The sequence below is a fragment of the Streptomyces sp. NPDC079020 genome (assembly GCF_044542225.1).
Classification (GTDB): domain Bacteria; phylum Actinomycetota; class Actinomycetes; order Streptomycetales; family Streptomycetaceae; genus Streptomyces.
In genome coordinates this window covers 458519-514382 of record NZ_JBITUB010000002.1, presented here as the reverse complement: position 1 = coordinate 514382, position 55864 = coordinate 458519, and the positions used below count along the sequence as shown (strand labels likewise).

The window sequence follows — 55864 nt, the reverse complement described above, 5'->3', positions numbered from 1 at the left end:
CCGACCGCCGCCTCGCGGAGGCCGTCGAGGGCATCGACCCGGCCGAGGTCATCTCGCTCGCCGACGCCCTGGACGCCTTCCTGGTCACGGGCGACGGCCAGGACGACGGACTGCCGTTCTCCGCCGAGGCCCGCGTCCGCTTCGCCCACCTCGCCCGCGAGCTGCGCGATCTGCGGCGGTCGCTGGCCGACCCCCTCATGGACGTACTGCACCGGGTCCTCGCCGCCACGGGCCTCGAAGTCGAGCTCTCCGCCTCCCCGCAGGCCCTCGCCGCCCGCCGCCGCGAGACCCTCGCCAACTTCCTCGACACCGCGGCGGGCTTCGCGGCCCTCGACGGCGAAGCCACCCTGCTGGCCTTCCTCGGCTTCCTGCGCACCGCCGCGCAGTACGAGAAGGGCCTGGACAACGCCCTTCCCGGCGGCGAGAACACCGTCAAGGTCCTCACCGCCCACAAGTCCAAGGGCCTGGAGTGGGACGTCGTCGCCGTGCCCGGACTGGTCACCGGGCAGTTCCCCAGTACCCAGTCGAGGGACGCGTGGACCTCGCAGGCCAAGGTCCTGCCGCACGCACTGCGCGGCGACGCGGCCACCCTTCCGGAGATCGCCTCCTTCGACGCCAAGGGCCTCAAGGCGTTCAAGGAGGAGATGAAGGAGCACCAGCACACCGAGGAGCTCCGCCTCGGCTATGTCACCTTCACCCGCCCCCGCACGCTGCTCCTCGGCTCCGGCCACTGGTGGGGGCCGACCCAGAAGAAGACGCGTGGCCCGTCCGCCTTCCTCCACGCGCTGTACGAGCACTGCGCCGCGGGATACGGCGAGATCGAGGCCTGGGCGGACGAACCGGCCGACGACGAGGAGAACCCGGCGCTGGCGGAGCGGGACACCGATCAGGCCTGGCCGCTCCCGCTGGACGGCACCGCCCTGGCCCGCCGCCGCGCCGCCCGGGACACGGTGCTGGCCCACCTGGAGACCCTGGCCGCCGCCGGACCCGTACCCCGGGCCGACGTCCCCACCGAGCCGTCCTCCGACGACCCGATCCCGGACCCGTTCGACGACCCGATCCCGGACCCGTACGACGATCCGTTCCCGGGCCGGGACGTGGATGTGGATGTGGACGTGGACGTGGATGTGGACTGGGACGACCTGCCGGCCGAGCGCCCCGAAACCCCGCACGTCCCCGCCGCGCGCCGCGGTGATGACGCGGACCCGGTCCGCCCGGCCCGGCTCACCCCGGAGGAGTCGCGCACCCTCGCCTCCTGGGACCGGGACCTGGACGCCCTGGCGGGCGAACTGCGCCGCGCCCGCGCCACCGTGCGCGATGTCCGCGTACCCGCGTCGCTCTCCGCCACCCAGCTGCTGCGCCTGGCCGAGGACCCCGACGCCTTCGCCCAGGAGCTGGCCCGGCCGATGCCGCGCCCGCCGCAGCCCGCGGCCCGCCGCGGCACCCGCTTCCACGCCTGGGTCGAGTCCCGGTTCGAGGAGCTGCCGCTGCCCATGCTCGGCCCCGACGAACTGCCCGGCGGGGACGCGAGCGACACGGAGATCGCCGACGAACGGGACCTCGCCGCGCTCAAGGAGGCGTTCGGCCGCACGGAGTACGCCCGCCGCACTCCGTACCGGGTGGAGACCCCGTTCCAGATCACACTGGCGGGCCGGGTGATCCGGGGCCGTATCGACGCGGTGTACCGCACGGACGACACGTACGAGATCGTCGACTGGAAGACCGGCCGCCACCGTACGGCCGATCCGCTCCAGCTCGCGGTCTACCGCCTCGCCTGGGCGGAGCTGCACGGTCTGCCGCTCGACTCGGTCACCGCGACGTTCCTCTACGTACGCAGCGGGGAGAGCGTCCGCCCCACCGGGCTGCCGGGCCGGGCCGAGCTGGAGCGGATCCTCCTGGACGAGCCACCCCCGCCGGGCCGATAGGCTCAACAGCATGAGCGACACCCCGGACAGCGCCGTCCGTACGTACACCGAGCAGCACCGCACAGCCTTCCTCGACGCCCTCGCCGAGTGGCTGCGCATCCCGTCCGTATCCGCGCAGCCGGAGCACGACGGGGACGTACGGCGCAGCGCCGAGTGGCTGGCCGCCAAGTTCGAGGAGACCGGCTTCCCGGTCGCCGAGATCTGGGAGACCCCCGGCGCCCCGGCGGTCTTCGCCGAGTGGCCCTCCGACGACCCGGACGCACCGACCGTCCTCGTCTACGGCCATCACGATGTGCAGCCCGCGGCCCGCGAGGACGGCTGGGACACCGACCCGTTCGAGCCGGTGATCCGCGACGGCCGGATGTACGGGCGCGGCGCGGCCGACGACAAGGGCCAGGTGTTCTTCCACACCCTGGGTGTCCGGGCCCACCTCGCCGTCACCGGCCGGACCAGCCCCGCCGTCCACCTCAAGTTCCTGATCGAGGGCGAGGAGGAGTCGGGGTCGCCGCACTTCCGCGCCCTGGCCGAACAGCGGGCCACCCGCCTCGCCGCCGACGCGGTGATCGTCTCCGACACCGGCATGTGGGACGAGACGACCCCGACCGTCTGCACCGGAATGCGCGGTCTGGCCGAGTGCGAGATCGAGCTGTACGGCCCCGCGCAGGACATCCACTCCGGTTCGTTCGGCGGTGCCGTCCCCAACCCGGCGACCGCCGTCGCCCGCCTCGTCGCGGCCCTCCACGACGATCGGGGACGTGTGGCCGTCCCCGGCTTCTACGACGGTGTGGCGGAGCTCACCGACACCGAGCGGGCCCTCTTCGCCGAGCTGCCGTTCGACGAGGCCACCTGGCTGCGTACGGCCGGGTCGCGGGCCGCGCACGGCGAGGCCGGCTACTCCACGCTGGAGCGCATCTGGGCCCGCCCCACCGCCGAGGTCAACGGCATCGGCGGCGGCTATCAGGGCGCGGGCAGCAAGACGATCATTCCTTCCTCGGCCATGGTGAAGATCAGCTTCCGGCTGGTCGCGGGCCAGGAGCCGGAGCACGTCCAGCAGGCGGTGCGGGCCTGGGCGCAGGCGCGGATCCCGGACGGTGTCCGGCACCGCATCACGTTCTCGCCCGCCACCCGCCCCTGCCTGACCCCGCTGGACCACCCCGCCCTCCAGGCCGTGGCCCGCGCGATGGGCAAGGCCTTCGACAAGAAGATCCTCTTCACCCGTGAAGGAGGCTCGGGCCCGGCCGCGGACCTCCAGGACGTCCTCGGCGCGCCCGTCCTCTTCCTCGGCATCTCCGTGCCGTCCGACGGCTGGCACGCCCCCAACGAGAAGGTCGAACTGGATCTTCTGCTCAAGGGCGTGGAGACGACCGCCCATCTGTGGGACGAGCTGAGGGGCTCGCTGCCCGCGGCACTCCGCTGAATCCTCTGAACGCCCGATCCATCCCGGGGGAGTAGGAAGCACCTGTGAGCACCTTCGACAACGCCACCGCAGACCGCCCGATCGGTCTCACCGCGCCCAGCGGCATCGACCGCGCGGCACATCACCGCCTCGACGAGGCCTGGCTGTCCGTCGCCTGGAGCCACCCGACGACGAGGGTCTTCGTCGTCTCGGGCGGGCAGGTGCTGATCGACGACACCGCCGACGGCGGCACCGAGATCGTCATGACCCCGGCCTTCGAGGCCCCGGTCACCGAGACCCACCGCTACTTCCTCGGCACCGACGAGGACGGCGTCAGCTACTTCGCGCTCCAGAAGGACTCCCTGCCCGGCCGCATGGACCAGTCGGCGCGCCCGGCGGGTCTGCGCGAGGCGGGACTGCTCCTCGGCCCCCGCGACGCGGGCCTGATGGTGCACGCGGTCGCCCTGGAGAACTGGCAGCGCCTGCACCGCTTCTGCTCCCGCTGCGGAGAGCGCACCGTGATCGCGGCGGCCGGGCACATCCGCCGCTGCCAGGCCTGCGGCGCGGAGCACTACCCGCGTACCGACCCGGCCGTGATCATGCTGGTCACGGACGACCAGGACCGCGCCCTGCTCGGCCGCCAGGTGCACTGGCCGGAGGGCCGCTTCTCGACGCTCGCCGGTTTTGTGGAGCCGGGGGAGTCGATAGAGCAGTCCGTGGCGCGCGAGGTGTACGAGGAGGCGGGCGTCACGGTCGGCGAGGTCGAGTACATCGCCAGCCAGCCCTGGCCCTTCCCGTCCAGCCTGATGCTCGGTTTCATGGCGCGGGCGACCTCGTCGGAGATCAATGTGGACGGCGAGGAGATCGAGGAGGCCCGCTGGTTCTCCCGCGAGGACCTCACGGCCGCCTTCGAGTCGGGCGAGATCCTGCCCCCGTTCGGCATCTCGATCGCGGCCCGCCTGATCGAGCTCTGGTACGGCAAGCCACTACCGAAGCCGGGATCCATGACCCGGAGGAACTGACCCGGCCGATCCTTTCCCGGCAGGCGAGAGCGGAACGCGGCCCGCCGGGAACGCGGCCCGCCGGGAAAGCCGGCCGCCGGAAAAGCGGCCCGCCGGGAACGCAGGCGGGGAACCCGAGGGAACCCGACCGTCCCCGGAACCCGACCGTCCCCCCGGGCACCCGTCTGCCCCCTACGGCGGGGTGCTGTAGGGGGCAGACCGGTGGAGCTGGGGGCGCTTGAGCGTCAGGCGGCCAGGGCCTGCTTCACCTGGGCCAGCGAGGGGTTCGTCATGACCGACTCGGTGCCGGACGGCGCGACGATGAGAAGCGTCGGAACCGTCTGGTTTCCGCCATTCGCCTTCTCGACGAAGGCCGCCGACTCCGGGTCCTGCTCGATGTTGACCTCGGTGTACGCGATGCCTTCGCGGTCCATCTGGCCCTTCAGCCGGCGGCAGTAGCCGCACCACGTGGTGCTGTACATCGTCACAGTGCCCGGCATGTCGCTGGTGCTCCTCTGTCTCGTCCGGCTCGCTGCACAAGCCGGCGGCCGAAAAAATGTGTGCGTTCCCGCACGGTCTGAACGCACGGGACCCGCCCACCATTCCCGCTCCGGCCGGGTACAGGCCGGGCCGCGACCCGGGTACGACCCGTGGGGAGGCCGGGCACGGTCCAGGAGGGCCCCGGGGTGATGGCGGGCCGGCAACCCGGGAACCAGTACGACAGAAGCATCACCCCTGTGGACAACTTCCGCACCCGCCCCGTGCGACCTGGCAGCATGGCGGGGTGACAGCAGCAACGCACTCCACCCTCTTCCCCCAGGTTCCCGAGTCGCCGGACGCCGTGCTCGACGGGCTCGACCCCGAGCAGCGCGAGGTGGCCCTGGCCCTGCACGGACCCGTGTGTGTGCTGGCCGGAGCCGGTACGGGCAAGACGCGGGCGATCACGCATCGCATCGCGTACGGGGTGCGGGCCGGGATCCTCCAGCCGACGACCGTGCTTGCCGTCACGTTCACCAACCGGGCCGCGGGGGAGATGCGGGGCCGCCTCCGGCAGCTCGGCGCCACGGGGGTGCAGGCCCGGACCTTCCACTCCGCGGCGCTGCGTCAGCTCCAGTACTTCTGGCCGAAAGTAGTCGGTGGCGAGCTGCCACGGCTGCTGGAACGCAAGGTGCAGCTCGTCGCCGAGGCGGCGGCCCGCTGCCAGATCCGGCTCGACCGCAATGAGCTGCGGGACGTCACGAGCGAGATCGAGTGGGCCAAGGTCACCCAGACCGTGCCCGCCGACTATCCGGCGGCGGTCGCCAAGACCCAGCGGGACGCCCCGCGCGACCCGGCTGAGCTCTCCCAGATCTACGCGATGTACGAGCAGCTGAAGCGCGACCGCTCGGTGATCGACTTCGAGGACGTGCTCCTCCTCACCGTCGGCATCCTTCAGGACCGGCACGACATCGCCGACCATGTGCGCGGCCAGTACCAGCACTTCGTGGTCGACGAGTACCAGGACGTCAGCCCGCTCCAGCAGCGTCTGCTCGACCTCTGGGTCGGCGACCGGGACAATCTGTGTGTCGTCGGCGACGCCAGCCAGACGATCTACTCCTTCACCGGAGCCACCCCCGACCACCTGCTGAATTTCCGCACCCGCCATCCTCACGCGACGCTGGTCAAGCTGGTGCGCGACTACCGCTCCACCCCACAGGTCGTCCACCTGGCCAACGGCCTGCTCAGTCACGCCCGCGGCAAGGCGGCCGAGCACCGGCTCGAACTGGTCTCGCAGCGCGACAAGGGCCCCGAACCCTCCTACACGGAGTACGCGGACGAACCCACCGAGGCCGAGGGCACCGCCCGCCGCATCCGCGACCTGATCGCCGCGGGCGTCCCGGCCGGTGAGATCGCCGTGCTCTACCGGGTCAACTCACAGTCCGAGGTCTACGAGCAGGCGCTCGCGGACGCCGGTGTGCCCTACCAGCTGCGCGGCGCGGAGCGGTTCTTCGAGCGCGCGGAGGTGCGGGAGGCGGGCATGGCGCTGCGGGGCGCGGCGCGCGCCGGGGGCAACGACTCGCTGCTCGACCTGGCGGAGGGCCTGCCCTCCCAGGTGCGTGCGGTGCTTTCCACCAAGGGCTGGACCAGCAGGCCGCCCGCCGGCTCCGGAGCGGTGCGGGACAAGTGGGAGTCCCTGGCCGCGCTGGTACGGCTCGCCGAGGACTTCGAGGCGGCCAGGCCCGGGGCCACCCTCTCCGACCTGGTCATGGAGCTCGACGAACGGGCCGCGGCCCAGCACGCCCCCACGGTCCAGGGCGTCACCCTTGCCTCGCTGCACTCGGCGAAGGGCCTGGAATGGGATGCCGTGTTCCTGGTCGGGCTCACCGAGGGCATGATGCCGATCGCTTACGCCAAGACCGACGAGCAGGTCGAGGAGGAGCGCCGACTGCTGTATGTCGGGGTCACCCGGGCCCGCTTCCACCTCTCGCTGTCCTGGGCGGTTTCCCGCTCGCCCGGCGGCCGGGCGAGCCGTCGTCCGAGCCGTTTCCTCAACGGGCTGCGGCCCGGCTCCGCGACGCTGGGCGCCCGGGGCGGCGCTGCGGGCGGCGCGGGCGGCATCGACCGCGGCTCCGGTACGTCCGGCGGCGGTCAGGCGCCGGTGGTCCGGCGGAAGCACCGGGGGCCGGTGCGCTGCCGGGTCTGCGGCAGGACACTCACCGAGGCCGGTGAGATGAAGCTGATGCGCTGCGAGGACTGCCCGTCCGACATGGACGAGGCGCTGTACGAGCGTCTGCACGGCTGGCGCGCGGGCCAGGCGAAGGAGCTGGGGCAGCCCGCCTACTGTGTGTTCACCGACAAGACCCTGATGGCGATCGCCGAGGCGGTCCCGGGCAGTGAGGGCGAACTGGTCGTCATCGCCGGGGTCGGCAACCGGAAGCTGATCCGCTTCGGGGCCGATGTCCTGGCCATCTGCGCAGGTGAAGCGGTGGATGAGCAGGGTGGGGAGGGCGACGGGGAGCAGTGAGGAAAACTCGTCGAGAAAATAGTTTGCGCCTGCCCCAGTCATCACCATAGGTTCTTAACCACGGGAACAGCGTCTTCTCTGAAGCCCTGATTCCGTGCTGTACTTATCCGAATACGCAGGACCGGTTCCGGCCGGTCCCCCGAGACGCCGAGAGGAGGCGATTTCTGTGATCAGCATCACCAACACCATCAAAATGACCGATCGCTCGGTCGTCTCCGCCTGCTCGCTCGGCCTCGCCTGCTCTTCGGAATTCTCGCTTCGTGGCACCGGTCTGTCCGGCATCTCCATCTCCGCCGTCAGCCCGCTGTCCCCGGCAAGCCTCCCCGTGACGCGGGATCGCAATGAGCGACCGATCCAGGCACCGGCAGCAGCAGTAGCGAAGGCGACACAGGCTCAGGCCTATGCCTTTGCGGCAGTCGGTGCCGGAGCCAAGCAGCAGACGACGCAGCACCACACGATGTGGGCCTTCCGTGGGCCTGACCCCTGGAGTGATCCAGCCTGATCCAGCATCAGGCCGGCGCCTTCAGGGCCGCGGAACCCCACTCGGGATCCGCGGCCCTTTTGTTTTGTCCGAACGGATGAGACGTGACGAAGGAGCCTCGGGACAAGCAGTACCTGGTACCAGCCGCCAACCGGCCAACAGGCCGGCACGACCAGACGAGGACACCACCCACCGTGCAACTCGAAGCGCACGCCCCGTCCGTACCGCCTTCCGACACGATCTCCCCGCCCGGCCTCACGGAGGACTCCACCTTGACCACGCTCGCCCCGCTCACCTCGCTCACCGCGCTCGATGACGCCATCGAGAACCTCGGTGTACCCGTCCCCTGCCGTTCCTACGACCCGGAGGTCTTCTTCGCCGAGTCGCCGGCCGACGTCGAGTACGCCAAGACCCTCTGCCGGACCTGCCCGCTCGTCGAGGCCTGCCTCGCCGGTGCCAAGGAGCGGCGCGAGCCGTGGGGCGTCTGGGGTGGCGAGCTCTTCGTGCAGGGCGTCGTCGTCGCCCGCAAGCGGCCGCGTGGCCGTCCGCGCAAGAACCCGGTCGCAGCGTGACCGCCGGCCTGGGGGTCAAGGCCCCCACACGAGTGAAGCGCCTCGGAACCATCGACCGTCCCCAGACCCATGACCCCCGGAATCAGGCACCAATGATCACCCCCACGAAGGAGCCCGTCGGCTCCGCGACCCCCGACGTCACCATCATCGGCGCGAACGACTCGCGTCAGAACAGGACCCGCGAGATGCAACTCATCCCAGAAGCCCTGGCTCGTGCGCATATGCACGACCGCCTGAGGGAAGCCGAGGCCGGCCGTCAGGTCGTGCGCCTGGTGACCGCCAGGCGGATGCAGCGCCGTGCGGAGCGCGCCTCGATGCGCGCCCGCCGTGCGCTGGCCATGGCTGTCATGCACTGACGGTGGGTAATCCTCCGGCCTGACGGCCGGTATCGGGGCACCCACCGGAACCACCCGGCTGCCCGGCAACCGCTCTGCCCGGTGAGCAGCCACCACCCCCACCGCGGGGCCGTCCGAACAGGACGGCCCCGCGGTGCGTTGTGCGGCGGCGCATCGGGCCCGGCGCTATCGTCACGAGGTGGACGAGGAAACGCATCCCCCGGAACAGCCCGGACAGCCGGAACAGCCCGGACAGCCGGAACAGCCGGAGCAGCCCGGACAGCCGGACACCGAACCTGTGGTGTGTGCCCGCTGCGGTGCCGCCGCCGAGGGCGGGACCGCTCCGCCGACCTGGATCTGCTCCGTGGAGAACGGAGTCCGCCACTACTTCTGTGACGACTGCGCCCGCAAGCACATCAGGTCCATCGAAGGCCGCCTCGACTCCGACTGGTGGTGACCTGGACTCGCAACAGCCCGGCTCACCCCGCCCCGAGAACCCGTGAGCCGGTGGACCCGTGAGCCGGTGAACTCGCGAGCCCGCGACCTCGCGGCCCGTCCACGTTCCCGGCCGGCTACGCCTCCACGACCGCGTCCCGCTCTTCGGGCTCCTCTTCCGCCCACTTCTCCTCGTACTCCGCGAGGAAACCCGGTAGCCAGGATTCGAGCTCGTCCCGCAGCCGGACCGTCGCACCCAACTGGCACAGCACGCCGATCGTGCTCAGCGTCACCCGGTGTATCAGCAGATAGGACGGCGGAAGATTCAGCTGCTTTCCCAGCTGGTGCGCGGGGGAGCGGGGGTCGGCGATCCGGGCGGCCTGCGTGCGCAGCCAGGAGCGGGTGAAGGTGAACTCCTCCCTCTGCGCCGGTTCGATGATCGGGAGCAGATAGTCGAGCACCGCGTCCGGTGCGAGGCTGACCGAGTCCTTGACGAAGCCCGCTTCCCGCAGCCGTTCGTACACCGCCTCGGCGTCGCCCTCCAGCGTCAGCCGCAGGGAATCGCCGATGGGCTGCGGCAGCCCGCCCGGCAGCCGGTCCACCGTCCCGAAGTCCAGCACCCCGAGCCGCCACTGCCCGGAATCGCCGTCCTCGGCCGCCGGGGGCAGCAGCCGGAAGTTGCCCGGATGGGGGTCGGCGTGGAGCAGGCCGGTGCGTGCCGGACCGGAGAAGAGGAAGCGGGCCAGCAGTTGGCCCGCGCGGTCCCGCTGCTCCGCTGTCCCCTCCGCGATCACCTCGGACAGCGGGATTCCCTCGATCCACTCCGTCACCAGCACCTGGTCCGACTGGTGCACCACACCCGGGATCACCACATCGGCATCGCCCTCGAACTCCGAGGCGTGCTCCCGTTGGGCCCGCGCCTCCAGTTCGTAGTCCAGCTCCTCCGACACCCGGTCGCGCAGCTCCTTGATGAGGGGCTTGATGTCCATTCCGGGAATCAACGGGCCGAGCAGCCGGGCGAAGCGGCTGAGCTGCGCGAGGTCCGAGAGCAGCGCCTCACCCGCGCCCGGATACTGCACCTTCACGGCGACCGCCCGGCCGTCGTGCCACACCGCGCGATGCACCTGTCCGATCGAAGCCGCGGCCGACGGCTTGTCGTCGAACTCGGCGAACAGCTCCCGCCAGTCCTCACCGAGCCGTTCCGCGAGCACCCCGTGGACGGTGCGGGTCGGCATCGGCGGTGCCGCTTCCTGAAGCTTGGTGAGCGCCGCCCGGTAGGGTCCGGCGACCTCTTCGGGCAGGGCCGACTCGAAGACCGAGAGGGCCTGGCCGAGCTTCATGGCCCCGCCCTTCAGCTCGCCCAGGGTCTTGAACAGTTGATCCGCGGTGCGCTGCTGTACCTCGCGGGCGACGAGCTCGGCGGACTTTCCGCCGATCCGCTTGCCCAGGCCCCAGGTGGCACGGCCGGCGAAGCCGAGCGGGAGAGCGGCCAGTTTGGCGGTACGAGTGACCGCCTTCCGGGGAAGATCAGACATGTGCCCCTCCAGTTCCCAGACTGCCGTGCCGCTTGAGCCTTCGGTGTCACTCCGTCGGCGGCGGTCATCCGGCCATTGTGTCGCGAGCCGGCCCGGCCTCGGAGGTCAGTTCCCCCTCAGTCTGCCCGGCCGCACCACAGAGACAGTCGTGATGCGGTCCGATCCGCTCCGATCGCCAGTCCAACAGCGGCAGAGCGGCCTCCCACCGGGCGCCCGTACTCGCGGGCAGTTCGCCGTCCAGGAACGACAGCGCGTGCGCCGCGGCCAGACCGGCCACCGCCGTCGCCAGCGCCAGATCGCAGGCCGGTACCGCGCCCCGGCGGCCGGACCGCCACTGCATCAGCATCCTCGGCCACTGCGGGTCCTGGTCCGCTCGGTGCAGCGCCAGGCAGCCGGCACAGCCCGTTCCCCCCGGCAGGACGAGCGGCCCGACCACCCCGGTCGCCTCGATCACCCCCGCGTACAGATGAGGGGTGCCCGAAGAGATCCAGGGCCCGGCCCCGTCCGGGTCGGGCGCGTACACCGCGAGGCCGTCCCTGGGGGCGACGACGATCAGCGACAGTCCGGGCGGGCCGCTCCCCGGCGGCCGGTCCGCCTCCGCCGCGCGGGAGGAACCGGCGACCGCCGAGCGGCGGACCAGCTGACGGGCCGCGGTGTCCCGCCGCTCCCCGACGGCCGCCGCCGGGAGGCCGCCCGGCGCCACGTCCCACGGCTCGGTGCGCCCACCGTCCAGGACTTCCACCTGGCCCACCCCCGAGCCGGACAGCACCGCGGCGATCGCGGCACCGACCCGGCCCGCACCCCGGACCTGGACCCGTATGGCCCGCCGGGCCGCGAGCCGCCGAAGCCCGCTGCCCGGCTCCGGATGGACCACGGAGAGCGAGGCCGCATCCGGGCGCTGCCGCTCCATGGCATCGGCGCGCAGCCGCAGGGCGTCCGCCTCCGGGCCGCCTGCCCGTGGATCGTCCAGCAACCCGGCCTCCGCCAACCTCCGCACGAGAAGGTCCACGTGACGGTCCGAAAGATCCAGTGCCCGGGCCTCTTCGCGGAGCAATGGCAGGCCGCGCGTGCCGTCGAGCAGTTCCAGAAAACTGCCGGTGGCGATATCCATCGGCCCCAGCGTCACCGCGTGCGCGGGCGTCACACCGAATTGCACGGTGTTCCGTCCACGCCATGCCCGGCGCAGCGCGGGCTTCAGCATCGGATGCATGACTTCTCCCCCGGTCGATCCGCAGTTCCGTAGATCCGTTGCCAGAATGCAGGCCGGAGCCGAGGCGTGCGAAAAGTTGTCCACAGGCGTGGGGCATTAGTCGTTCAAATGGTGCACGCCGAGCAGCGGATCGGCGCCGAACCGTCCCGGAGGCGGGACTTCCCCCACTGCCAGCGGGTAACGTCATGGCGTGCCCGCCGACCCGTCACCCGGTTCCGCCGGGGAGACTCCCGCGCGCAGCGCCGGAACCCCTCAGCGCAGCGCGGCCGCCCACCGCACCCGTGCCCCGGCGACGAGCGCCGTCGAGGTCCGCAGGAGCTCCCGGCGCAGGAGAACGGTCTCCGCCTACCGGGAGGGCGACCGCACGATCGTGCTGATCCCCGCCCGGATGTCGGAGGCGGAGGAGCAGCGCTGGGTGAGCGTGATGCTGGACAAGCTCGCGGCCCAGGAGAGCAAACGTGTCTTCGGGGACAGCGAGCTGGCGGAGCGCGCCGAGCGGCTGTCGGCCCAGCATTTCGACGGCCGGGCACGGCCCGTGTCGGTGCGCTGGGTGACCAACCAGAACACCCGGTGGGGTTCCTGCACCCCGGCCGAGGGCAGCATCAGGCTGTCGCACCGGCTGCAGGGCATGCCGGAGTACGTCGTCGACTATGTGCTGGTCCATGAGCTGGCCCATCTGCTGGTTCCCGGGCACGGGCCGCGGTTCTGGCGCCTCCTGGAGACGTATCCGCGGACCGAACGGGCCCGCGGCTATCTGGAAGGCGTCGTGGCCGCAGATCAGCTCCCGCACCTGCCCGCCGCCCGCGAGGAGTGAGTCCGCGTAGGTGAAAGGTGACGTTCGGTGATTCTGTACCGGGTGTGTACCGACTTAGCTCGATGTCGGGGTTTGCGGTTAGCCTGACGCGACGCATTCACCTTCGGGATGGGGGACGGTCGTTACGCATGGCCAGGGAATTCCAGCGCGGCCACAAGGCCAAAATCAGTGATCTCACACCGGGGACGGATCTGTACGTAGGTGTGCAGATCGCTTCCCCCGGACTGACCTTCGACATCAGCTGCTTCGGCCTCGATGCCAATGAGCAGCTCTCGGACGACCGGTATTTCATCTTCTTCAACCAGCCGAAGTCGCCCGAGGAGTCTATTCAGCTGCTCGGGGCGCAGTCCGGCGACACCGAGTCGTTCCGCGTCACTCTCGACCGCATTCCGGCGAACATCCACAAGCTGTCCTTCACCGCGACTCTCGACGGCGCCGGACAGATGTCGCAGGTCGGCCCCGGCTACATCCGGATCGTCGCGGGCGGCGAGGAGGTGGTCAGGTACGCCTTCAACGGCTCGGAGTTCACCACCGAGCGTGCGGTGATGCTGGGCGACTTCTATCTCAAGGACGTCTGGCGCTTCGCCGCGGTCGGCCAGGGCTTCGACGGCGGTCTCGACGCCCTGCTGAAGAACTTCGGCGGCGAGGTCGCCGAGGAGGCACCCGCCGACCCGCAGCCGCAGGCCGCGGTCCCGTCGTTCGCCCCTCCCGCCCAGGCCGCCGAGCCCCCGGCCTTCGGTGCCCCGCCCGCCCCTCAGGCCCCGCAGCCCGCACCGTCCTTCGGCGCTCCGGCCGCGCCCGCACCGTCCTTCGGCACCCCGGCCGCGCCCGCACCGCAGCAGCCGATGCACGCCGCGCCGACGATGGCCGCGCCGATGGCCCCCCAGGCCCCGTCCCCGTACGGGCAGCCGGGGCAGCCGCCCCAGCAGCCGCAGTTCGGGCAGGTCCCGGACCAGGCCGCGCCGCCCGCGCCGCCGTACGGCCAGCAGGTACCCTCCGCTCCGTACGGCCAGCCGGCTCCCGCTCCCTTCGGGCAGCAGCCCCCGGCTCCCTTCGGGCAGCCGGCCCCGGCCGCGTTCGGGCAGCAGCCGCCCGGTGGAATGCCGCCCGGCGTGCCCCAGGGGGTGCCCCCGGGCGGTGCCGGTCTGCAGGCCACCCTCCAGCCCTACAAGGAGACGGCCACCGGTCAGCGCTGGACCTCGCAGAACCAGCAGCTGATGCGGGTCGACCTGACCATGGGCGGCTCCGGCGTACTGGCCCGTCAGGGCAGCATGGTGATGTATCAGGGCAAGGTCGACTTCGGCTACAAGGGCGCGGGTTTCGCGGGCCGCATAGTCGGCAACGCCACCGGCCAGGAAATGCAGCTGATGCGCTGTACGGGCAAGGGTCAGGTCTTCCTCGCCGAGGAGGGCTCGCACCTGCACCCCATCGAGCTGCAGGGCGACGCCATCTGCATCTCCGCGGAGAGCGTCCTCGCGTTCGACGAGTCGCTCCAGTACGAGGTCCGCCGGATCGAGGGCCATGGCATTCCCGGTGGCGCCCTGTTCACCATGCAGTTCCAGGGCACCGGCACCGTCATCGTCAAGACGCACGGAACACCGGTCGTTCTGCCGGTGACTCCGACCACCTTCGCGGACTGCAACGCCGTCGTGGCCTGGTCGGCCGCGTCCCAGGTGATCATCTCCAGCCAGGTCCGGCTGCGCCGCAACGCGTATCCGGGACACAGCGGAGAGACCGTGAACCTCCAGTTCCGGGGAGCCCCCGGCAACTTCATCGTCGTCCAGCCCTACGAGGTCTGAGGGAGCCCGTCATGAACCAGCAACTCGCGGGCTATGCCCCGACCCCCGTCACGGCCCGCATGGAGAACCACGGCAAGACCATGCTCAAGGTCGCCATGGCCACCGGGCAGGACCTCTACGCGCGGACCGGCTCGATGGTGGCCTACGAGGGCTTCATCCAGTACGAGCCCAATCCGCCCGCCGTCCGCCAGGCGGCGTCCCAGTGGATCACCGGCGAGGGCGCGCCCGTCATGAAGTGCTCCGGCGACGGACTGCTCTACCTCGCCGACTACGGCGCCGACGTGGTCGTCATCAACCTCAACAACGACGCCCTCTCGGTCAACGGCACCAATGTCCTCGCCTTCGACGCCCAGCTCACCTGGGGCGTCGAGCGGGTCAAGGGCCTCTCCAAGTTCACCGGCCAGGGCCTGTGGAACGTCGTCATCCAGGGCACCGGCTGGGTCGCCATCACCTCCCGCGGCACCCCGATCGTCGTCGACTGCGGACGCGGCGAGGACGAGACGTACGTCGACCCGGACGCGCTCGTCGCGTGGTCCCCGAACCTCAAGGTGAAGGGCAAGCGCAGCTTCAAGGCCGCCTCGCTGATCGGGCGTGGCAGCGGTGAGGCGTACCAGATGGCCTTCTCCGGACAGGGCATCGTCGTCGTCCAGCCGAGCGAGGACAGCACCGACCGCCTGCGGGTCCGGAACTGAGCGGGAGGGAGAAACAATCATGCAGAGTCCGCTTTTCAGCTACACCGAGCAGCAGACCCAGGACCGGTACGCGGTCCAGAACCCGCAGCTCCTGCGGGTCGCGCTGACCGGCCACGACGACGTCCTCGCCCGCAAGGGCGCCATGGTGGCCTACCAGGGACTGATGGACTTCGACGGTGAGTACCAGTCGCAGGGGCAGCGCCGCGCCCGCGCGCACACCGGCGAGGGTCTCGACCTGATGCGCTGCTCCGGCCAGGGCACCGTCTACCTCGCCAATCTCGCCCAGTACATCCACGTGGTGGATGTCGACCGCGAGGGCATCACCGTGGACAGCGCCTATGTCCTCGCCCTCGACTCCTCGCTGCACACCGAGGTCATCGCGGTGGACAGCCAGTACGGGGTCTCCGGCTCCGGCAAGTACCAGCTGAACATCTCCGGCAACGGCAAGGTCGCTCTCATGACCTCCGGCCAGCCGCTGATGATGCAGGTCACCCCGGACAAGTACGTCAACGCCGACGCCGACGCGATCGTCGCCTGGTCCAGCTCCCTGCGGGTGCAGATGCAGGCCCAGACGCACTCCACCGGTGTCTTCCGGCGCCGCGGCAACACCGGTGAGGGCTGGGAGCTGAGCTTCCTCGGCCAGGGGTTCGCCCTGGTCCAGCCCAGCGAGGTCATGCCGCCTCAGCACGCCGAGATCGGTCAGGGCGCGCGCGCCCAGTTCGGCATGGGCCAGCAGGGATCGCACGGCCAGAACCAGAACAACGCCTGGAACTGATCCGCGCGGCCGGCGACGGCCCTGGGCAGCGGTAAGGGGCGGCCTCCCAGGAGACCGCCCCTTACGCATGTGTCCACTCGCCCCGTTCGCCCACTCGCCACCCGACCGGCTGCGAGGGCCGCTCGGGGCCCGGCGGCTATCCGCTCCGGCCCAGCGTGGAGCGTGTCCGCTCCAGCAGCCGTACGACGGAGCCGTCCGCCACCGCCGCCACCTCGTCGTACGCGAACCAGCGCAGGTCCAGCGACTCCTCGCTGATCCGCTCCGTCGAACCGGCCGGAGCCAGCGCGGCGTACTGCACATCGAGATGCCAGTGGCACGGCGACGGGATCGGGTGCCGGTCCAGCCGCACCGGCCCGCCGGGCAGCAGGGTGAGTCCGGGGATACCGGACTCCTCCGTCGCCTCACGGAGCGCCGCGGCCGCCAGCGTGGTGTCCTGCGGTTCGCAGTGGCCGCCCATCTGCAGCCACATCCGGAGCTTCTTGTGCAGGGTCAGCAGGACCCGGCCGCGCTCCGGATCGACCACCAGGGCGCTGGCCGTCACATGACCGGCGCCGCACGCCTTCCACATGCCGTCCGGGTGCGCCGCGAGATGGTCCAGATAGACCTGACGGAGCCCGGCCTGATCCGCGTCCTCGCTGCCGGAGCCGTCCGAGCCGTCGTAGCCCTTCAGTACGAGAACGGCGTCGTCGTGCAGGCTCACCGGTCGCTGTCGTCCTTGCCGGCGCCGCCGCCGTCCTTGCCGCCGTCGGTCTTCGGCCCGTCCTCACCGGGGCCGCCGCCGTCGTCCTTGCCGGCGTCCTCCGCCTCGGCGGCCGGCTTCTGCGAGCTCTTCGCGGCCTCGCCGAGCATCTTGTCCAGCTCGGAGAAGTCCAGCTGCTCGTGGTGGACGAAACCGTCCGGGTCGTCCAGGTCCTGGGCGGTCGGCAGCATGTCGGGGTGCTCCCACAGCCCGTCCCGGCCGTCGACGCCCCGGGCGTCCGTGAGCGAGGCCCACAGCCGCGAGGCGTCCCGCAGCCTGCGCGGACGCAGCTGGAGCCCGATGAGGGTGGCGAAGGTCTGCTCGGCCGGGCCACCGGAGGCGCGGCGCCTGCGCAGCGTCTCGCGCAGCGCGTCGGCCGAGGTCAGCCGGGACTTGGCGGCCTCGTGCACCACGGCGTCCACCCAGCCCTCGACCAGCGCGAGCGCCGTCTCCAGACGGGCCAGAGACGCCTTCTGCTCGGGCGTGTCCTCCGGCTGGAACATGCCCTGCTGAAGGGCGTCCTGAAGCTGCTCCGGCTGCGAGGGATCGAACTGGCCGACGACATCCTCCAGCTTGCTGGTGTCGACCTTGATGCCCCGGGCGTACGCCTCGACCGCACCGAACAGATGCGAGCGCAGCCACGGCACATGGGCGAAGAGCCGCTGGTGGGCGGATTCGCGCAGGGCCAGATACAGCCGCACCTCGTCCTGCGGGACGCTCAGGTCCTTGCCGAACTGTTCCACGTTCAGCGGAAGGAGCGCGGCCTTGCCGGCCGGGCCGAGCGGCAGCCCGATGTCCGTGGAGCCGACCACCTCACCGGCGAGTACGCCCACGGCCTGGCCGATCTGCTGGCCGAACATGGCGCCGCCCATCGACCGCATCATGCCGATCAGCGGGCCCGCCATGGCCTGCATCTCCTCGGGCAGCACATCGCCCATCGCCAGGCCGACACGCTCGGCCACCGGGTCGACCAGCTGCTTCCAGGCCGGAAGGGACGCCTCGACCCACTCCGCGCGGCTCCATGCCACGGTCGAGACCGATCCGGAGGGCAGCGAGGTCACGCCGTCCAGCCAGAGATCGGCCAGCCGCAGCGCCTCGTCGACCGCGGTGCGCTCCGACGGCCCCACGCTCGCGTCCTTGGTGCCGTCCGGGGTGCCCTGGGAGACCGTCTGGCGGGCGATCTGCTTGGCCATGTCCCAGTTCACGGGACCGCCCTCGTAGCTCAGCATCTGGCCGAGCTGCTGGAAGGCGGCGCCGAGGTCGTTCGGGTTCATCGCGCCGAACATCGCGGCGAACGGGTTGTCCCCGCCCGCGCCCGGTCCGAAGCCGAACGGGTTCGCAGGCCCGCCCGCGCTCTGCCCACCTTCGGTGGGGTCCTTCTTCTTGCCCTCGTCGCCGTTCTCAGGCTCCTCCGGCGGAAGGCCGAATCCGAATGGGGTGTCACTCACGGGTTTCCTCGGCTCGTAGGGCCGCCGGCTCGAACCGACGGCGACTGCCCGACATCACCATCCAGCGTAGACACCAAGCACGCTCGGGGCCTCAGTGCTCCGCCGGCTCCCGGCCTGCGGCAGGATGGACGCCACCTGGTACGTACGCGTCATTCGGGTACGTACTGAAGACAACCGCTGGAGACGCCCGGTGAGTTCCCCAGATCCACAGGTTCGCGCAGCGCGAAACCTGACCGACCCCTCGCCCGAGAACAAGCCCGAAAAAAACCGCTCCAAGAACCGGGGCCCCGTCGTCGCGGTCACCGGTGCCGCGACCGGCATCGGTGAACTGCTCACCGCGCACCTCGTCGCATCCGACGAGATCAAGCAGGTCATCGCCATCGACGAGCGCCGCGGGGAGGCATCCGAGGCGACCTGGCACATCCTGGACGTCCGGGACCCCGCCATCGCCGAGAAGCTGCGCGGCGCGGACGTCGTGGTGCATCTGGCGCTCGACCTCGACCTGGAGACCGACCCCGCGGCCCGGACCGCGTACAACGTGCGCGGAACGCAGACGGTGCTGACCGCCGCCGCGGCCGTCGGGGTCCACCGGGTGGTCCTGTGCACCTCGGCGATGGTCTACGGGGCCCTGCCCGACAACGACATCCCGCTCGCCGAGGACGCCGAGCTGCGTGCCACGGCGGAGGCCACGGGTGTCGGAGACCTGCTGGAGATCGAACGGCTCGGCCGTCGCGCGCCCCGCGCCCACCCCGGGCTCAACGTCACCGTCGTGCGCCCCACCGTCCTGGTCGGCGGCACCGACACGGCGCTGACCCGCTACTTCGAGTCACCGCGGCTCCTGGTCGTCGCCGGGTCGCGTCCCACCTGGCAGTTCTGTCATGTGGACGACCTGGTCAGCGCCCTGGAGTACGCCGCTCTGGAGAGGATCGACGGCGAGTTCGCGGTCGGCTGCGACGGCTGGCTGGAGCAGGAGGAGGTCGAGGAGCTCAGCGGCGTACGCCGGATGGAGCTGCCGTCGGCCGTCGCGCTCGGCGCCGCCGCCCGGCTCCACCGGATCGGTCTCACGCCCTCCCCGGCGGGCGACCTGGCGTACACGATGCACCCCTGGGTCGTCAGCGTGAGCCGCCTGCACGACGTGGGGTGGCGTCCGAAGTGGACCAACGAGGAGGTCCTCGGCGCCCTGCTCGAAGAGGTGGAGGGGCGCCACACGCTCGCCGGACGCCGCCTCGGCCGCAAGGACGCCACCGCTGCCGGTGCCGCCGGCGCGACCGTCGCCCTGCTCGGTACGGCGGCCCTGGTCCGCCGCGCCCGCAAGGCCCGCCGCCGCATCTGAGCACCGGCCCTGCCCGAAGGGGGCCCGGGGCACCTGTAGGAGGCTCCAACCCGGCCGACGGCCCGCCGGTCGAACGCGCAATTCCGTGTTGGCAGTGCCGTGGTGCACCATGGGCCCCATGGCACGCACCCACGACCACCCCGGCGAGCAGGCGGCCGGCGACCCCATCCGGCTGCTGGCGATCCGGGAGACGCCGCTCTCCGTCGACGAGGTCTTCCGCGCGGTCGGGGACGACGCCGCGGGCGGTATCGCCCTCTTCGCCGGAACGGTGCGCAACCACGACCAGGGCCAGGACGTCGGCGCGCTCGGCTACTCCTGCCATCCGTCGGCCCAGGACGAGCTGCGCCGGGTGGCCGAGAAGGTCGTCGCCGATTTCCCCGTGCGCGCGCTGGCCGCGGTCCACCGGGTGGGTGAACTGGAGGTGGGAGATCTGGCGGTGGTCGTCGCCGTCTCCTGCCCCCACCGCGCGGAGGCCTTCGAGGCCTGCCGCAAGCTGATCGACGACCTCAAGCACGAGGTTCCGATCTGGAAGCACCAGCGGTTCTCCGACGGTACGGAGGAGTGGGTCGGCGCCTGCTGAGCGCAAACCCCCGCCCGGGGCATCAGGCCCGATTTGCGTAACCGCACCCCTGCCGTGAGCGTTGGACTTCCGGATCGCTAATCTGCTGATCGGGCACTCGCGGTCGCTCACGGGGTAGGGAGGTCGTCATGGCTGCACTCGCTTGGCTGCTGATTCCGCTTTTCGCTGCTGTCGGTGCTGCGATATGGGGAAGCTGGGCCGCACGCAACCGCACTACCGGCGATGTCTCCGAACTCGCCGGGTATGCCAGATTCCGCGACGCGATGGAAAAGTCGCACTCCGGTTCCGACGTCCTCTGAGGCAGCGCCCCGCCGCGTGACCTTCCGCCGCCGCGCTGCCGGCCTCGTACGGACCGGCCCTGGCGGTGCACTCACAGGCCGTTCCCGTACTGTCGTTCCATGCCACGCCGCACCGCGACGATGCTCGCCTCCACCCTCGTCCTCATCGCGCTTCTCTGCGCCGGTGTGCTGATCAAAGTGCCGTACTCGGAGATGTCTCCCGGGCCGACGGTGAACACACTCGGCGACGCGCGTGGCGAGCCCGTACTCCACATCTCCGGCCGCAAGACGTACCCGACGTCGGGTCATCTCAACATGACGACCGTCCGCGTCACCGGCGCGGAGTACAACATGAACATCGTCGAGGCCGTGTACGGCTGGCTGGCCCACGACAGCGTGATCGTGCCGCACGACACCCTCTACCCCGACGGCAAGACGGAAGAGCAGTCGACGCAGGAGAACGCCGAGGAGTTCAGCCAGTCCCAGGAGAGCGCGAAGGTCGCGGCCCTGGAGGAGCTGGGCATTCCGGTGTCCTCGCGGGTCGTGGTCTCCACCGTCGTCAAGGACAGCCCCGCCCAGGGCAAGCTGCACGCGGGCGATGTGATCAAGGCCGTCGACGGCACCGCGGTCAAGGAGCCCGGCGATGTCGCGGGGCTCGTCACCAAGCACAGGCCCGGCCAGGACGTCACGTTCACCGTCGTCCCGGCCAAGGAGGCCGCCGCCGCCGAGAAGGCGGGCCGGGAGCCCGAGGGCAGCGAGAAGGTCACCATCACCACGGAGAAGGCGCCCGCCGCCAAGAACGCGCCCGAGGAGAACCGCGCGATCGTCGGAATCCGGGCCGGACTGGACCACACCTTCCCGTTCGAGATCGACATCAAGCTCGCCGACGTGGGCGGCCCCAGCGCCGGCCTGATGTTCTCGCTGGGCATCATCGACAAGCTGACACCCGACAAGCTGACCGGCGGAGAGTTCGTCGCCGGTACCGGAACGATCGACGACGCGGGCAAGGTCGGCCCGATCGGCGGCATCAACATGAAGCTGGTCGGCGCGCGCGACGCGGGCGCGCGCTACTTCCTCACCCCGGACGACAACTGCGGGGCCGCGGCGTCCGACACCCCGAGCGGGCTCACGCTGGTCAGGGTGAAGACACTCAGTGACGCCAAGAAGTCGATGGAGATGATCCGGGACGGGAAGACGGCCGCGCTGCCGACCTGCTCGGCGAGCTGACGGCCGCCCACCCGGGAACGGTCAGGACTCGAAGGTCGCCGCCAGCGCCTCGGCCAGCCCCGGGACCAGACCCGCACCCGTCAGTACCTCGGTGGGGGAGTCCTTCTCGCGCAGCCGTACGGCCGACTCCCGCGCGCCGTCCCGCAGCACGGCCACGGTCATCCGCACCTCCTGCCGGTCCGGGTGCTTGGCGACCCACTTGGTCAGCTGTTTGTCGCTGAGCCCTTCCGGTACGGAGGCCTCGGCGGACGGCGGCAGCATCAGCCGCTCCACCGTCATGGCGCACCCGACCACCGCGTCGGGCCAGGCGATCGTGCCGAGGAAGTCGTCCAGCGCGGTGCCGGCCGGGAGCTCCTCCTGCTCGATGGGGGTGAGGGAAGCGGTCGTCGCGCCGGCGTCGTCCAGACCGAGCTGGGCGGCGAGGCCGGGCTCCTGGACCCGCAGGCGGGCGGTGTCGACGAGGGCGAACAGCCGGGCCGGCTGGTCCCAGCCGAGGCTGGAGGCATAGGTGTCGATTTCGAGGACGGCGACGGTGAGGGGGCTCGCGGCCATCGGAGGGCCAGAGGGGGAAACGTTGGGCATGGTGAATATCCTGCCTCCTTCCGCCCCGGGAACGGGAACTAGGTAAAGCCTCAGTAAGTTGCTTAGGTGGGCTCTACGATCGCGGGGCCCGCTTCTACACGACCGATGACTTCGAGGTGCGCACGTTGGCTTTCCAGATGCCGGACCGCGGCGGAGGCCCGACCGGGCCACGGATCAGAGTCGGCCGCCCGTCCCGGCGCGTCCGTACCCTGCTCATGACACTGGGCGTTCTGGCGGTTCTCGCCATGGCCTTTGTCATGTTCGCCGGGTTCTGGACGGACTGGCTCTGGTACCGGTCGGTCGCGTATTCGTCCGTCTTCACCACCACCCTGTGGACCAAGATCGGGCTGTTCCTCGTGTTCGGGCTGCTGATGGCCGTCGCCATCGGCGTGAACATCTGGCTCGCGCACCGGCTCCGGCCGCCGCTGAGCGCGATGTCGCTGGAGCAGCAGAGCCTGGACCGCTACCGCATGAGCGTCGCCCCGTACAAGAAGTGGGTGCTGCTCGCGATCACCACGCTCGTCGGACTGATCGCCGGGGCCTCCGCCTCCGGCCAGTGGCGGACGTGGCTGATGTACATCAACGGCGTGCCGTTCGGGCAGAAGGACCCCCAGTTCAAGCTGGACGTGGCCTTCTACGCCTTCGACCTGCCGTGGTACCGCTTCCTGCTGGGCTTCGGCTTCGCGGCGACGGTGCTCTCGCTGATCGCCGCCGCGCTGACCCACTACCTGTACGGCGGGCTGCGCATCACCAGCCCCGGCGCGCGGGCGACGGGTGCGGCCACCGGGCACCTCTCGGTGCTGCTGGGCATCTTCGTCTCCCTGAAGGCCGTGGCCTACTGGCTCGACCGGTACGGCCTGGCCGTGAAGTCCAGTGACTTCAAGGCCACGGACAACTGGACGGGTCTGCGGTACGTCGACGCCAACGCCTACCTTCCGGCGAAGACCATCCTCTTCTGCATCGCCGCGATCTGTGCCGTGCTGTTCTTCGCGACGCTGTGGCGCCGCACCTGGCAGCTGCCGGTGATCGGCTTCGGCCTGATGGTGCTCTCGGCGATCCTGATCGGCGGGCTCTACCCGGCGATCGTGCAGAAGTTCCAGGTCCAGCCGAACGAGCAGGCCAAGGAAGCGCCGTTCATCAGGAAGAACATCGAGGCGACGCGGGACGCGTACGACATCGATGACGCCCAGGTCGACGACTACGCGGGCAAGGCCACCACGACCGACGACACCAAGCTGCGCGCGAGCGCGGACGCGGCGGCCAGTTACCGCGTGATGGACCCCAACGTCGTCTCCCCGGCCTTCCAGCAGCTCCAGCAGAAGAGGAACTACTACCAGTTCCCCAAGACCCTGGACGTGGACCGCTACAAGGGCAAGGACGGCAAGGACCAGGACACCGTCATCGGTCTGCGTGAGCTCAACCTCCAGGGCCTGCCCAAGCGGAACTGGATCAACGACCACTTCACGTACACCCACGGCTACGGCGCCATCGCGGCCCGGGGCACGACCACGGGTTCGAACCCCGCGGGCTCCCCCGACTTCACCGAGTCGGGTCTGCCGGCCACCGGTGAGCTGGGCGACTACGAGCAGCGGATCTACTACGGCGAGAAGACCGAGCAGTACTCCATCGTCGGCGGGCCCCAGAAGGAGCTCGACTACGAGGAGGACGGCGAGAAGACCACCAGCTACAAGGGCAACAGCGGGGTCAGTCTCTCCAACGCGTTCAACCGCGCCGCCTACGCGGTCTCCTTCAGCGAGCCGCAGATCCTGTACTCGGGAGCGATCGGCGAGGGTTCGCGGATCCTCTACAACCGCACGCCCAAGGAGCGGGTCGAGGCCGTCGCCCCGTGGCTGACGATCGACGGCGACGCCTATCCGGCGGTCGTCGACGGACGCATCCAGTGGGTCGTCGACGCGTACACCACGACGAACGGCTACCCGTACGCCTCGCGCACGACGCTCGGTGACACCACGGCCGACTCGCTGACCACCAACCAGCGCGCGGTCGTCGCCCAGCAGAACCAGGTCAACTACATCCGCAACTCGGTGAAGGCCACCGTCGACGCGTACGACGGCAAGGTCAAGCTCTACGAGTGGGACACCGAGGACCCGGTGCTCAAGACCTGGCGCAAGGCGTTCCCCGGGACCGTGAAGGCCCGTGCGGACATCCCGCAGGAACTGATGGACCACCTGCGCTACCCGCAGGACCTGTTCAAGGTCCAGCGCGAGCTGCTCACCCGCTACCACGTCCAGGACCCCGCGCAGTTCTACAGCGGCAGTGACGCGTGGCAGGTGCCGGACGACCCGACCAACAAGGAGCCGGGCGCCGTTCCGCCGTACTACCTGAGCATGAAGATGCCGGGCCAGGACGCGCAGAAGTTCTCGCTGACGACCACGTTCACCCCGAAGGGCCGGCCCGACCTGGGTGCGTTCATGGCGGTGGACGCGGACGCGGCCAGCAAGGACTACGGCACCATAAGACTGTTGCGGGTCACCACCACGGTGAAGGGCCCGGGGCAGGTACAGAGTGAGCTGAACGGCAACGACGACGTCGCCGAGTTCGTGAGGAACCTCAAGGGCACCGACTCGGACATCGAGTACGGCAATCTGCTGACGGTTCCCCTCGAAGGGGGCTTCCTCTACATCGAGCCGGTCTACACGCGCGGTGGCACGCAGAACTACCCGCTGCTGCGCAAGGTGGCCGCCTCGTACGGATCGAAGATCGTCTTCGAGAACAGTCTCGGGGAAGCGCTGAACGCGGTCTTCGGGGTCGAGGGCGATACGACGACCCCGCCGACCGAGCCCACCGAGCCGCCGGGTGACACCACCAAGCCCCCGGCCACCGGGGACGCCGCACTGAAGCAGGCCATCGCGGATGCCCAGAAGGCGTACACCGAGGGTGAGGCGGCCCTGAAGAAGCAGGACTGGACCGCCTACGGCAAGGCTCAGGCCGACCTGGAGGACGCCCTCCGGCGGGCGGCGGCGGCCCAGCCCAAGGCAGGCAGCCCGGCCGGTAAACCCGCGAGCGCCGCGGGCAAGCCGGCCACCGGCTCCGCCGTGCCGGCCGGTGATGCCGACAAGGCGGACATCCCGGCCGACAAGGCGGCCGGGAAGGGCAGCGACCAGGGCAGCTGAGAAAGTCCCGCCCCGCGCCGTGATACTGTTTGAACACAACGGCGCGGGGTGGAGCAGCTCGGTAGCTCGCTGGGCTCATAACCCAGAGGTCGCAGGTTCAAATCCTGTCCCCGCTACTGAAAAACGAAGGCCCGGATCCTATGGGATCCGGGCCTTCGTCATGTCATCAGATCCCGCTCCAGGTCTTTCTCGTGCGATGCGCGTGAAGTGCGATTCGCTGGGCACGAGTTGGATCCGAACGTGTTTGACTTGTCTCCCTGTGGGCATGTCGACAAAACGCTGAAGTGACCTCGCCAGCCGCGAAATTCACGGTGTACGTGGGGTTGTAGGTGGTGCGACGATGGTATTTATGGGGGACAGGGCAACTCTGTTGGAGACAGGGCGGTTTGTGCAGCGTCGCGGTCATGAGGGCGATAAGGCGATAGATGGGCCATTTGTCGCTTCCATGGCCGGGCCGGCCGGAACCGCGGACACGACGGGCACCACGGGTGCCACCGGTGCGACGAACGCCAGGGGTGCCACGGGCACCGGCAACGCCGCTGAGATCGCTGACAACTCCTGCACCACCGACGCCATCGACGCGGCCGACAACGCCGAGAGCGAGGCACGCCACCGCCGCGCGGCCGAAGCCGGGGACACGGCGTCGATGAGTGTCCTCGGCGCGATGCTGCTGCGCCGGGGAGACCTGGACGCCGCCGAGACCCATCTGCGCGCGGCCACCGCCGACGGCGACCGGGCCGCCGCCAACAACCTGGGCGTCCTCCTCCATCAGCGCGGCTACCCCGACGAGGCCGCCGGATGGTGGCGCATCGCTGCCGTCGCCGGTTCCGCCGCCGCCGCGCACGCGCTCGGCCGCCACTTCCGCGAGCGCGGCGACGAGCCCGGTGCGGAGTACTGGCTGCGCCAGTCCGCCGAACAGGGGCACGCGCTGGGCGCCTACGCCCTGGCCGACCTGCTGGAGCACCGCAGCGACGTCGGCGCGGAGCGCTGGCTGCGCGCCGCCGCCGAGCAGGGACACCGGGAGGCCGCGTACCGCCTGGCCCGCACCCTGGAGCGGAACGCCACCGAGGACCCGCACGACGCCTTCGGCCCCGGCCGCGCGGTGCTGTCCCCGGGCGGGGGCCGGAACCAGGCGTCCCCGGGCGGCGGCGCGGGCCGGGGCCGTGCCGACGGTCCCGTGGCGGGTCCGGGCGTCGGGCGCTCCGGCGAGGCCGAGCAGTGGTACCGGCAGGCCGCCGCGCGGGGACACCGGCGCGCCGCGCTGCACCTCGGCGCGATCCTGGAGCGGCGGGGCGAGCTCAAGGAGGCCGGCCGCTGGTACCTCACCTCCGCCAAGGACGGCGAGCCCCGTGCCGCGTGCGCCCTCGGCTTCCTGCTGCGCGACGCGGGCGACGAGGAGAGCGCGGCCGTGTGGTGGCTGCGTGCCGCCCAGGACGGCGACGGCAACGCCGCCAACGCCCTGGGGGCCCTGCACGCCGCACGTGGCGAGCAGCAGACCGCCGAGCGCTGGTACCGCGCCGCCATGGACGCGGGAGACGTCAACGGCGCCTACAACCTCGGGCTGCTCTGTGCCGCCCAGGACCGCACGCCGCAGGCCGAGCAGTGGTACCGCCGTGCCGCCTACGCCGGACACCGAGAGGCCGCCAACGCCCTGGCCGTGCTCCTGCTCCAGGCCGGTGACCACACCGGGGCCGAGCCGTGGTTCTCCAAGGCCGCCGAGGCGGGCAGCGTGGACGCGGCCTTCAACCTCGGCATCCTGCACGCCGGACGGGACGAGGACCGTACGGCGCTGGGCTGGTACCAGCGGGCGGCCGCGGCCGGGCACATCGATGCCGCGCTCCAGGTCGGCATGGCCCTGCTGCGCGAGGGCGAGGAGCAGGAGGCCGAGCGCCACCTGCGCTGCGCCGCGGGCGGCGGCAGCGCCGAGGCCGCCTTCCGGCTGGCCGGGGTCCTGGACTCGCGCCAGCCGCCGCCCGGACCGCCCGCGCTCGGTGAGCCGATGCCGGAGAGGACGGAGTGCGAGGAGTGGTACGAGCGGGCCGCCCAGCAGGGCCACCGCCGCGCCCAGGTCCGGGTCGGGATGCTCTCCGCGGCGCGCGGCGACGTGGACAGCGCCGCGCACTGGTACCGCGAGGCGGCCGAGGCGGGCAGCCGCAACGGCGCCTTCAACCTCGGCCTGCTGCTCGCCCGCGAGGGCAGCGAGCGCGAGGCGGCCCTGTGGTGGAGCCGGGCCGCGCAGGCCGGTCACGGCCGGGCCGCGCTGCGCCTGGCCCTGCTCGCCGCCCGCCGGGGCGAGCTCGCCGAGGGACAGCGCTGGTGCGCCCGTGCCGTCGAGCTGGGACCGGCGGAGGTCGCCGAGCGGGCGGCCCGGCTGCGCGAGGCGCTGCACCAGGAGCTCACCGCGTAGGAGGGCCCTGGCCGCGCCCTCCGGCGCGGCCGGTCCGGGCGGGGGTCCCTCGCCCCTTCGGGCGGGCCCGGGTCCCGCGCGGGCCGGTCACGGCGGGCGGGCGGGGAGAACGTGTGTCCTGATGAATTTGCACTGGTCGGCAGGGGTGACGTAATGTTGCATTCATCGACGCGGGGTGGAGCAGCTCGGTAGCTCGCTGGGCTCATAACCCAGAGGTCGCAGGTTCAAATCCTGTCCCCGCTACTGAAGGCAGAGGCCCGGATCCTTCCAAGGATCCGGGCCTCTGTCATGTTCGAACGCCTGTCACGTCCGAATGCCGTGGGAACGCCGGTCTCAGCTCCGGTGGCCGACCGCCTCCCCGTACATCGCGCGGTCCACGGCCCGGTCCTCCGGCACCGGCGGACCGTCCAGCACCCCCGCCTCCCCGTAGGCCTTCTGCAGCCGGTCCGTCGTGCCCTCGCGGATCTCCCAGTCCATCCGCATCGAGGGCGTCGAGCGAAGCACGGCCCCGTCGGTCTTCAGCAGCTTCGCCAGAGTGGAGACGAAGGCGGGATCCGCCTTGTAGTCCCCGGCGAAGTAGGTGTTCACGGTCCTGATGTAGGCACGCAGGAAGGCGACGCCCGCGTCGGGGTCCTCGTTCAGCAGGGTCGGGCCGAAGAGCAGACCGCCCAGGGGTTCACCGAGCGGCTGACCGCCCAGGAACGCGTACTTCCCGTCGCCGTCGACCTTGCGCCAGACGGGGTCCAGCAGCCAGGCGGAATCGACGCCCCCGTTCCGCAGGGCGGTGAGCACGTCGGCGGATCCGAGCTGCTGGAAGCCGATGTCGTCCAGTCCGCCGCCGTGCTTCTTCAGTGAGGTGTCCATCGGGTACATGATCACCGAGCCCTTGCCGATCATGGTGCCGAGCCGCCGGCCCGCCATGTCGACCCGCTCGGCGCTCTCGCCGTCCTTGAGCCGTACCCACAGACCGCTCTTCGAGGTGGCGGCGGGGGAGAAATTCCCGGCCACCCACTTGATCGCGAAGCCGCCGTTGATGCCGTTCATCACGGCCGCCTCCGGGGCCGCCCACTGGGCGTCCACATCGCCTCTGGCCAGCAGCGGCAGCGCGTCCGGGGTCGGCAGCACCTTCAGCCGGACGTCCAGGCCCTCCTTGGCGAACTCGCCCTCGGCCACCGCGACCTGGAGCGGAGCGACGTACTCCGCGCTCAGCGTCCCGGTCGCGACGGTGATGGTCCGCTTCTTCCCCAGCGGCTCCGGGGCCGGTGCGCCCTTGTCGCAGCGGGCCGGCGCACGGTCCGGCGCGAGATCGGCCGGGTCGCTCCGGGCGGCCGGGCCGCATCCGGCGACAGGGGTGACGGTGCGCGGTGACCTGGGGGCCCCGTCCCGCGCGGTGCCGTTCTTCGCGCAGGCCGTCGCGGTGAGCAGGGATGCCGCGAGGAGCACGGCGGTGCAGGTGGTCCGGATACGCAACGGTGCCTCCGTACGAGTGGGAGTGCGGGGGGTACGGGCGGGGAAGGGGCGCGGGTTCACGACTGGCCGCGGCCGCGGTCGCGCGGTGCCCACGGAGTGAGCAGCCGGCCGGCGATCCGGACCAGTTCGGAGAACACGACCCCGAGCACCGCCACACACACGATCCCGACGAACATCACGTCGTTCTGGAACAGCGCCCTGGAGTCGAAGATCAGATGGCCGAGCCCGTCGGCCGCCGCGATCTGCTCGGACGCGACGATGACCAGCACCGCGACACCCGCCGCGATGCGCGCGCCCACGAGGACGGCCGGCAGCGAGGCGGGCAGCAGCACATGCCGGAACATCTGCCAGGACGAGGCACCGAAGACCCGGCCGGCGTCCCGGTGACCGGCCGGGACGGCGAGGACGGCCGCCATGGTCGAGATCCAGACGAAGAAGAAGACCGTGGCGGCGACGAGCGCGATCTGCGGCCCTTCGCCGAGGCCGAACATATTGAGGAAGACCGGCAGGAGCGCGAGCTTCGGCACGACGTACAGGGCGTCCAGCAGCGGCTCCAGTGCCGCCCGTACGAGGGCGAGCGAGCCCATCAGCAGCCCCAGCGCGTATCCGGCGGCCGTGCCGATCGCATAGCCGCCGAGGACCCGGGCGAGCGTGGCCCGCACATCGGGCCACAGCTCCCCGGCGGCCGCCCGGTCCCAGCCGTCGGCGGCGATGGTGGAGGGCGCCGGGTACACGCGTGCGTCGATCCAGGACCGCTCGGCCGCCAGCTGCCACAGGAGGACGAGTGCCAGCGGTACGGCGACGGCGAGCATCAGCTCCAGGGTGCGGCGTCTGCGGTGGGTGCGGGCCGGACGCAGCTCGCGCGGTCCGGGCCGGCGGACCAGGACGTCGTCGCCGGCGGGCGGCGGATGCTTCACAGACGTGCTCATGCCGGGACCGCCTCCCTGCGTACCTCGCCGCGCAGCACGTCCCACAGCCCGGCCTTCAGCGCGGCGAATTCGCTGGTCGCCCGGATGTCCCCGGTGCGGGGGCGGCCGAAGGGCGGGCGGTGCTCGGCGATGATCCGGCCCGGCCGGGCGGACATCACCAGCACCCGGTCACCGAGCAGGATGGCCTCTTCGAGGCTGTGGGTGATGAAGAGCACGGTGGTGCGCGTGTTCTGGGTGAGCTCCAGCAGCTCGTCCTGGAGGATCGTGCGCAACTGGGCGTCGAGCGCGGCGAAGGGCTCGTCCATCAGCAGCATCTCGGGCTCCACGGCGAGTGCCCGCGCGATGGCCACCCGCTGCCGCATCCCGCCGGAGAGCGCCGCCGGGTACGCGCCGGCGAACTCGGAAAGGCCCATCCGGGCCAGCCAGTCCCGGGCTCTGGCATCGGCCTCCTTGCGGGGCACGCGCTGGATGTCGAGGCCGAAGCGGACGTTGGCGAGGACCGTCTTCCAGTCGTAGATCCCGTAGTCCTGGAAGATCATCGCCGCCGGCCGGGGTGAAGCCGTACGGATCTCCAGTTCGCCCGCGCTCGGGCGCAGCAGTCCGGCGGCGATCCGCAGCAGGGTGGATTTGCCGCAGCCGGACGGGCCGACGAGACAGGTGAACTCGCCCGGCGCGATCTCGATGTCGACCGGTCCCAGGGCGGGCAGCAGTCCGGCGCCCCGTCCGAAGGAGCGGGCGAGCCCGCGGGCGCGGAGCTTGGGCGGCACGGGGCCGGAGTCGGTGCCTGAGTCGGGGGCAGTGCCGGAGGCGGGTGTTCCGGGCGGGGGTGGGGTCGGGTGCGCAGCTCCCACGGGTCTCTCCTCGCGTCGATCGAGGTGCGGATCCGCCGCGGATGACAGGCGAGGGTGGCGTGATCCACGCGCTCATCACCTGCGGAGGTGATCGCCGCAGACGATATGACGACCCGTCAGATTCGGGAAGGGGGTACGCGAAAGCCCCGGCGCGCGGAGCGTCCGGTCCGGGTGGGGCTCGGTGGTGCGGGTCAGGCCGTGGCGGCGCAGCCCGGGCAGATGCCGCGGTACGTCACCTCGACGCCGGAGACCGTGAAGCCGAACCGCTCGTCGGCCGGCAGCTCCGCCAGCGGGTTGCCCGAGGGGTGCACGTCACGGATGGTGCCGCACCGCGCGCAGACCAGGTGGTGGTGGGGGCGGTGGGCGTTCGGGTCGTAGCGCTTGGCCCGGCGGTCGGTGGAGACCTCCATGACCTCGCCCAGGGACACCATCTCGCCCAGGGTGTTGTACACGGTCGCCCGGGAGATCTCGGGAAGCCGGTCGACGGCCCTCGCGTGCACCTCGTCCGCCGTCAGGTGCACGTGGTCCCCGTCGAGGACCTCGGCCACGACACGCCGCTGCGCCGTCATGCGCCAGCCGCGTCCGCGGAGTCGTTCCAGCAGGTCACTCATGGGCCCAGCCTAACAGTGAGGGGACCGAGTCCCGAATGGATGTGACTTTGGATGTTCGCTTGACTTAGACAAAGTCCATCGTAGGATCGAGTTCGGCATAGGCCAAGGGACAGGCTGTGCGGGACATCGACGGATGACGAATGTGCAGGACATGACGCAGGAGGCGCACGTGACGCAGGGACCGCTCACCACGGAGGCCGGCGCGCCGGTGGCCGACAACCAGAACAGCGAGACCGCCGGCGCCGGCGGGCCGGTTCTCGTCCAGGACCAGGCGCTGCTGGAGAAGCTCGCCCACTTCAACCGGGAGCGCATCCCGGAGCGCATCGTGCACGCCCGCGGCGCCGGTGCCTACGGCACGTTCACCCTCACGCGGGACGTCTCGCAGTGGACGCGGGCGAAGTTCCTCTCCGAGGTCGGCAAGCAGACCGAGACGTTCCTGCGCTTCTCGACCGTCGCGGGCAACCTCGGCTCCGCCGACGCCGTGCGCGACCCGCGCGGTTTCGCGCTGAAGTTCTACACCGAAGAGGGAAACTACGACCTCGTCGGCAACAACACCCCGGTGTTCTTCATCAAGGACGCCATCAAGTTCCCCGACTTCATCCACACCCAGAAGCGCGATCCGTACACCGGCTCGCAGGAGGCGGACAACGTCTGGGACTTCTGGGGTCTGTCGCCCGAGTCGACGCACCAGGTGACCTGGCTCTTCGGTGACCGCGGCATCCCGGCCACCCTGCGCCACATGAACGGGTACGGCTCGCACACGTACCAGTGGAACAACGAGGCCGGCGAGGTCTTCTGGGTCAAGTACCACTTCAAGACCGACCAGGGGATCAAGAACCTCACCCAGGACGAGGCCAACAAGCTCGCGGGTGAGGACCCGGACAGCCACCAGCGCGATCTGCGCGAGTCGATCGAGCGCGGCGAGTTCCCGACCTGGACCGTGCAGATCCAGGTCATGCCCGCCTCCGACGCGGCCACGTACCGCTTCAACCCGTTCGACCTCACCAAGGTGTGGCCGCACGCGGACTACCCGCCGATCGAGATCGGGAAGCTGGAGCTCAACCGCAACCCGGAGAACGTCTTCGCGGAGACCGAGCAGTCGATCTTCAGCCCCGCGCACTTCGTGCCGGGAATCGGGCCGTCCCCGGACAAGATGCTCCAGGGCCGCCTCTTCGCCTACGGCGACGCCCACCGCTACCGCGTCGGCATCAACGCCGACCACCTGCCGGTGAACCGGCCGCACGCCACCGAGGCGCGCACCCACAGCCGTGACGGCTACCTGTACGACGGCCGGCACAAGGGTGCGAAGAACTACGAGCCGAACAGCTTCGGCGGCCCCAGCCAGACGGACCGGCCGCTGTGGCAGTCCGCCGCGGTCACCGGCCCCACCAGCAACCACGTGGCGCCGAGCCACGCGGAGGACAACGACTTCGTGCAGGCCGGAAATCTCTACCGGCTCTACTCCGAGGACGAGAAGGCCCGGCTGATCGACAACCTGGCCGGGTTCATCGCCAAGGTCTCGCGCGACGACATCGCCGAGCGCGCGATCAACAACTTCCGTCAGGCGGACGGCGACTTCGGCAAGCGGCTCGAAGCGGCGGTCCAGGCCCTGCGCGGCTGAGGCCGGGTCGTGGACGGTGGGCCGGAGTCCCCTCGGGGACTCCGGCCCACCGGCCGTTCCCGGGCGTTCGGGGTCAGCTCGCCAGACCGACGGTGCGGCGCCTGACCGGGGCCCAGCACCGGATGATGTCGCGCACCGAGACGACGCCCACCGGACCGGTGTCGTCCAGCACGACGAGATGGCGGAACCCGCCGTGCGTCATGGCTTCCGCGGCCTCCTCCAGGGTCCAGGTCGGGGCGGCGAACACCACGTCGGTGGTGGTGTGGGCGGAGGCGGTCTCCACGTCGGGGCTCTGTCCCGAGGCGATCGCGTCCAGGATGTCGCGCTCGGTGATGATCCCGAACCCGCTGGTGTCCGGGTCGTGGACGACGGCCGCTCCGACGCGGCGGGCCGACATCAGCCGGGCCGCCTGGCGGAGCGTATGGGCGGGGCCGATGGTCAGGACCATCGTGCTCATGGCGTCGCGGACGAGCATGAAGGGAGCCACCTCCTTGGTGAGCCGGCCCTGTGAGCCGATTCACAAGTTCACAAGTGGGGGGACTCTCAGAGTCGCACCCTTGGGGTGCGTCAACAAGGGGTGGGTGAAGAAAGGCTGTGGGGCGGGCAAGGCCCGCCCCACGTGTCCCGTGCGCCCCGATGGCGGCCGCGGGGACGGTGCTCAGTAGCGCTGGTTGAGGTAGCCGAGCAGCTCGTGGTGGAGCAGACCGTTCGAAGCGGCCGCGTTGCCGCCGCCCGGACCGGAGACGCCGTCCAGGCTGGTGAACCGCCCGCCCGCCTCCTGGACGATGATCGCGTTCGCCGCCATGTCCCACAGGGACAGCTCCGGCTCGGCGGCGATGTCCACCGAACCCTCGGCGACCATCATGTACGGCCAGAAGTCCCCGTACCCACGCGTCCGCCAGCAGGCCCGGGTCAGGTCCAGGAAGCCGTCGAGGCGGCCCTGCTCCTCCCAGCCGCCCAGCGAGGCGTACGCGAGCGAGGCGTCCGCGATCCGCTCCACCTTCGACACCCGCAGCCGGGTCGCCGAGGTGAGGCTGCGGCCGGAGAACGCGCCCGCGCCCTTCGCCGCCCACCAGCGCCGGCTCAGGGCGGGCGCCGACACCACGCCGACCACCGGCTGGAAACCGTCCTCGCCCGCCTCCATCAGCGAGATCAGCGTCGCCCACACGGGCACCCCGCGGACGTAGTTCTTGGTGCCGTCGATCGGGTCGATCACCCAGCGCCGGGGTCCGGTGCCCTCGATCCCGTACTCCTCGCCCAGAATCGCGTCGCGGGGGCGGGCCCGGTGGAGATGGCCGCGGATCAGTTCCTCGGCCGCCTTGTCGGCCTCGCTCACCGGCGTCATGTCCGGCTTGGTCTCGACCTTCAGGTCGAGAGCCTTGAACCGGTCCATCGTCGCCGCGTCGGCGGCGTCCGCCAGTACATGGGCGAGGCGCAGATCATCGTGGTAGTCGGGCATGTCGTCACAGTATCCACCGGCACCCGGCGGGGCTACATGGCCCCGATCGGTGGCCCGGTGCGCGGACCCTTGACAGCCCCGTGCGGCGCGTCAACTCTGAACCGCAGGTCCCCGGGCGTGGGAGGCGATGGTGCCGTCAGCGCGAGAAGCCCTGCTGAACGCCGCTCTGGCGGCCCTGGACGAACAGCCCTGGCGGACGGTGCGCATGGTTGACGTCGCGGCCCTGGCCGGAGTCTCGCGCCAGAGCCTCTACAACGAGTTCGGCGGCAAGGACGGTCTGGCCCGCGCCCTGCTCGGGGAGGCGGCCGACGGCTATCTCGCCGGGGTGGAGCGGGCGCTGGACCCGGACGTGGACACCGACGCGGGTACGGGCCGGGGGCCCGCCGCCGTCGCACTCTGGACGGTCCGGGCGGCCCGGACGAACGCCCTGGTCAAGGCGCTGCTCACGGGCTTCTGGGGGGAACGCCTGCCCCGGTCCGCGGCGTCCCCGACGCCCGCCGAACTGCTCGGCCTGGCCCGGGACCGTGCCGTGGCCGCGCTGGCGGGCGGGCAGCCGCCGGAGGCCGCCGCCGAGCTGGCCGTGCGCTGCGAGACCGTGCTGCGGCTCGCGCTGTCCTACGTGATGGTGCCCGCGGAGGGCTGCACGGCACCGCTGATCATGGAGGCGGCGCGGCCGCGGGAGGCCTGCTGACGGCCCGGATGACGGGGCCGGCGCACGGGTGCGGAGGGCCCGGGTTCAGTGGGAGGAGCCGGACAGCTGGAGACCGATCACACCGACGATCACCAGCGAGATCGAGACCAGTTTCAGGGTCGAGACCACGTCGTCGAGGAAGACCATCCCGTAGATCGCCGTACCGGCAGCGCCGATTCCGGTCCACACCGCGTAGGCGGGGCCGACATCGAGCTTCTTCAGCGACAGCGTCAGCAGCCCGAAGCTGCCGAGCGCGAACACACAGAACGCGACCGTCGGCCAGAGCCGGCTGAATCCGTGGCTCAGCTTCAGACACACGGCGAAGCCGGTCTCCAGCAGTCCCGCGACCACGACCAGCAGCCATGCCATCGTCAGTTGCCTCCGTGTAGGTGACGCCTTCGTCCAGCTCGTCGCGAGGTCCCGGCCCGGTGCGATTAGCCCTTACCAGTCCCGGGAAGTCGCAAACGTGCGCGAGCCGCCGGGCGCGGGACCGGGCGGGCTCAGTCGCCCTCGCGCCGCTCGCGCGTGGCCAGCAGCCTGCGCAGCGAGTACAGCCGCGCGGGATCGGCGTGGCCCTCGGTGACCCAGGCGTCCAGCGCGCATTCCGGCTGGTTCTCGTCGTGGGTGCAGCCGCGCGGGCAGTTCTCCGTACCGGGCTCCAGGTCGGGGAAGGCGTGGATGACGCGCGAGGGGTCCACATGGTGCAGGCCGAAGGACCGCACCCCGGGGGTGTCGACCACCCAGCCCCGGTTGCCCGGGAGCGGCAGCGCGAGCGCGGACGTGGTGGTGTGCCGGCCGCGGCCGGTGACCGCGTTGACGACACCGGTCGTACGCCGCCGGTCCTTCGGGACCAGGGCGTTGACCAGCGTGGTCTTACCGACACCGGAGTGCCCGACGAACGCCGTGATCCGGTCGTTCAGCTGCTCGCGCACCCGGTCGGCCGCGTCGCCGTTCTCCAGCTCCTCGCGGCTGGTGACGATGTAGGGGACCCCGAGCGGCGTGTACGTCTCCAGCAGCTTGTCCGCGGAGGCCAGGTCGGACTTGGTGAGCACCAGGAGCGGGGTGAGCCCGCCGTCGTACGCCGCCACCAGACAGCGGTCGATCATGCGCGGGCGCGGTTCCGGGTCGGCGAGCGCGGTGACGATCGCCAGCTGGTCGGCATTGGCGACGACCACCCGCTCGTACGGGTCGTCGTCGTCCGCCGTCCGGCGCAGCACCGAGCGGCGCTCACCGATGCGGACGATGCGGGCGAGGGTGTCCTTGTCGCCGGACAGGTCGCCCACGATGGAGACGGTGTCGCCCACCACGGCGGCCTTGCGGCCCAGCTCGCGGGCCTTCATCGCCATCACCGTACGGCCGTCGACGAGGCAGGTGAGCCGGCCCCGGTCGACGGTGAGGACCATGCCGTCCTGGGCGTCCTCGTGCTTGGGACGGGTGTGCGTACGGGGCCGGTTGCCCTTGCGGTTGGGGCGGACGCGGATGTCGTCCTCGTCGGGGTTCTTGCCGTAGCGGCGCATGTTCTCAGACCCCGAGCATTCCGGTCCACATGTCCGGGAAGTCCGGCAGGGTCTTGGCGGTCGTGCTCACGTTCTCGATCTCCACTCCGGGGACGGCGAGGCCGATGACCGACCCGGCGGTGGCCATCCGGTGGTCGTCGTAGGTATGGAAGACGCCCCCGTGCAGCGGGCGCGGCCGGATGTGGAGGCCGTCGGCGGTCTCCGTGACATCGCCGCCGAGCCCGTTGATCTCCTTGGTCAGCGCGGCCAGCCGGTCCGTCTCGTGCAGCCGCAGATGCGCGACACCGCTGAGCGTGGAGGGGGAGTCGGCCAGGGCGGCGACGGCCGCGATGCCCGGGGTCAGCTCGCCGGCCTCGCTCAGGTCCACGTCGATGCCGTGGACGCGTCCGGAGCCGGTGAAGGTGAGGCCGCGCTCGGTGAGTTCGCAGCTGCCGCCCATCGCGGTGAAGATCTCGCGCAGCGCGTCACCGGGCTGCGTGGTGCGCTCCGGCCAGTCGGGGATCGTGACCCGGCCCCCGGTGACCAGTGCGGCGGCCAGGAACGGCTGGGCGTTGGACAGGTCCGGCTCGATGGTCAGATCGCGGCCGAGCAGCGCGGAGGGGGAGACCCGCCAGACGTTCGGCTCGCCGCCCGTCTCCGGCTCGTCCACCTGGGCGCCGACGGCGCGCAGCATGTCGACGGTCATCCGGATGTGCGGCATCGAGGGGAGGGCGGAACCCGTGTGCCGTACCTCCACGCCCTGGTTGAACCGGGGCCCCGACAGCAGCAGCGCCGAGACGAACTGGGAGGACGAGGAGGCGTCGATGGCCACCGGGCCGCCGTCCAGGGCGCCCCCGCCGTGCACGGTCAGCGGGAGTGCGCCGCGTCCGTCGTCGTCGATCCTGGCGCCCAGGGCACGCAGGGCGTCGATCACGCCGTTCAGGGGGCGCTCGTAGGAACGGGGGTCGCCGTCGAAGTGGACCGGGCCGTCCGCGAGGGTGGCCACCGGCGGCAGGAAGCGCATGACCGTGCCGGCGTTGCCGACGTCGACCGCGGCCGGGCCGTGGAGCCCGGCCGGGATGATCCGCCAGGCCTCGCCGGTGGCGTCCGGGCCGCCCGTGGCGGCGGAGCTGGAGGACACCATCTCCTCGATGCCGACACCCATCGCGCGCAGCGCCTGAGCCATCAGCAGGGTGTCGCGGGAGCGCAGCGGGCGGCGCAGCCAGCCCGGCTCGGAGGCGAGGGAGGCGAGCACGAGTGCCCGGTTGGTGACCGATTTCGACCCGGGCACGGTGACGGTCGCGTCGACGGCTCCGCTCGCGTGGGGGGCGGGCCAGAGGGCGGGGTGCACGGAACTTTCGGTCATGGCCCTCACTTTAGTGGCTCACCGCAAACCCGGATCCTGATCAAAATGGGGGAAACCGGGGCGTAATCAGCACGTGGTAAGGGCCGGGGCGGAGGCCGGGGCCGTCACAGTCCCAGGAGCCAGCGCCCGCCGCCGATCAGCGAGCAGAGCGACACCGCGTGGAAGAAGAACAGCCACAGCGCCGCCGGGACGTCCGTGAGCCGTGACAGCTGGTCCGCGTCGGAGTCCGGCGCACCGCCGTGCCGCCGCTTGGACTGGAGCTCGAAGGGCGGGCGCACACCGCCCAGCAGCAGGAACCACACCACCGCGTACGCGAACGCCGACTGCACGGCGGCCGAGGACAGCCAGGACACCAGCAGGAAGACCGTGCCCGTGAGGATCACGGTCAGGGCCCCGTACACATTGCGGATCATCACGAGCATCGCGGCCAGCAGCGCGGTGGCCAGCCAGAGCAGCAGCGTGATCCTGCCGTCGGCCAGCAGCCAGGCGCCGCCCAGGCCCAGCAGCGACGGCGCGGTGTACCCGGCCGCCGCGGTGAGGATCATGCCGATGCCGGTCGGTCTGCCGCGGCTCACGGTCAGCCCGCTGGTGTCCGAGTGCAGCCGGATGCCGGACAGCTGCCGTCCGGTGAGCAGGGCCACCAGCCCGTGGCCGCCCTCGTGCGCGATCGTGATCGCGTTGCGCGAGAGCCGCCATATGAGGTTCGGCACGACGGCGACCAGCGCGGCGGTGGCCGTGACGACCACCAGCCACTGCTCGGGCGCGGGCTGGGTGCCGAAGACGCGATCCCACAGATCGCCCAGTTCTGTCGCGTTCATTGGCCGGGCGGCTCCTTGCGGTCGTGGCGGGCGGTCGTGGCAGTCTGGCAGTTATGTGCGGACGGTATGCAGCGAGTCGGCGGCCCGAGGACCTGACCGGACTCTTCGAGGTCGAGAAGTGGGAACCCACCGAGACCCTTGAGCCCGACTGGAACGTGGCACCGACCAAAGAGGTCTACGCGGTACTGGAGCGTCCTGTGAAGGACGCAGACGATCAACGTCCGGTTCGCCAGCTGCGTGCCCTGAAGTGGGGACTCGTGCCGTCCTGGGCGAAGTCGCCGGAGGGCGGCGCCCGCATGATCAACGCCCGCGCGGAGACCGTGCACGAGAAGCCGTCCTTCCGCCGCCCCTTCGTGCAGCGCCGCTGCATCCTGCCCGCGGACGGCTATTACGAGTGGGTCACCGGCTCCGAGGAGCGCCAGCTGGAGGAGAGCGGGAAGAAGAAGCGGCCGCGCAAGCAGCCCTATTTCGTGACACCCGCCGACGGTTCGGTCTTCGCGATGGCGGGGCTGTACGAGTTCTGGCGCGACCGGACCCTGCCCGACGACCACCCGATGGCCTGGTGGGTGACCTGCTCCGTGATCACCACCGAGGCGGAGACCACGCCGCTGGCCGTCGCCCCCGCCGAGGGCCCGTCCACGCTGGCCGACATCCACCCCCGGATGCCGCTGATGCTGACCCCGGACCGCTGGGACGCCTGGCTGGACCCGGCGCGCACGGACGTCGAGGAACTGCGGGGGCTGCTCTCCCCGCCGCCCGGCGGGCTGATGCGCGCCTATCCGGTGGGCACGGCGGTCAGCAACGTGCGCAACAACGGCCCCGAGCTGCTGGAGGAAATCGCGGCCCCGGAAGTCGCGACGCTGTTCTGACCGGGGCCCGCCGCGAGGCAGGATGAACCGCGTGAGCCGTGACGAGAGCGTGCAGAAGAGTCCGCGTGAGGGCGCGCGGAGCCCGCGCAGGAGCGTGCGGAAGGCCGAGACCGGGGCGGGCGAGGCCCGGATCACCTGGCTGCCCGCGCACGATGCCCGTCTGGTGCTGGCGCTCGGCCATGGCGCGGGCGGCGGGATCGAGGCCCGGGACCTGACGGCCCTGGCCGCCGCACTGCCTGCGCGGGGGGTGACCGTCGCCCTGGTGGAGCAGCCCTGGCGGGTGGCCGGCAAGAAGATGGCGCCCGCCCCGAAGACCCTGGACACCGGCTGGCGCGGGGTGTGGCCCGCGCTGGCCCGGCCGGGACTGCCGGTCGTGGCCGGCGGACGCAGCGCCGGAGCCCGGGTGGCGTGCCGGACGGCGACGGAGCTGGGCGCCCACGCCGTCCTGGCGCTCAGCTTCCCGCTGCACCCGCCGGGCAGGCCGGAGAAGTCCCGGGCGGACGAGCTGCTGGGGGCGGGCGTCCCCACCCTGGTGGTGCAGGGCGGCAACGACCCGTTCGGGCGTCCCGGCGAATTCCCGCCCGGCCCCTACGAACTGGCCGAGGTGCCGTACGGGGATCACGGCTTCGCGGTCCCGAAGCGGTCCGGCCTGACCGAGGACCGGGTGATGGACATCCTCACCTCCGCGGTGACCGGATGGCTCGCCTCACTCGTATGACCGTGCGTCCCGCGGACCGTGTCTCCCGTGTGACGTGCGCAGCACGGGAATGCCGGATGCGGGGCCGCTGTTGTTCGGGACGTCGGTACAAGCACGTCGTACGTGGAGAGGGAGTCCGTCGCATGGGTTCGACCATCTGCCCGCGCCGCTCGAACACCGCTGATCTGGAGTGGACGGTCCTTCACGCGGCCAGGACCACTCCCGAGCGGGCACCGGGCGGAGCGGATCGACAGCCCGTCGCGAAGCCGGGTCGACTATTCTCCGATGCGAGCGGGTCCGGTTTCGGCTCCGCCACATCGTTGGAGGAGGTGGGTCCGGTCACTGGGACCGACACAGGGACCGACGACGGCCGCGCACAGGAGACGACCGCCGAGCGCAACGCGCGTTTCGAGCGGGACGCCCTCGGATTTCTCGATCAGATGTACTCGGCCGCACTGCGCATGACGCGCAACCCCGCCGACGCCGAGGACCTGGTCCAGGAGACGTACGCCAAGGCGTACGGGTCCTTCCACCAGTTCCGTGAGGGCACGAACCTCAAGGCGTGGATGTACCGCATTCTTACGAACACCTTCATCAACTCGTACCGCAAGAAGCAGCGCGAGCCCCAGCGCAGTGCCGCCGAGGAGATCGAGGACTGGCAGCTGGCGCGCGCCGAGTCGCACATGTCGACCGGTCTGCGTTCGGCGGAGTCCCAGGCCCTCGACCACCTGCCGGACTCCGATGTGAAGTCGGCGCTCCAGGCGATCCCCGAAGAGTTCCGCATCGCCGTGTATCTCGCCGACGTCGAAGGCTTTGCGTACAAGGAGATCGCGGACATCATGGGGACTCCTATCGGTACGGTGATGTCCCGGCTGCACCGCGGCCGCCGCCAACTGCGCGGCATGCTGGAGGACTACGCCCGTGAGCGCGGGCTCGTCCCGGCCGGCGCCGGTGCCGGTGAGTCGGATGATCGGAAAGGCTCGGCCTCATGAGCTGCGGAGAGCCGCACGAGACGGATTGCTCAGAGGTTCTCGACCATCTCTACGAGTTCCTCGACCGTGAGATGCCCGAGGGCGACTGCACCAAGTTCGAGGTGCACTTCGAGGAGTGCTCCCCGTGCCTGGAGAAGTACGGCCTGGAGCAGGCCGTGAAGAAACTGGTCAAGCGCTGCTGCGGTCAGGACGAGGTCCCGACCGATCTGCGCTCGAAGGTGATGGGCCGGATCGACCTGATCCGCGCGGGCCAGGACGTTCCGGAGCAGGATGTGGCCGTCGGCCCGGTGGACCGCTCGGCGGCCGCCACGGAGTGACATCGGCAGCGGGCGACCGCTGTACGGGTGAGGGCGTGCCGCGGACACCGCGGCGCGCCCTCACTTGTTCCCCGCCTTTCGCCCCCCGGGAAACACATCACCCGGACTTGTGCGGGGAAGGCGTGAGCGGGCCGCCCGCCGCTCCGGAGCGGCTGAGGCCCTGCACTGGACACGACCACCGGCCGCAGGGGGTGGAAGCGCCGGCGAGAGTCCTGGCGCGGGGCGGTCTGACCCGGTCCGGGCGGGGTAACCCATGGGTAATGAGCGGGCGTCCGGCCGGGCATGGTTGGATGCGAAAGCAGAGCGGAAACAGAGGGTGTCCAGTCGGGACAGGCGGGAATCGTGAGGATCTTCGGGAAGGTACGGCATCGGCCATCCGCGTCATGGCGGCAGGCCACGGACCGCGCGTTCACGCTGATCGGCGACGGCCGGTACGAGGATGCGGGGGCGCTGCTGACGCGCGCGGCGGACCTGGAGCCCTGGCTCTCGGAGTCCTGGTTCAATCTGGCACTGCTGCACAAGTTCCGGCACGACTGGGAGCAGGCGAGAGCGGCGGGCCTGCGGGCCGTCGCGCTGCTCGACCGGGAGTCCGGCGCGCCCGACTGGTGGAATGTCGGGATCGCGGCCACCGCACTGCAGGACTGGCCGCTGGCGCGGCGGGCCTGGCAGGCGTACGGCCTCAAGGTGCCGGGCAGCGGCCAGCACAACGCGGCGTCGAACACCGAGCCGACCGGGATGGACCTGGGCAGCGCGGCGGTACGGCTGTCGCCCGAGGGCGAGGCCGAGGTCGTCTGGGGACGCAGGCTGGATCCGGCCCGGATGGAAGTGCTGTCGATCCCGCTGCCGTCCTCCGGGCGGCGCTGGGGCGAGGTCGTTCTGCACGACGGGGTACCGCACGGCGAGCGGGTCACCGCTGCCGGGCCCTCGTATCCGGTCTTCGACGAGATCGAGCTGTGGGCGCCGTCGCCCGTGCCCACCTGGGTGGTGCTGCTGGAGGCGGCCACCGAGGAGGACCGGGACGCGCTGGAGCAGCTCGCCTCGGACGCCGGGTTCGCCGCCGAGGACTGGTCGTCCTCCGTCCGGCTGCTCTGCCGCGCCTGCTCGGAGAGCCGGATGGAGAGCGACGAGGGCGACGGGGAGCACCTGGACCCGCACGACCACAGTGAGCCCGGCCACCCGGGGCCGCTGGGCCACCGGACCTCCGGTGACCTGTGGGTGCCCGAGCGCGAGTGCGGTATCGCGGCGCCCGCCGGGCTGGTGCGCGGGCTGCTGGACGGCTGGGTCGCGGACAGCCCGGACAGCCGGGAATGGCGGGATCTCGAAGAAGTCTGCTGAGCGGTGCCCGTAGGCTGTACGGGCACCGATCGCGGTGTTGGTTCTCCCGGTTCTCCCGGTTTCCCGGATTCCCCGGTTTCGCCGGGTTCCGGGTCCATCGGGTCTCAGGTTTTGCAGGAAGGCGTACGGCGGACATGGCGCAGCAGGATACGGACGAGCAGATCAGCGTGGACGACGAGGGTTTCGTCGTGGACACCGAGGACTGCGAGGCACGTGAGGCGGCGTACCGCGAGCGCGGCACCTCCCACCCGATCACGGTCGTGGGCAACCCGGCGCTGCACAAGGAGTGCGCGGACGTCACCGAGTTCGGCGACGAGCTGGCGCGGCTGATCGACGACATGTTCGCCAGCCAGCGGACGGCGGAGGGCGTGGGCCTGGCCGCCAACCAGATCGGCGTCGACCGCAAGGTCTTCGTCTACGACTGCCCGGACGACGACGGTGTGCGGCACGTGGGTGTCATCATCAACCCCGTCCTCGACGAGCTGCCGCCCGAGGCGCGGGTGCTGGACGACTCCAACGAGGGCTGCCTCTCGGTGCCGACGGCGTACGCGGAGCTGGCCCGCCCGGACTACGCGGTGGTGCGCGGCCAGGACGCCAAGGGCAATCCGATCAAGGTGCGGGGCCACGGGTACTTCGCGCGCTGCCTCCAGCACGAGACGGACCACCTGTACGGCTACCTGTACATCGACCGGCTCTCCAAGCGCGACCGCAAGGACGCGCTGCGGCAGATGGCCGAGGGCACCCCGCGCTACGAGGTCGTTCCGAACGACTGAGCGCCGCCGGACCCGGTGACCGGGTACGAACGGGTGAGAAGGGGGCCGCGGCCGGTGACGGCGGCGGCCCCCTTCCGTTTCCCCGCTACTCGTCCGGGTGAACCAGGTGGCAGGTAACTGCCGCTTCTCCAGGGGTAGTTGACGCGCGTCGACTCCTGGGACAGGCTCGCTTGAACATCACCCGGTGATAAGGGAGTCCCCCCATGATCAGACGCACCGCGCGCGTCCTGCTCGGCCTTGTCATGACCATTGCTTTCGCGTGGGGCGGGGCGGTCATGACCGCCGGCACCGCGCAGGCCGACAGCTGTTACACCTGGACCCGCACGCTCTCGCCCGGTGCCACCGGCAACGACGTCGTCCAGCTCCAGATCCGGGTGGCCGGCTACCCCGGCTACAACTCGGTGCTCGCCATCGACGGCTCGTACGGCCCGGCCACCACCGCCGCGGTCAAGCGGTTCCAGGCGGCGTACGGGCTGGCGGCCGACGGTGTCGCGGGACCGGCCACCCAGGCCAAGATCTACGCGCTCCAGGACAACGACTGCACCCCGATCCACTTCACGTACCCCGAGCACAACACCTGCAACAGCACCTGGGCCGGTGGTGCGGTCGCCGCGGGCACGGCCAAGGCCAACGCCCTGAGCACCATGTGGAAGCTGGAGGCCCTGCGGCACGCCCTCGGTGACCAGTCCATCCGCGTCACCAGCGGTTTCCGCTCCACCTCCTGCAACGCGGCCGTCGGCGGGGCCACCAACAGCCGCCATCTCCACGGTGACGCGGCCGACCTCGGCGCCGGGCCGCACTCCCTGTGCACCCTCGCCAAGCAGGCCCGTAACCACGGCTTCAACGGGATCCTCGGCCCGGGATACCCCGGCCACGGTGACCACGTGCACGTCAACCAGGGGCCCAGCCACTACTGGTCGGCCTCCAGCTGCGGCATCTGAGGACCGCCTCCTGTGCGGGGGCGCCGCGCTCGCGGAGCCCCCGCACACCGCGGCGGAAGCGCTGGATCAGGCGGCCCCGGACATCGCGGCCGGGCCGCGGAAGGTGCGGCGGTAGGCGTTCGGGGTCGTCCCCAGGGACCGTACGAACTGGTGGCGCAGCGCGGCCGCCGTACCGAAGCCGGTCCGCCCGGCGATCGTGTCCACCGTCTCGTCCGAGGTCTCCAGCAGATGCTGGGCCAGCAGCACCCGCTGCCGCAGCAGCCAGCGGTACGGAGTGGTGCCCGTCTCCTGCTGGAAGCGGCGCGCGAAGGTGCGCGGGGACATATGTGCCAGACCGGCCAGCTGCTCGACGGTCATCTCCCGGTCGAGGTGGCGCTCCATCCAGGCGAGGGTGTCCCCGACCGTGTCGCACCTGGTGCGGGGCAGCGGGCGCTGGATGTACTGCGCCTGGCCGCCGTCGCGGTGCGGCGGTACCACCATGCGGCGCGCGATGGCGTTGGCGACATCGGGGCCGTGCGCCTGGCGCACCAGATGCAGACAGGCGTCTATCCCGGCGGCGGTGCCCGCCGAGGTGATGACCGCCCCGTCGTCCACGTACAGCACATCCGGCTCCACGACGGCCAGGGGGAAGCGCCGGGCCAGCTCGTCGGTGTGCCGCCAGTGGGTGGTGCAGCGGCGGCCGTCCAGCAGTCCGGCCGCGCCGAGGACGTAGGCGCCGGAGCAGACGCTCAGCACCCGCGCGCCGCGCTCCACGGCCCGGCGCAGGGCGTCCAGCACCTCCGGCGGATACTCCCGCTCCATGAAATGGCTGCCCGCCGGTACGGCGATGAGGTCGGCCTCCTCCAGCCGGCCGAGGCCGTGGGACGTGCCGATGGTGAACCCGGCGTGCGTCCGCAGCTCGGGGCCCTCGGCCGAGACCACCGCGAAGTCGTGCACCGGCAGACCCTCGTCGCTGCGGTCGAGCCCGAAGACCTCGCACAGCACGCCGAGTTCGAAGGGGTGGACCCCGTCGAGCAGCAGGGCGGCGACATTTTTCAGCATGACGACAGTGTGGCAGTAATTCGATGCTGTGTGACAGTCCTGCCACTGCCGGAATGCGTCCGCGCGGACGACAGTAGAGGCATGAACACATTCCTGAACTACCTGGGCATCACGGCCGTTTTCGCACTCGTCCTGCTGCCGACGTTCCTCGGGATCGCCCGCGAGCGCCGTATCGACCGGGAGCTGAGAGAAGCGGAACGGGCGCACGGGGCGGAGCCCCCGCGAACGGAGGGCGCCGCGCGGCCGGTCACGGCCGCGCGGCGCCCGTCCCCCCGGAGCTGGGCCAGGATCTGACCCGGCCCTGCGGACGGCCGGAGAAGCCGTCCTTGGGTACGTCGTCCTCTAGAAGTCGTCGTCGAAGCCGACCGACCCCTCCACCGCCACCTGGTAGGCGGACGGGCGGCGCTCGAAGAAGTTCGTCAGCTCCTGGACGCCCTGGAGCTCCATGAACGAGAACGGGTTCTCCGAGCCGTACAGCGCGGGGAAGCCGAGGCGGGTGAGCCGCTGGTCGGCCACGCACTCCAGGTACTGCCGCATCGACTCGGTGTTCATGCCGGGCAGGCCCTCGCCGCACAGGTCGCGGCCGAACTGCAGCTCCGCCTCGACGGCCTCCTTCAGCATGTCGGTGACCTGCTGCTGGAGCTCGTCGTCGAAGAGGTCCGGCTCCTCCTTGCGGACGGTGTCCACGACCTCGAACGCGAAGTTCATGTGCATGGTCTCGTCACGGAACACCCAGTTGGTGCCCGTGGCGAGGCCGTGCAGCAGGCCGCGCGAGCGGAACCAGTACACGTACGCGAAGGCACCGTAGAAGAACAGCCCCTCGATGCACGCCGCGAAGCAGATCAGGTTCAGCAGGAAGCGACGGCGGTCCGCCTTCGTCTCCAGCCGGTCGATCTTCTCGACCGAGTCCATCCATCTGAAGCAGAACTGCGCCTTCTCGCGGATGGAGGGGATCTCCTCGACCGCGTCGAACGCAGCCGCCCGGTCGTCCGGATCGGGCAGATACGTGTCGAGCAGCGTCAGATAGAACTGGACGTGCACGGCCTCCTCGAAGAGCTGCCGCGACAGATACAGCCGCGCCTCGGGAGAGTTGATGTGCTTGTACAGCGTCAGCACGAGGTTGTTGGAGACGATGGAGTCACCGGTCGCGAAGAACGCCACCAGCCGGCCGATCATGTGCTGTTCGCCGGGGGAGAGCTTGGCGAGGTCGGCGACGTCGGAGTGGAGGTCGACCTCCTCGACCGTCCAGGTGTTCTTGATCGCGTCCCGGTAGCGCTCGTAGAAGTCCGGGTAGCGCATCGGGCGCAGGGTCAGTTCGAAACCCGGGTCGAGCAGGTTCTTGTTCTCGCTGGAGCTCATTACTGACAGGCCTCGCAGGACTCGGGGTTTTCCAGGGAGCAGGCGATGGCGTCCGCGTCGGGAGCCTGGGCCTGCTGTACGGGGACGGGGGCGGCGGCGGACGCCTGGCCGGACGCGGCACGGGCGATCCGGGTCGCCGGGCGCGAACGCAGGTAGTACGTCGTCTTCAGCCCCTGCTTCCAGGCGTACGCGTACATCGAGGAGAGCTTGCCGATCGTCGGCGTCTCCAGGAACAGGTTCAGCGACTGGCTCTGGTCGAGGAACGGCGTACGCGCCGCCGCCATGTCGATCAGTCCGCGCTGCGGGATCTCCCACGCGGTGCGGTACAGCGCCCGCACCTCCTCGGGGATCCAGGCGAAGCCCTGCACCGAGCCGCTCGCCTCGCGCAGCGCCTCGCGGGTCCGGGCGTCCCACACGCCCAGCTGCTTGAGCTCGTCCACCAGATAGGCGTTGACCTGGAGGAACTCACCGCTCAGCGTCTCGCGCTTGAACAGGTTGGAGACCTGCGGCTCGATGCACTCGTACACCCCGGCGATCGAGGCGATCGTGGCGGTCGGCGCGATCGCCAGGAGCAGCGAGTTGCGCATCCCGGTCCGGGCGACGCGGGCGCGCAGGGCGTCCCAGCGCTCCGGCCAGTTCAGCTCGGTGTCGTAGTGGTCGGGGTGCAGCACTCCGCGCGCCGCCCGGGTCTCGGACCAGGCGGGCAGCGGACCCGACCGCTCGGCGAGGTCGCAGGACGCCTCGTACGCGGCGAGCATGATGCGCTCGGAGATCTTCGTGGACAGGGCCCGCGCCGCGGGGGAGTCGAAGGGCAGCCGCAGCTGGAAGAAGACGTCCTGGAGACCCATCGCGCCCAGGCCCACCGGCCGCCAGCGGGCGTTGGAGCGCCCGGCCTGCTCGGTCGGGTAGAAGTTGATGTCGACGACCCGGTCCAGGAAGGTCACGGCGGTACGCACGGTGGCGTCCAGCCGCTCCCAGTCGATGGACCCGTCCGCCACGAACGACCCCAGGTTGACCGAGCCCAGATTGCAGACGGCCGTCTCGCCGTCGTCGGTCACTTCGAGGATCTCGGTGCACAGGTTCGACGAGTGGACGACGCGGCCCGGCTCGGCGGTCTGGTTGGCGGTCCGGTTGGAGGCGTCCTTGAACGTCATCCAGCCCTGGCCGGTCTGCGCGAGCGTACGCATCATCCGGCCGTACAGGTCCCGCGCGGGCATCGACTTGCGGGCCAGCCCCCTGGCCTCCGCCGCGCGGTACGCGGCGTCGAACTCGTCGCCCCACAGGTCGACCAGCTCGGGCACATCGGCGGGCGAGAACAGCGACCACCGGCCGTCCGCGTCGACCCGGCGCATGAACTCGTCCGGGATCCAGTGCGCCAGGTTGAGGTTGTGCGTACGCCGCTGGTCCTCGCCCGTGTTGTCGCGGAGCTCCAGGAACTCCTCGATGTCCGCGTGCCAGGTCTCCAGGTAGACGGCGGCGGCGCCCTTGCGGCGGCCGCCCTGGTTGACCGCGGCGACCGAGGCGTCGAGCGTCTTCAGGAACGGCACGATGCCGTTGGAGTGCCCGTTGGTGCCCCGGATCAGCGAACCGCGGGCGCGGATGCGGGAGTACGAGAGACCGATGCCGCCCGCGTGCTTGGAGAGCCGCGCCACCTGGTGGTAGCGGTCGTAGATCGAGTCCAGCTCGTCCTTGGGCGAGTCCAGCAGATAGCAGGAGGACATCTGCGGGTGCCGGGTGCCGGAGTTGAAGAGGGTGGGGGAGGAGGGCAGATAGTCCAGCCGGCTCATCAGCCCGTACAGCGCGGCGACCTCGTCCAGCGCGCGCACGCTCTCGTCCTCGGCCAGCCCCGAGGCGACCCGCAGCATGAAGTGCTGCGGGGTCTCGATGACCTGCCGGGTGTGCGGGTGGCGCAGCAGATAGCGGCTGTGCAGCGTACGGAGCCCGAAGTAGCCGAAGCGGTCGTCCGCGCCGTCGGCCAGCGACCGCTCGACCATCGCGTCGAGCGCGGCAGCGTGGAGGGCCACGAACCGCGCGGTGCGGTCGGCGATCAGGCCCTCGCGGTGCCCCACGGCGACCGAGGCGGAGAACGACACCGCGCCCTGGCCCGCCGCCTCGCCCGCGATGGAGCGGGTCAGCAGCCGGGCGGCGAGCCGGGAGTAGGCGGGGTCCTCGGAGATCAGCCCCGCGGCCGCCTCGGTGGCCAGCGAACGCAGCTCCGCCTCGTCCGACCGGGCGTTGCGGCCGCGCAGCGCGGCGGCGGCGACCCGTCCGGGATCGGTGTCGGGAAGATCGACGGTGAGGTCCGTCAGGGTCCGCAGCAGTGCGGTTCCCGGTGCGTCGGTCGTGGACTCCGTCGGTTCGGCTGCGGCGGCGGCTGAAACCGGATCGGCTGGCGCGATGGTCACGGGGATTTCCCTCGCTCGGCTGGGGGCCGGCGGGGAACGGGGGCAGCCGGACAGCACGATGCCCGGAACGGGGCAGCACTGCCTACGGCGTCCACCGGCCCATCCGCGAGGCCCGGACGTCTGGGCGTCCGGTTCGGTCGAGCCGGACGCGCTGTCGACAGGTCGTCGGACTTCGGGTGTGCAAAAGCACACTGAATACACCGTTGCGGGACAGTTCCGGATTCGCACCGGATTCCCCTGCGGCGACAGCGAGCACGAGCATACATGTGGGGGCCGCCCGATGAGGCAGCCCCTACATGTTGTGTCGCGAGGGGTGTTGGGCCCTAGGGGGAATGTGGGCCGGTGGGGTGAGCGGGGGCACGGCGGGAAGGGGCTCCGGGCCCGCTCCCCACCCGTTCCGGGCCCGTACGGCGTGCTCTGCCGGCAGCCGGTTCCCTCAGCCGCTCGCTCCCACCTCGTTGTTCGGGGCCCCGTCGCCGACCGGTGGCAGGTCGCCGCGTTCGACGGGACCCGCGCCGGGTGCCTGCCCCGCCGGGGGCAGGATCTCGTCGAGTTCACGGTCGTCCGCGCGGTGCGCCGCCTCGGAGGCCGCGCGCAGGGTGTCGCGGTCGACCTCGTCGCGGGCTCCGCCGACCCGGACGACGACCTCGCCCTCCGCGCGGGCGTACTCATGGCCCTCCGGCGTCGAGCGGTACCAGTTCTCCCCGTCCCGCTCACAGGCCGCCGGTGTGCCCGGGCCCCCGCCGGGCAGCGGGCCCGCCGCGCAGTTCGCCGCCGTCAGCGTGCCGCGCTCCACGGAGAGCTGGACGCGCTTGCCGCCCGCCGCCACGTAGAAGCTCCCGAAGCCGTCGTCGCCCAGGACGCCGACGGACTGCCGGGCCAGGGCGTACCCGGGGACCTCGGTCACATAGACATGGCCGGTGGTGGTCTGGATGGCCGCGGCCCTGGCCTCCAGCGCGGCCCGGCCGGGCACCGGGGCGGAGGGGGCCGCGGCCCCGGGGCCGTCCGCGTCGGGGCCGGGGGCCTGCTCCGTGCCGCAGGCCGCGAGCGTCAGCACCAGCAGCACGGGCCACAGCCCGGGGAGCGGGGAACGAGGAATCATGCCCGCATCCTCGCGTACGGTGACCGCGGTGCACAGCCGGGGAACGGGGCGGGCCGCCGCGCCTCCCGGGGAGACACGACGGCCCGCGCACCCGCGGTTCCGGCCGGTCAGTGACCGCTCGGCGCGCCCACCGTGGCCGGCGGCAGCTCCGCCTTGACGCCCGGGTCGCCCACATCCGCCGTGTAGTCGGCCGGCGAGGTCTCGTCGATGCCCGCCGGGGCCTTCAGCGCGTTCAGGACGAGGGTCAGGACGATCACGACCATCACGTTCAGCACGAAGGCCGTCAGACCGATGTAGCCGATCTCGCCGATTCCCGGAATCTCCTTCGAGGAGCCGCCGAAGTGCTTCTGGGTGGGGCTCGCCACGCCGTACGCGGCGAGCGTTCCGTACGCCATGCCGGCCGCCCAGCCCGCGAGCAGCGCCCAGCGGTGGAACCAGCGGGTGAACAGCCCGCCGACCAGGGCGGGCATGGTCTGGAGGATCCAGATGCCGCCGAGCAGCTGGAAGTTGATCGCGACCGTCTTGTCCATGGTGAGGACGAAGACCAGGGCCCCGACCTTGACCAGGAGCGAGACGACCTTGGAGACCTTGGTCTCCTGGGCGGGGGTGGCGTCGGGTTTCAGGAAGTCCTTGTAGATGTTGCGGGTGAAGAGGTTCGCCGCGGCGATGGACATGATCGCGGCGGGCACCAGGGCGCCGATGCCGATGGCGGCGAACGCCACTCCCGCGAACCAGTCGGGGAACATGTTCTCGAACAGCTGAGGGATGGCCAGCTGCCCGTTGTCCACCTTCACTCCGGCGGCGATCGCCATGAAGCCGAGCAGCGCCAGCATGCCCAGCATCAGGGAGTACAGCGGCAGGATCGTGGTGTTGCGCCGGATCACCTCGCGGCTGCGGCTGGAGAGCGTCGCCGTGATCGAGTGCGGGTACATGAAGAGCGCGAGCGCGGAGCCCAACGCCAGTGTCGCGTAACCCCATTGACCCATGTCGCCGGGGACCAGCGAGCCGCGCGGCTGACCGGTCGCCGGATTCTTCTGGGAGAACGCCTCGCCCGCCTTGGCGAAGATGTCGTCGAAGCCGCCCAGCTTGACCGGTATGTAGATGATCGCCACCGCGATCACCAGATAGATCAGGCCGTCCTTCACGAATGCGATCAGCGCGGGTGCCCGCAGCCCGGACGAGTAGGTGTACGCGGCGAGCACGGCGAACGCGATGAGCAGCGGAAGGTCCTTGATGAACCAGTGCGTGGTCTCACCGCCGCCGACGCCCATGACATCCAGCACCGCCTGGATTCCGACGAGTTGGAGCGCGATGTAGGGCATCGTGGCGAGGATGCCGGTGACGGCGACCGCCAGCGAGAGCCCCCTGGAGCCGAAGCGTCCGCGGACGAAGTCCGAGGTGGTGACGTAGCCGTGCTTGTGCGAGACCGACCACAGCCGCGGCAGGAAGGTGAAGATCAGCGGGTAGACGAGGATCGTGTACGGGACGGCGAAGAAGCCCGCCGCGCCCGCCGCGTAGATCGCCGCCGGGACGGCGACGAAGGTGTACGCCGTGTAGAGGTCGCCGCCCAGCAGGAACCAGGTGACCCAGGTGCCGAACGACCTTCCGCCCAGGCCCCATTCGTCCAGGCTGGCCTCGTTCTCGGCCTTGCGCCAGCGGGCCGCCATGAAGCCGATGACCGTGACGGCCACGAAGAAGAAGATGAAGACGCCGAGCGCGATGCCGTTCACACCGTCCTTCATGCGGAGGCACCCCCCTTGCGGGCGCGCTGGTCACGCTGCCACAGCTTGTACGCGACCATCGTCAGCGCGGCCGAGAGCGGCACCCAGAGCATCTGGTACCAGTAGAAGAACGGGATGCCGATGAACGTCGGATCGACCTTCGCGTACGAACCCACCCAGAGCATCGCCACGAACGGGGCGAAGAGACAGAGCGCGATCACCGCTCTCGTGGGGGTGACCGTCGGTGGTTTCGCCTCGGTGTCTGCTGGCATGTGGTGACTCCGTCCCCTCGCTGATCAACGTCTGCGGTCCGCGTGTGCGGTCCGGCAACGGTGATGTATCGGAGAGAGTCACGGACACGGGAGTCATCCGGTTCACCCGTACGTGCAAGTCCGCGCGCACATACGCGTACCCGTACGTGCACCCGTACGTGCACCCGTACGTGCACGCGTATGTGCACCCGTATGTGCGCCTACGTACGCGGGCCCGCGGGCGTACGCGCGCCCGGAACGCGCGTACGCCCGCGGGCCCGGAACAAGGACAGGTGCGGCGGCCGGGGGAGTCGTCCCCGGCCGCCGCACCTGTGCCCGTCGCCGCCGCCGCGGCGCGACGGCCTCAGTCCGTGGGCCGCTTCAGCCTGGCGACGAACTTGTAGCGGTCGCCGCGGTAGACCGAGCGCACCCACTCCACCGGTTCGCCCTGCCCGTCGATCGAGTGGCGGGACAGCATCAGCATCGGAAGGCCCACATCCGTACCGAGCAGCCCCGCCTCGCGCGGGGTGGCCAGCGAGGTCTCGATGGTCTCCTCGGCCTCGGCCAGCCTCACGTCGTACACCTCGGCGAGCGCGGTGTAGAGAGAGGTGTACTTCACCAGAGAACGGCGCAGAGCCGGGAAACGTTTGGCCGAAAGGTGTGTGGTCTCGATCGCCATCGGCTCGCCGCTGGCCAGTCGCAGACGCTCGATCCGCAGCACCCGGCCGCCCGCCGTGATGTCCAGCAGACCGGCGAGCGTGTCGTCGGCGGTGACATAGCCGATGTCCAGCAGCTGAGACGTCGGCTCCAGTCCTTGGGCGCGCATGTCCTCGGTGTACGAGGTCAGTTGGAGCGCCTGGGAGACCTTCGGCTTGGCGACGAAGGTTCCCTTGCCCTGGATGCGCTCCAGCCGGCCCTCGACGACCAGCTCCTGGAGCGCCTGGCGCACGGTGGTGCGCGAGGTGTCGAACTCCGCTGCCAGGGTGCGTTCGGGCGGCACGGGTGTGCCCGGTGGCAGGGTGTCGGTCATATCGAGGAGATGCCGCTTGAGCCGGTAGTACTTCGGTACGCGCGCAGTGCGCGTACCTGCACCGGTCTCGTTCCCCGAACTGCCCCCGTCGGCGCCCATGGCCCGCCTTCCCGACTGCTGCGTTGCTGCCGTCACCGGCTCCTCCGTCTGTCGCGGCTCACATGGTGGCACGGTCCCGTCACGGGTCGTCGCCCTCCCTTAGGTGTCGGTCCTATAACGGACGCGAGTGCACTTCTTATACACCCTTGACACCCCTAAAGGTCTAGGCCAAGCTCCCGGTACTGGTCTAAACCATTAAAGACCAGGTCCAGCCCCAGCAGTACTCGTCGAATGTCTTCGCGGTGGGCGGGGTTGCAGCATCCCTGAGGAGGGTTTGGCGTGAAGCGCAAGCTCATCGCGGCGATCGGCGTCGCGGGCATGTTGGTTTCGATCGCAGCATGTGGTTCGGATGACAAGGCATCGTCCAAGGACCCCAAGGACCGTAAGGAAGACCTGACGGTCTGGCTCATGGGTGACGCGCAGTCGACCTGGCCGGAACTGGTCAAGGACGTCAACGCCCAGTTCAAGAAGAAGTACCCCAATGTCACCGTCAAGATCCAGTACCAGCAGTGGTCGGACAAGGTGAAGAAGCTCGACACCTCCCTCGGTGGCGACAAGTTCCCGGACGTTGTCGAGCTCGGCAACACCGAGACCATGCAGTACATCCTCAATGGTGCGCTCGGCGAGATCGACCCCAAGAAGTACGAGAACTCGGACACCTGGATCAAGGGTCTGAAGGACACGTGCTCCTTCGAGGGCAAGACCTACTGCGTCCCGTACTACGCCAGTGCCCGTCTGGCTGTCTACAACAAGGACATGCTGAAGGCCGCCACCGGCAGCGACGTCCTCCCGCAGACCGAGGACGAGTTCCTCAAGGCCATGGACAAGGTATCGGCCGAGCTGGGCAAGAAGGACAAGCGCGCCTCGTCCCTCTACTTCCCGGGCCGTTACTGGTACGCGGCGATGTCCTACGTCGCGGCGTACGGCGGCGAGGTCGCCAAGTACGACGAGGGCTCGAAGCAGTGGAAGGCCTCCCTCTCCTCGCCCGAGTCGCAGAAGGGCATCGCCCACTACGTCGACCTGGTCAAGAAGTACAACAAGGCCGACCAGACGAAGGACGAGCAGGACCACGCCAACGTCATGGCCAACGAGAAGGCCGCGGTCATCTACGGCCAGGCCTGGGAGGCCGGCGGCGTCACCACGGGCGAGAACGGCAACCCGAAGCTCGACGGCAAGATCGCCACGGCCGGTATGCCCGGCCCGGAGGGCAAGGCGCTCCCGTCCTTCATCGGCGGTTCCGACCTCGCGACGATCTCCAAGTCCAAGGTCCAGGACCTCGGCGAGGAGTGGATCTCCCTCTTCACGAACGCGAAGTCGATGGACGTCCTCGCGTCGAAGAACATCCTCCCCAACAACGAGAAGCAGCTTGAGCCGCTGAAGGCCAAGCCGGAGACGGCCCCCATCGCCAACGCGGTGCCGGACGCCTGGTTCACGCCGATCGCCCCGGGCTGGGCCTCGGTCGAGAAGGAGGAGATCCTCGAGAACCTCCTCCTGGACATCCTCAAGGGCACGTCCGTCGCCGACGCCGCCAAGAAGGCCGACGAGAAGATCGACGCACTGATCAACAAGAAGGCCTGAGTCTTCTGATCGCCAGGCGGGGGCCCGGCACTGCGCCGGGCCCCCGCTCCTCAGTACAAGCACGCCGTGATTTCCGGGGGTTGCCTCGGACCCGCGATGGAAGGTCAGCCACGTGACTGCCGCCGACACCAAGGCCGCCGGGCCACCGGTCTCCGAACCACGTGATCCCCGATTGACCGGGCCCCGGCTGTCCGAAGAGGACGGCGCCGGGCCCCGCGTACAGAAGAGGAAGCGGAAGAAGGGTGAACTCCTCCCCTACTTCCTGATCCTCCCGGCGATCGTGGCGATCGCCGCCGTCTATCTCTACCCGCTCGGCAAGACCGTGATCATGTCCTTCCAG

General features: G+C 70.7%; 53 protein-coding genes, 2 tRNA genes and 1 riboswitch (2 of these 56 cut by a window edge). Of the genes, 32 read left to right on the top strand and 23 right to left on the bottom strand.

All coding sequences use genetic code 11. The features are described from left to right. The 3 genes in view from ACIGJO_RS06240 to nudC are tightly spaced (at most 44 nt apart) and all read left to right on the top strand, a layout consistent with a single transcriptional unit that may run on beyond the window. Positions 1 to 1925: the 3' portion of an ATP-dependent helicase gene (locus ACIGJO_RS06240; protein WP_399952800.1), read on the top strand. It extends 1537 nt beyond the left edge of the window; only the last 1925 of its 3462 coding nucleotides appear in the window; its start codon lies beyond the left edge, outside the window; its stop codon occupies positions 1923 to 1925. 10 nt (positions 1926 to 1935) lie between these two features. Next, on the top strand, positions 1936 to 3342 hold the full coding sequence (locus ACIGJO_RS06235) for a dipeptidase (RefSeq protein WP_399952796.1): 1407 nt from the start codon (positions 1936 to 1938) through the stop codon (positions 3340 to 3342). A 44-nt stretch (positions 3343 to 3386) separates the two neighbouring features. Next, a complete protein-coding gene (gene nudC, locus ACIGJO_RS06230; RefSeq protein ID WP_399952794.1) occupies positions 3387 to 4343 on the top strand; it encodes an NAD(+) diphosphatase in 957 nt (318 codons plus the stop codon). Between the two features lie 224 nt (positions 4344 to 4567). Here the strand turns inward: nudC and ACIGJO_RS06225 are convergent, their stop codons facing one another. Beyond that, positions 4568 to 4822, bottom strand: coding sequence for a glutaredoxin domain-containing protein (locus tag ACIGJO_RS06225; protein ID WP_266923603.1), 255 nt, complete (start codon positions 4820 to 4822; stop codon positions 4568 to 4570). A gap of 284 nt (positions 4823 to 5106) precedes the next feature. On the opposite strand from ACIGJO_RS06225, the gene ACIGJO_RS06220 reads away from it, so the two are divergent. From ACIGJO_RS06220 to ACIGJO_RS06200, 5 genes are all read left to right on the top strand, one after another. Next, the gene (locus tag ACIGJO_RS06220; RefSeq protein WP_399952790.1) at positions 5107 to 7326 is read left to right on the top strand and encodes an ATP-dependent DNA helicase UvrD2; all 2220 of its coding nucleotides are present in this window, start codon (positions 5107 to 5109) and stop codon (positions 7324 to 7326) included. A gap of 166 nt (positions 7327 to 7492) precedes the next feature. Beyond that, on the top strand, positions 7493 to 7828 hold the full coding sequence (locus tag ACIGJO_RS06215; RefSeq protein WP_399952787.1) for a hypothetical protein: 336 nt from the start codon (positions 7493 to 7495) through the stop codon (positions 7826 to 7828). Between the two features lie 173 nt (positions 7829 to 8001). Then, positions 8002 to 8379, top strand: a complete 378-nt coding sequence (locus tag ACIGJO_RS06210; protein ID WP_266923609.1) for a WhiB family transcriptional regulator — start codon at positions 8002 to 8004, stop codon at positions 8377 to 8379. Then, a complete protein-coding gene (locus ACIGJO_RS06205; RefSeq protein ID WP_266923610.1) occupies positions 8376 to 8735 on the top strand; it encodes a hypothetical protein in 360 nt (119 codons plus the stop codon). The genes ACIGJO_RS06210 and ACIGJO_RS06205 overlap by 4 nt, the downstream gene beginning before the upstream one ends. Positions 8736 to 8913: 178 nt before the next feature. Then, positions 8914 to 9171 carry a hypothetical protein gene (locus tag ACIGJO_RS06200; RefSeq protein ID WP_399952784.1) on the top strand — a complete coding sequence of 86 codons (258 nt, stop codon included), beginning with the start codon at positions 8914 to 8916 and terminating at the stop codon, positions 9169 to 9171. Between the two features lie 115 nt (positions 9172 to 9286). On the opposite strand, the gene ACIGJO_RS06195 is transcribed toward ACIGJO_RS06200, so the two are convergent. Both ACIGJO_RS06195 and ACIGJO_RS06190 read right to left on the bottom strand, forming a co-directional pair. Next, a complete protein-coding gene (locus ACIGJO_RS06195; protein ID WP_399952781.1) occupies positions 9287 to 10684 on the bottom strand; it encodes an ABC1 kinase family protein in 1398 nt (465 codons plus the stop codon). A 64-nt stretch (positions 10685 to 10748) separates the two neighbouring features. Then, positions 10749 to 11894 carry a ThiF family adenylyltransferase gene (locus ACIGJO_RS06190; RefSeq protein WP_399952778.1) on the bottom strand — a complete coding sequence of 382 codons (1146 nt, stop codon included), beginning with the start codon at positions 11892 to 11894 and terminating at the stop codon, positions 10749 to 10751. Positions 11895 to 12084: 190 nt separating this feature from the next. On the opposite strand from ACIGJO_RS06190, the gene ACIGJO_RS06185 reads away from it, so the two are divergent. The 4 genes from ACIGJO_RS06185 (at position 12085) to ACIGJO_RS06170 (ending at position 15974) form a co-directional block, all read left to right on the top strand. Further along, positions 12085 to 12708, top strand: a complete 624-nt coding sequence (locus tag ACIGJO_RS06185; protein WP_399952776.1) for a M48 family metallopeptidase — start codon at positions 12085 to 12087, stop codon at positions 12706 to 12708. Between the two features lie 128 nt (positions 12709 to 12836). Beyond that, positions 12837 to 14507 carry a TerD family protein gene (locus tag ACIGJO_RS06180; RefSeq protein ID WP_399952773.1) on the top strand — a complete coding sequence of 557 codons (1671 nt, stop codon included), beginning with the start codon at positions 12837 to 12839 and terminating at the stop codon, positions 14505 to 14507. An 11-nt stretch (positions 14508 to 14518) separates the two neighbouring features. Next, a complete protein-coding gene (locus ACIGJO_RS06175; RefSeq protein WP_399952770.1) occupies positions 14519 to 15199 on the top strand; it encodes an AIM24 family protein in 681 nt (226 codons plus the stop codon). Between the two features lie 19 nt (positions 15200 to 15218). Next, complete coding sequence (locus ACIGJO_RS06170) at positions 15219 to 15974, top strand: AIM24 family protein (RefSeq protein WP_399952767.1); 756 nt, start codon at positions 15219 to 15221, stop codon at positions 15972 to 15974. Positions 15975 to 16110: 136 nt separating this feature from the next. On the opposite strand, the gene ACIGJO_RS06165 is transcribed toward ACIGJO_RS06170, so the two are convergent. Together ACIGJO_RS06165 and ACIGJO_RS06160 are read right to left on the bottom strand one after the other, a co-directional pair. Continuing rightward, a complete protein-coding gene (locus ACIGJO_RS06165) occupies positions 16111 to 16674 on the bottom strand; it encodes an NUDIX hydrolase (protein WP_399952764.1) in 564 nt (187 codons plus the stop codon). Then, entirely contained in the window at positions 16671 to 18161 is a 1491-nt protein-coding gene (locus tag ACIGJO_RS06160) for a zinc-dependent metalloprotease (RefSeq protein WP_399952761.1), read from the bottom strand. The genes ACIGJO_RS06165 and ACIGJO_RS06160 overlap by 4 nt, the downstream gene beginning before the upstream one ends. 190 nt (positions 18162 to 18351) lie before the next feature. Between ACIGJO_RS06160 and ACIGJO_RS06155 the strand changes: the two genes are divergently transcribed. From ACIGJO_RS06155 to ACIGJO_RS06140, 4 genes are all read left to right on the top strand, one after another. Continuing rightward, positions 18352 to 19494 (top strand): SDR family oxidoreductase, encoded by a 1143-nt coding sequence (locus tag ACIGJO_RS06155; RefSeq protein WP_399952758.1) that lies wholly within the window; start codon positions 18352 to 18354, stop codon positions 19492 to 19494. A gap of 118 nt (positions 19495 to 19612) precedes the next feature. Further along, positions 19613 to 20074, top strand: coding sequence for a molybdenum cofactor biosynthesis protein MoaE (locus ACIGJO_RS06150; protein WP_399952756.1), 462 nt, complete (start codon positions 19613 to 19615; stop codon positions 20072 to 20074). A 128-nt stretch (positions 20075 to 20202) separates the two neighbouring features. Then, the gene (locus tag ACIGJO_RS06145) at positions 20203 to 20373 is read left to right on the top strand and encodes a hypothetical protein (RefSeq protein WP_266802961.1); all 171 of its coding nucleotides are present in this window, start codon (positions 20203 to 20205) and stop codon (positions 20371 to 20373) included. Between the two features lie 99 nt (positions 20374 to 20472). Next, positions 20473 to 21579, top strand: coding sequence for a PDZ domain-containing protein (locus tag ACIGJO_RS06140; protein WP_399952752.1), 1107 nt, complete (start codon positions 20473 to 20475; stop codon positions 21577 to 21579). 21 nt (positions 21580 to 21600) lie between these two features. Here the strand turns inward: ACIGJO_RS06140 and ACIGJO_RS06135 are convergent, their stop codons facing one another. Then, complete coding sequence (locus ACIGJO_RS06135; RefSeq protein ID WP_266923633.1) at positions 21601 to 22161, bottom strand: PPA1309 family protein; 561 nt, start codon at positions 22159 to 22161, stop codon at positions 21601 to 21603. A gap of 137 nt (positions 22162 to 22298) precedes the next feature. Here ACIGJO_RS06135 and ACIGJO_RS06130 point away from each other — a divergent pair, with 137 nt between their 5' ends. The 4 genes from ACIGJO_RS06130 (at position 22299) to ACIGJO_RS06115 (ending at position 27945) form a co-directional block, all read left to right on the top strand. Further along, positions 22299 to 25295, top strand: coding sequence for a UPF0182 family protein (locus tag ACIGJO_RS06130; protein ID WP_399953236.1), 2997 nt, complete (start codon positions 22299 to 22301; stop codon positions 25293 to 25295). Positions 25296 to 25337: 42 nt separating this feature from the next. After that, positions 25338 to 25411 (top strand) — tRNA-Met (locus tag ACIGJO_RS06125). A 224-nt stretch (positions 25412 to 25635) separates the two neighbouring features. Then, positions 25636 to 27702 carry a tetratricopeptide repeat protein gene (locus ACIGJO_RS06120; RefSeq protein ID WP_399952749.1) on the top strand — a complete coding sequence of 689 codons (2067 nt, stop codon included), beginning with the start codon at positions 25636 to 25638 and terminating at the stop codon, positions 27700 to 27702. Between the two features lie 169 nt (positions 27703 to 27871). Then, positions 27872 to 27945: transfer RNA gene (locus ACIGJO_RS06115), tRNA-Met, on the top strand. Between the two features lie 90 nt (positions 27946 to 28035). Here the strand turns inward: ACIGJO_RS06115 and ACIGJO_RS06110 are convergent. From ACIGJO_RS06110 to ACIGJO_RS06095, 4 genes are all read right to left on the bottom strand, one after another. Next, positions 28036 to 29172: an ABC transporter substrate-binding protein gene (locus tag ACIGJO_RS06110; protein WP_399952746.1), complete on the bottom strand. Its 1137-nt coding sequence runs from the start codon at positions 29170 to 29172 to the stop codon at positions 28036 to 28038. A 56-nt stretch (positions 29173 to 29228) separates the two neighbouring features. Continuing rightward, positions 29229 to 30101 (bottom strand): ABC transporter permease, encoded by an 873-nt coding sequence (locus tag ACIGJO_RS06105; RefSeq protein ID WP_399952743.1) that lies wholly within the window; start codon positions 30099 to 30101, stop codon positions 29229 to 29231. Beyond that, a complete protein-coding gene (locus ACIGJO_RS06100; protein WP_399953233.1) occupies positions 30098 to 30868 on the bottom strand; it encodes an ABC transporter ATP-binding protein in 771 nt (256 codons plus the stop codon). The genes ACIGJO_RS06105 and ACIGJO_RS06100 overlap by 4 nt, the downstream gene beginning before the upstream one ends. Positions 30869 to 31143: 275 nt before the next feature. Continuing rightward, positions 31144 to 31563 carry a Fur family transcriptional regulator gene (locus tag ACIGJO_RS06095; RefSeq protein WP_399952741.1) on the bottom strand — a complete coding sequence of 140 codons (420 nt, stop codon included), beginning with the start codon at positions 31561 to 31563 and terminating at the stop codon, positions 31144 to 31146. Positions 31564 to 31714: 151 nt separating this feature from the next. Between ACIGJO_RS06095 and ACIGJO_RS06090 the strand changes: the two genes are divergently transcribed. After that, positions 31715 to 33184 carry a catalase gene (locus tag ACIGJO_RS06090; RefSeq protein WP_399953230.1) on the top strand — a complete coding sequence of 490 codons (1470 nt, stop codon included), beginning with the start codon at positions 31715 to 31717 and terminating at the stop codon, positions 33182 to 33184. A 73-nt stretch (positions 33185 to 33257) separates the two neighbouring features. Here the strand turns inward: ACIGJO_RS06090 and ACIGJO_RS06085 are convergent, their stop codons facing one another. Together ACIGJO_RS06085 and hisN are read right to left on the bottom strand one after the other, a co-directional pair. Further along, a complete protein-coding gene (locus ACIGJO_RS06085) occupies positions 33258 to 33659 on the bottom strand; it encodes a cyclic nucleotide-binding/CBS domain-containing protein (RefSeq protein ID WP_399952738.1) in 402 nt (133 codons plus the stop codon). A 183-nt stretch (positions 33660 to 33842) separates the two neighbouring features. Further along, a complete protein-coding gene (gene hisN / locus ACIGJO_RS06080) occupies positions 33843 to 34643 on the bottom strand; it encodes a histidinol-phosphatase (protein WP_399952735.1) in 801 nt (266 codons plus the stop codon). A gap of 127 nt (positions 34644 to 34770) precedes the next feature. On the opposite strand from hisN, the gene ACIGJO_RS06075 reads away from it, so the two are divergent. Next, positions 34771 to 35334 carry a TetR/AcrR family transcriptional regulator gene (locus ACIGJO_RS06075; RefSeq protein WP_399952732.1) on the top strand — a complete coding sequence of 188 codons (564 nt, stop codon included), beginning with the start codon at positions 34771 to 34773 and terminating at the stop codon, positions 35332 to 35334. A 45-nt stretch (positions 35335 to 35379) separates the two neighbouring features. Here the strand turns inward: ACIGJO_RS06075 and ACIGJO_RS06070 are convergent, their stop codons facing one another. From ACIGJO_RS06070 to ACIGJO_RS06055, 4 genes are all read right to left on the bottom strand, one after another. Continuing rightward, complete coding sequence (locus tag ACIGJO_RS06070; protein WP_266923651.1) at positions 35380 to 35703, bottom strand: multidrug efflux SMR transporter; 324 nt, start codon at positions 35701 to 35703, stop codon at positions 35380 to 35382. A gap of 131 nt (positions 35704 to 35834) precedes the next feature. Continuing rightward, positions 35835 to 36851: a ribosome small subunit-dependent GTPase A gene (gene rsgA / locus ACIGJO_RS06065; RefSeq protein ID WP_399952728.1), complete on the bottom strand. Its 1017-nt coding sequence runs from the start codon at positions 36849 to 36851 to the stop codon at positions 35835 to 35837. Between the two features lie 4 nt (positions 36852 to 36855). Beyond that, complete coding sequence (aroA, locus tag ACIGJO_RS06060; RefSeq protein ID WP_399952725.1) at positions 36856 to 38196, bottom strand: 3-phosphoshikimate 1-carboxyvinyltransferase; 1341 nt, start codon at positions 38194 to 38196, stop codon at positions 36856 to 36858. Between the two features lie 104 nt (positions 38197 to 38300). Next, positions 38301 to 39014 (bottom strand): M50 family metallopeptidase, encoded by a 714-nt coding sequence (locus tag ACIGJO_RS06055; protein ID WP_399952722.1) that lies wholly within the window; start codon positions 39012 to 39014, stop codon positions 38301 to 38303. Positions 39015 to 39067: 53 nt separating this feature from the next. Here ACIGJO_RS06055 and ACIGJO_RS06050 point away from each other — a divergent pair, with 53 nt between their 5' ends. From ACIGJO_RS06050 to ACIGJO_RS06020, 7 genes are all read left to right on the top strand, one after another. Further along, positions 39068 to 39883 carry an SOS response-associated peptidase gene (locus tag ACIGJO_RS06050; protein ID WP_399952719.1) on the top strand — a complete coding sequence of 272 codons (816 nt, stop codon included), beginning with the start codon at positions 39068 to 39070 and terminating at the stop codon, positions 39881 to 39883. Between the two features lie 94 nt (positions 39884 to 39977). Next, positions 39978 to 40601 carry an alpha/beta family hydrolase gene (locus tag ACIGJO_RS06045; RefSeq protein ID WP_399953227.1) on the top strand — a complete coding sequence of 208 codons (624 nt, stop codon included), beginning with the start codon at positions 39978 to 39980 and terminating at the stop codon, positions 40599 to 40601. Between the two features lie 308 nt (positions 40602 to 40909). Then, positions 40910 to 41572 (top strand): sigma-70 family RNA polymerase sigma factor, encoded by a 663-nt coding sequence (locus tag ACIGJO_RS06040; RefSeq protein ID WP_266927784.1) that lies wholly within the window; start codon positions 40910 to 40912, stop codon positions 41570 to 41572. Beyond that, positions 41569 to 41889, top strand: coding sequence for a mycothiol system anti-sigma-R factor (rsrA, locus tag ACIGJO_RS06035; protein ID WP_399952715.1), 321 nt, complete (start codon positions 41569 to 41571; stop codon positions 41887 to 41889). The genes ACIGJO_RS06040 and rsrA overlap by 4 nt, the downstream gene beginning before the upstream one ends. 342 nt (positions 41890 to 42231) lie before the next feature. After that, positions 42232 to 43224: a hypothetical protein gene (locus ACIGJO_RS06030; RefSeq protein ID WP_266923663.1), complete on the top strand. Its 993-nt coding sequence runs from the start codon at positions 42232 to 42234 to the stop codon at positions 43222 to 43224. A gap of 134 nt (positions 43225 to 43358) precedes the next feature. Beyond that, entirely contained in the window at positions 43359 to 43997 is a 639-nt protein-coding gene (def, locus tag ACIGJO_RS06025; RefSeq protein WP_399952711.1) for a peptide deformylase, read from the top strand. 203 nt (positions 43998 to 44200) lie between these two features. Beyond that, entirely contained in the window at positions 44201 to 44938 is a 738-nt protein-coding gene (locus ACIGJO_RS06020; protein ID WP_399952708.1) for a D-Ala-D-Ala carboxypeptidase family metallohydrolase, read from the top strand. A 66-nt stretch (positions 44939 to 45004) separates the two neighbouring features. Here the strand turns inward: ACIGJO_RS06020 and ACIGJO_RS06015 are convergent, their stop codons facing one another. After that, entirely contained in the window at positions 45005 to 45979 is a 975-nt protein-coding gene (locus tag ACIGJO_RS06015) for a GlxA family transcriptional regulator (protein WP_399952705.1), read from the bottom strand. Positions 45980 to 46060: 81 nt separating this feature from the next. Here ACIGJO_RS06015 and ACIGJO_RS06010 point away from each other — a divergent pair, with 81 nt between their 5' ends. Further along, positions 46061 to 46273, top strand: coding sequence for a hypothetical protein (locus ACIGJO_RS06010; protein WP_399952702.1), 213 nt, complete (start codon positions 46061 to 46063; stop codon positions 46271 to 46273). A 48-nt stretch (positions 46274 to 46321) separates the two neighbouring features. On the opposite strand, the gene ACIGJO_RS06005 is transcribed toward ACIGJO_RS06010, so the two are convergent. The 6 genes from ACIGJO_RS06005 to ACIGJO_RS05980 all read right to left on the bottom strand — a co-directional run bounded on the left by ACIGJO_RS06005 (position 46322) and on the right by ACIGJO_RS05980 (position 53946). Further along, on the bottom strand, positions 46322 to 47338 hold the full coding sequence (locus tag ACIGJO_RS06005) for a ribonucleotide-diphosphate reductase subunit beta (RefSeq protein WP_399952699.1): 1017 nt from the start codon (positions 47336 to 47338) through the stop codon (positions 46322 to 46324). Then, positions 47338 to 49743: a ribonucleoside-diphosphate reductase subunit alpha gene (locus tag ACIGJO_RS06000; protein ID WP_399952696.1), complete on the bottom strand. Its 2406-nt coding sequence runs from the start codon at positions 49741 to 49743 to the stop codon at positions 47338 to 47340. The genes ACIGJO_RS06005 and ACIGJO_RS06000 overlap by 1 nt, the downstream gene beginning before the upstream one ends. Before the next feature lie 145 nt (positions 49744 to 49888). Continuing rightward, positions 49889 to 50018: riboswitch (cobalamin riboswitch) on the bottom strand. A 161-nt stretch (positions 50019 to 50179) separates the two neighbouring features. Further along, positions 50180 to 50845, bottom strand: coding sequence for a hypothetical protein (locus ACIGJO_RS05995; protein WP_399952694.1), 666 nt, complete (start codon positions 50843 to 50845; stop codon positions 50180 to 50182). Positions 50846 to 50952: 107 nt separating this feature from the next. Next, positions 50953 to 52587: a monocarboxylate uptake permease MctP gene (gene mctP / locus ACIGJO_RS05990; protein ID WP_399952691.1), complete on the bottom strand. Its 1635-nt coding sequence runs from the start codon at positions 52585 to 52587 to the stop codon at positions 50953 to 50955. Continuing rightward, on the bottom strand, positions 52584 to 52838 hold the full coding sequence (locus ACIGJO_RS05985) for a DUF3311 domain-containing protein (RefSeq protein ID WP_399952688.1): 255 nt from the start codon (positions 52836 to 52838) through the stop codon (positions 52584 to 52586). The genes mctP and ACIGJO_RS05985 overlap by 4 nt, the downstream gene beginning before the upstream one ends. A gap of 343 nt (positions 52839 to 53181) precedes the next feature. Further along, a complete protein-coding gene (locus ACIGJO_RS05980) occupies positions 53182 to 53946 on the bottom strand; it encodes a GntR family transcriptional regulator (RefSeq protein WP_073717913.1) in 765 nt (254 codons plus the stop codon). A 279-nt stretch (positions 53947 to 54225) separates the two neighbouring features. Between ACIGJO_RS05980 and ACIGJO_RS05975 the strand changes: the two genes are divergently transcribed. After that, entirely contained in the window at positions 54226 to 55524 is a 1299-nt protein-coding gene (locus ACIGJO_RS05975; RefSeq protein WP_399952685.1) for a sugar ABC transporter substrate-binding protein, read from the top strand. Positions 55525 to 55636: 112 nt separating this feature from the next. After that, positions 55637 to 55864: the start of a sugar ABC transporter permease gene (locus ACIGJO_RS05970; protein WP_351871024.1), read on the top strand. The gene runs 786 nt beyond the window's last position; only the first 228 of its 1014 coding nucleotides appear in the window; it begins with the start codon at positions 55637 to 55639; its stop codon lies off the right edge, out of view.

What these genes read in the sequence shown, in the direction of transcription:
- rsrA (WP_399952715.1), top strand. Translation starts at nt 41,569, where the DNA reads ATGAGCTGCGGAGAGCCGCACGAGACGGATTGCTCAGAGGTTCTCGAC.
- ACIGJO_RS05985 (WP_399952688.1), bottom strand. Translation starts at nt 52,838, where the DNA reads ATGCCAGCAGACACCGAGGCGAAACCACCGACGGTCACCCCCACGAGA.
- ACIGJO_RS06195 (WP_399952781.1), bottom strand. Translation starts at nt 10,684, where the DNA reads ATGTCTGATCTTCCCCGGAAGGCGGTCACTCGTACCGCCAAACTGGCC.
- ACIGJO_RS06145 (WP_266802961.1), top strand. Translation starts at nt 20,203, where the DNA reads ATGGCTGCACTCGCTTGGCTGCTGATTCCGCTTTTCGCTGCTGTCGGT.
- ACIGJO_RS06070 (WP_266923651.1), bottom strand. Translation starts at nt 35,703, where the DNA reads ATGGCATGGCTGCTGGTCGTGGTCGCGGGACTGCTGGAGACCGGCTTC.
- ACIGJO_RS06130 (WP_399953236.1), top strand. Translation starts at nt 22,299, where the DNA reads ATGCCGGACCGCGGCGGAGGCCCGACCGGGCCACGGATCAGAGTCGGC.
- ACIGJO_RS06180 (WP_399952773.1), top strand. Translation starts at nt 12,837, where the DNA reads ATGGCCAGGGAATTCCAGCGCGGCCACAAGGCCAAAATCAGTGATCTC.
- ACIGJO_RS06050 (WP_399952719.1), top strand. Translation starts at nt 39,068, where the DNA reads ATGTGCGGACGGTATGCAGCGAGTCGGCGGCCCGAGGACCTGACCGGA.
- ACIGJO_RS06150 (WP_399952756.1), top strand. Translation starts at nt 19,613, where the DNA reads ATGGCACGCACCCACGACCACCCCGGCGAGCAGGCGGCCGGCGACCCC.
- ACIGJO_RS06120 (WP_399952749.1), top strand. Translation starts at nt 25,636, where the DNA reads ATGGTATTTATGGGGGACAGGGCAACTCTGTTGGAGACAGGGCGGTTT.
- ACIGJO_RS06085 (WP_399952738.1), bottom strand. Translation starts at nt 33,659, where the DNA reads ATGCTCGTCCGCGACGCCATGAGCACGATGGTCCTGACCATCGGCCCC.
- ACIGJO_RS06170 (WP_399952767.1), top strand. Translation starts at nt 15,219, where the DNA reads ATGCAGAGTCCGCTTTTCAGCTACACCGAGCAGCAGACCCAGGACCGG.
- ACIGJO_RS06140 (WP_399952752.1), top strand. Translation starts at nt 20,473, where the DNA reads ATGCCACGCCGCACCGCGACGATGCTCGCCTCCACCCTCGTCCTCATC.
- ACIGJO_RS06005 (WP_399952699.1), bottom strand. Translation starts at nt 47,338, where the DNA reads ATGAGCTCCAGCGAGAACAAGAACCTGCTCGACCCGGGTTTCGAACTG.
- ACIGJO_RS06010 (WP_399952702.1), top strand. Translation starts at nt 46,061, where the DNA reads ATGAACACATTCCTGAACTACCTGGGCATCACGGCCGTTTTCGCACTC.
- ACIGJO_RS06015 (WP_399952705.1), bottom strand. Translation starts at nt 45,979, where the DNA reads ATGCTGAAAAATGTCGCCGCCCTGCTGCTCGACGGGGTCCACCCCTTC.
- ACIGJO_RS06190 (WP_399952778.1), bottom strand. Translation starts at nt 11,894, where the DNA reads ATGCATCCGATGCTGAAGCCCGCGCTGCGCCGGGCATGGCGTGGACGG.
- ACIGJO_RS06055 (WP_399952722.1), bottom strand. Translation starts at nt 39,014, where the DNA reads ATGAACGCGACAGAACTGGGCGATCTGTGGGATCGCGTCTTCGGCACC.
- ACIGJO_RS06225 (WP_266923603.1), bottom strand. Translation starts at nt 4,822, where the DNA reads ATGCCGGGCACTGTGACGATGTACAGCACCACGTGGTGCGGCTACTGC.
- ACIGJO_RS06090 (WP_399953230.1), top strand. Translation starts at nt 31,715, where the DNA reads ATGACGCAGGAGGCGCACGTGACGCAGGGACCGCTCACCACGGAGGCC.
- aroA (WP_399952725.1), bottom strand. Translation starts at nt 38,196, where the DNA reads ATGACCGAAAGTTCCGTGCACCCCGCCCTCTGGCCCGCCCCCCACGCG.
- mctP (WP_399952691.1), bottom strand. Translation starts at nt 52,587, where the DNA reads ATGAAGGACGGTGTGAACGGCATCGCGCTCGGCGTCTTCATCTTCTTC.
- ACIGJO_RS06020 (WP_399952708.1), top strand. Translation starts at nt 44,201, where the DNA reads ATGATCAGACGCACCGCGCGCGTCCTGCTCGGCCTTGTCATGACCATT.
- hisN (WP_399952735.1), bottom strand. Translation starts at nt 34,643, where the DNA reads ATGCCCGACTACCACGATGATCTGCGCCTCGCCCATGTACTGGCGGAC.
- rsgA (WP_399952728.1), bottom strand. Translation starts at nt 36,851, where the DNA reads ATGCGCCGCTACGGCAAGAACCCCGACGAGGACGACATCCGCGTCCGC.
- ACIGJO_RS06175 (WP_399952770.1), top strand. Translation starts at nt 14,519, where the DNA reads ATGAACCAGCAACTCGCGGGCTATGCCCCGACCCCCGTCACGGCCCGC.
- ACIGJO_RS06095 (WP_399952741.1), bottom strand. Translation starts at nt 31,563, where the DNA reads ATGAGTGACCTGCTGGAACGACTCCGCGGACGCGGCTGGCGCATGACG.
- ACIGJO_RS05980 (WP_073717913.1), bottom strand. Translation starts at nt 53,946, where the DNA reads ATGGGCGCCGACGGGGGCAGTTCGGGGAACGAGACCGGTGCAGGTACG.
- ACIGJO_RS06105 (WP_399952743.1), bottom strand. Translation starts at nt 30,101, where the DNA reads ATGAGCACGTCTGTGAAGCATCCGCCGCCCGCCGGCGACGACGTCCTG.
- def (WP_399952711.1), top strand. Translation starts at nt 43,359, where the DNA reads ATGGCGCAGCAGGATACGGACGAGCAGATCAGCGTGGACGACGAGGGT.
- ACIGJO_RS05995 (WP_399952694.1), bottom strand. Translation starts at nt 50,845, where the DNA reads ATGATTCCTCGTTCCCCGCTCCCCGGGCTGTGGCCCGTGCTGCTGGTG.
- ACIGJO_RS06075 (WP_399952732.1), top strand. Translation starts at nt 34,771, where the DNA reads ATGGTGCCGTCAGCGCGAGAAGCCCTGCTGAACGCCGCTCTGGCGGCC.
- ACIGJO_RS06135 (WP_266923633.1), bottom strand. Translation starts at nt 22,161, where the DNA reads ATGCCCAACGTTTCCCCCTCTGGCCCTCCGATGGCCGCGAGCCCCCTC.
- ACIGJO_RS06235 (WP_399952796.1), top strand. Translation starts at nt 1,936, where the DNA reads ATGAGCGACACCCCGGACAGCGCCGTCCGTACGTACACCGAGCAGCAC.